This is a genomic window from Phycicoccus sonneratiae (assembly GCF_016887965.1).
Taxonomy (GTDB): domain Bacteria; phylum Actinomycetota; class Actinomycetes; order Actinomycetales; family Dermatophilaceae; genus Phycicoccus; species Phycicoccus sonneratiae.
Window position 1 is genome coordinate 56,825 of sequence record NZ_JAFDVD010000003.1, and the last position, 55,551, is coordinate 112,375.

Consider the following 55,551-nt stretch of genomic DNA (forward strand, 5'->3'; position numbering starts at 1 on the left):
TCCGGCGGCACCATCCCCGACCGCGGGCTCTACGCCGTCTTCCTCGCCACCGGCGAGGGGCCGGGGCGCCGGGTCGGCGAGCTCGACGAGGAGATGGTCTACGAGTCGCGCGTCGGCGACCTCTTCACCCTCGGGACGAGCACGTGGCGCATCGAGGACATCACCCACGACCGCGTCCTCGTCACGCCCGCCCCCGGCCTGCCCGGGCGCCTGCCGTTCTGGAAGGGCGACTCCCTCGGGCGCCCGGCCGAGCTCGGCCGGGCGGTCGGCGAGTTCGTCCGCGAGGTCGAGGCCCTCTCCCCCGCCGCCGCCCGCGAGCGGGTCATGGCCGCCGGCCTCGACGAGTGGGCCGCCGACAACCTCCTCACCTACCTGCGCGAGCAGCGCGAGGCCACCGGGCACGTCCCCGACGACCGCACGATCGTCGTCGAACGCTTCCGCGACGAGCTCGGCGACTGGCGGATCGCGGTGCACTCGCCATTCGGCGCCCAGGTGCACGCCCCGTGGGCGCTGGCCCTCTCGGCCCGGATGCGCGACCGCTTCGGCGTCGACGTCCAGGCGATGCACGGCGACGACGGCATCGTCCTGCGCCTGCCCGACCTCGAGTGGGACGACGTCGACGGCCTCGACCGGCGGGGCGTCGGCCGCGAGCTCCTCGAGCTCGTCACCCTCGACCCCGACGACGTCCGCGGCCTCGTCACCGACGAGATCGGCGGGTCGGCGCTGTTCGCGAGCCGGTTCCGCGAGTGCGCGGCGCGGGCGCTGCTGCTCCCCCGTCGCCGCCCCGACCGGCGCCAGCCGCTCTGGCAGCAGCGCCAGCGGGCCTCCCAGCTGCTCGAGGTCGCGAGCCGCTTCCCGACCTTCCCCATCGTGCTCGAGGCCGTCCGCGAGTGCGTCCAGGACGTCTTCGACGTGCCCGGTCTCGTCGACCTCATGCGCGACGTCGCGGGGCGCCGGGTCACCGTCGTCGAGGTCGAGTCCTCGACCCCGTCGCCGTTCGCCAAGTCGCTGCTCTTCGGGTACGTCGCGCAGTTCCTCTACGAGGGCGACAGCCCCCTCGCCGAGCGCCGCGCGGCCGCCCTCGCGCTCGACCCGAGCCTGCTCGCCGAGCTGCTCGGAGGCTCCGAGGGCCTCGCGCTGCGCGACCTCCTCGACGCCGAGCAGGTCGCCCGCACCGAGGCCGAGCTCCAGCGGCTCACCCCCGAGCGGGCCGCCCGCGACGCCGACGACGTCCTCGACCTGCTGCGCGTCCTCGGGCCGCTGCCGGTCGACGGCGTCCTCCAGCGATGCCGCGAGGGCACGACCGGCGACGACGTCGAGGGGTGGCTGGCCTCCCTGGCCTCGGCCCGGCAGGCCATCCCCGTGCGCGTGGCCGGTGAGGACCGCTGGGCGGCCATCGACGACGCCTCCCGCCTGCGCGACGCCCTCGGCGCCTCCCTGCCGCCGGGCGTGCCGCAGACCTTCCTCGACCCGGTGCCCGACCCGCTCGGCGACCTCGTCGCCCGGTATGCCCGCACGCACGCGCCGTTCCACGCCGCCGAGGTGGCGCGGGCCTACGGCATCGGGGTGGCCGTCGCGGCGACGGCGCTGGCCCGGCTCGTCTCCTCCGGGCGCGTCGTCGAGGGCGAGCTGCTGCCCACCGGCGGTGGGTCCACCGAGTTCTGCGACGCCGAGGTGCTCCGGATGCTCCGCCGGCGCTCGCTCGCGGCGCTGCGCGCCGAGGTCGAGCCGGTCACCCCGGACGCCTTCGGGCGGTTCGTCGGCGAGTGGCAGGGCGTCGGCGGACGGCTGCGCGGCCGCGACGGGGTCGTCCGGGTCGTCGAGCAGCTGAGCGGCGCGGTGCTGCCGGCCAGCTCGCTCGAGTCGCTCGTCCTCCCGGCCCGGGTCGCCGACTACTCCCCCGCCCTCCTCGACGAGCTGATGGCCAGCGGCGACGTGCTCTGGTGCGGCCACGGGTCGCTGCCCGGCGACGACGGCTGGGTCTCGCTCCACCTCGCCGACTCGGCCCACCTCACCCTCCCCGGCCCCGACCCCGACCGCGTCCCGGACGAGCGGGGCATCGCCCTCCTCGACGCCCTGGCCGGCGGCGGGGCGCACTTCTTCCGCTCGCTGTCCGACCAGGTCGGCAGCACCGACGACGAGGAGCTCGCCACCACCCTCTGGGACCTCGTGTGGGCCGGGCGGGTCACCGGCGACACCTTCGCCCCGGTCCGGGCCCTCCTCGCCGGCGGCCGCACGGCGCACAAGCGGCCGGCGGCCGGGCCGCGCCGTACCCGGTACGGCTCCCGGCGCGGCCCGCTCGGGGCGCTGGGCTCGGCGCCCTCGCGGCCCGCCCTCCCGGCCCGGTCCGGGCCGGCCCGCGCGACCGGCCGCTGGTCGCTGCTCCCGCCGGCCGAGGACGACCCCACCCTGCGGGCCCTGGCCACCGCCGAGCTGCTCCTCGACCGCTACGGCATCGTCACCCGCGGCGCCGTCGCCGCCGAGGAGGTCCCGGGCGGCTTCGCCGGGGTCTACCGGGTGCTCGGCAAGGCCGAGGAGAGCGGGCGCGTCCGGCGCGGCTACTTCGTCGAGGGGCTCGGGGCCTCGCAGTTCGGCACCTCGGGCGCGGTCGACCGCCTGCGCGCCGGCACCGGCGGCGAGCGCCGCGCCGAGCCCGTGGCCACGGTGCTGGCGGCCAGCGACCCCGCGAACCCGTACGGCGCGGCGCTGCCCTGGCCGGACCGCGCAGCCGACCCGTCGGCCGAGGACGCCGCCGACGACAAGCGGCGCCGCCACCAGCCGGGCCGCAAGGCCGGCGCGGTCGTCGCCGTCGTCGACGGCGACCTCGCCCTCTACGTCGAGCGCGGCGGCAAGACCCTGCTCACCTTCACCGACGACCCCGCCCTGCTCGCCCTCGCCGCGACCGCCCTCGCCGACGCCGTCCGCCGGGGCCACCTCGGCCGGATCACCGTCGAGAAGGCCGACGGCGGGCAGCTGCTCGGCTCCGACCACCCGGTCGGCGCGGCCCTCGAGGCGGCCGGCTTCCACCTCACCCCGCGCGGGCTGCGGATGCGGAGGTGAGCGGGCGTGCCCGAGGGTGACACCGTGCACCGCACGGCGTCACGCCTGCACGCAGCGCTGGCCGGGCGGGTCGTCACGCACGCCGAGCTGCGCTGGCCCTCCGCGCCGGACGTCGACCTCCGCGGAGCGACCACCCTCGAGGTGGTCGCCCGCGGCAAGCACCTGCTCCACCGCTTCGACACCGGCTCGACCCTCCACACGCACCTGCGGATGGAGGGTCAGTGGCGCGTCGAGCACCCGGGCCCGCGCACCGACCGTCGCCTGCGCAACCCGGACCTGCGCGCGGCGGTGCTCACCGACGAGTGGTCCGGGCTCGGCCTGCGGCTCGGGATGCTCTACCTCGTGCCGACGGCCCGCGAGGGTGACCTCGTCGGGCACCTCGGCCCGGACGTCCTCGGCCCCGACTGGGACCCCGCGCGCGCCCGCGACCGCGTTCTCGCGCACCCGGCGACCCTCGTCGAGGCCCTCCTCGACCAGCGCACGCTCGCCGGCGTCGGCACGTTCTGGGGCAGCGAGCTGCTCTTCATCGAGCGGCTGCACCCCTGGACGCCGGCCGCGGAGGTCGACCCGGAGCGCCTCGACCGGCTGCTGGCCCGGCTGCACCGGCTGATGGCGGCCGCCGAGCGCACCGGGTGGCAGGGCAGTACCGGCATCCAGCGGGCCGGCGAGGAGGCCTACGTCCACGCGCGCTCCGGGCGCCCGTGCCGCCGCTGCGGCACGACGGTGCGGGTCGCGATGGCGGGGGTGGCGCCGCGGGAACGGACCGTCTTCTCGTGCCCGACCTGCCAGGGCGGCCTCGCCCCCACCGACGACGGCCGGCCGCAGCGGCCGCTCGGCAGCGGCCCGGCGAGCAGCGCACCGCGCGGGAAGTACCGCCGCGGGCGCGGCTGAGGGCCAGGAGGGCGGCCGGTCAGGCGGCGGAGGCGGAGACCTCGTCGGCGGCGCGGGCCGGGCCGACGGGCAGGGTGACCGGGGCGGTGAGGGTCTCGACGCGCTCGACCCGCTCCTGGACGAGGCCGAGGAGCTCGGAGAGGGTCATGCCGAGGCCGTCGCAGACCGAGCCGAGCAGCTCGGAGGAGGCCTCCTTGGCGCCGCGCTCGATCTCGCTGAGGTAGCCGAGGGACACCGCGGAGGACGCCGCGACGTCGCGCAGCGTGCGGCCCTGGCCCGTGCGCACCTCGCGCAGGACCTCGCCCATCTCCTGGCGGAGCAGGATCACGGGGCCTCCTCCCGTCTCGTCGACACCTCGGTCGTGGGTCCACCGTACCCCCCCGGCCCGGGGTCGGCGCGGAGGTTTCGCGCGGTCCGGTCGAGCAGGTCGAGCGCGGCGGCCACGGTGGCCCGCCGCACGGCGTCCCGGTCACCCGTGAACGCGTGCCGCTCCACGGCTGTTCCACCGGGACCGCAGACCCCGACGAAGACCGTGCCGACGGGCTGCCCGTCGGCGGGCTCGGGGCCCGCGACCCCGGTCGTCGACACCCCGAGGTCGGCCGCGAGCAGGGCCCGGACGCCGGAGGCCATCGCCGCGGCGACGTCGGGGTCGACCGCGCCGCGCTCGGCGAGCAGCGAGGGGTCGACGCCGAGCACCGAGGCCTTGACGTCGGCGGCGTACGAGACCACGCCGCCGCGCACGACCGCCGAGGAGCCGGGGACGTCGGTGAGGGCGGCGCAGACGAGGCCGCCGGTGAGCGACTCGGCGGTCGCGACCCGCAGCCCGCGCTCGACGAGCAGGCCGACGAGGGCCGTGGCGGCCGCCGGGCTCACGGCGTCGGCCGGCCGGTCTGCCGGGCGGCGCGCTCGGCCCGCTTGCGCTCGGCGCGCGGGCTGGTCTGCCGCAGGCGCAGGGCCTGGACGAGGTAGTCCACGCCGGTGACGACGGTGACGACGACCGCGGCTCCGAGCAGGGTCCACGCGAGGGCGTCCCAGAAGCCCGGCACGGGCAGGGTCCAGCGCGGCCAGAGGAAGAACCCGATGCCGAAGGCCTGGAGGAGGGTCTTGAGCTTGCCACCGCGGTTCGCGGCCATCACCCCGTGCCGGATGACCCAGAACCGCACCGCGGTGACACCCCACTCGCGGACGAGCACGAGCGCCGTGACCCACCACATGACCTCGCCGACGCTCGAGAGGCCGACGAGGGCCATCGTCACGAGCGCCTTGTCGGCGATCGGGTCGATGACCTTGCCGACGTTCGTCACGAGGCCGCGGCTGCGGGCCAGGTCGCCGTCGATGCGGTCGGTGACCATCGCGACGGCGAAGACGCCGAACGCCGCCCAGCGGAACGACGGCTCGTCGCCGCCGTGGGCCAGGAGCAGCCAGCCGAAGACCGGCACGAGGGCCAGCCGGAACACCGTGAGGTAGTTCGCGATGTTCCACGCGCTCGGCCCGGTCTCGGGCACCGCCGGGCTCGCGGGGTCGATGCCGACCCGGTAGGGGTCGCTCATCCGCCCGTCGGCGAGCGGCCCCGGGCGGACCGGTCGAGGCGGGCGTGGGGTCGTGGGCTCGCTCATCGCGGCTCCACGAGGAGGTCGACCCCCTCGGCCCCGACGACGACGCCGTCGACGAAGGTCCCGACCGCGGGCAGCGGGACGCCGGCCGGGACGCGCACGTGGCAGACGCCGTCGACGTCCGGGCCCTGGTGGTCGGCGCGCCCGACGACGACGAGCGCGTCGTCGTCGTCGGTCTCCTCGACGAGGACGGTGACCGGCTCGCCGACGCGCTCGAGGGCCCGCTGGGCGGTCAGCTCCTCGACGAGCGCCGAGATGCGCTCGACGCGCTCGGCGACGACCTCCTCGGGCAGGTGGCCGTCGAGCCCCTCGCCCTCGGTGCCGTCCTCGTCGGAGTAGCCGAACACGCCGACCACGTCGAGCCGGGCGGCGACGAGGAAGCGTTCGAGCTCGTCGACGTCGGCCTCGGTCTCGCCGGGGAAGCCGACGATGACGTTGCTGCGCGCCCCGGCGAGCGGCTGGCGCTCGCGCACCCCCTCGAGCAGGCCGAGGAAGGGCTCGGTGCCGCCGAAGCGGCGCATCCGGCGCAGCAGCGGGGTCGAGGCGTGCTGGAAGGACAGGTCGTACCACGGCGAGACGCCGGGCGTGGCGGCCATCGTCTCGAGGAGGCCGGGGCGGACCTCGGCCGGCTGGAGGTAGGACACCCGCACCCGCTCGACCCCCTCGATGCCGGTCAGCTCGGGGAGGAGCGACTCGAGCAGCGTGAGGTCGCCGAGGTCCTTGCCGTACGAGGTCGAGTTCTCGCTGACGAGGAAGAGCTCGCGGACGCCCTGGCCGGCGAGCCAGCGGGCCTCGGCGAGGACGTCGGTGGGCCGGCGCGAGACGAACGAGCCGCGGAACATCGGGATGGCGCAGAAGGCGCAGCGGCGGTCGCAGCCGCTGGCGATCTTCAGCGGCGCCCACGGCGCCGAGCCGAGGCGGGAGCGCACGACCTCGGCGTCGTGGCCGGGCAGCGCGACGGCGTCGGCGGCGGCCGGCCGGGCGACCGGCGAGAGCGGCAGCAGCCGGCGCCGGTCGGTGGGCACGTGCGACTCCGGGCGCCCGCCGTCGAGGATCGAGCGCAGGTGCGAGGACATGTCGGCGTAGGAGTCGAAGCCGAGCACCGCGTCGGCGTCGGGCAGCTCGTCGGCGAGGGTCCTCCCGTACCGCTCGGCGAGGCAGCCGACGGCGACGACGGCGCGGGTGCGCCCGGTCTCCTTGAGGTCGGCGGCCTCGAGGAGGGTGTCGATGGAGTCCTTCTTGGCCTGCTCGACGAACCCGCAGGTGTTGACGAGGGCGACGTCGGCGTCGGCCGCGTCGTCGACGAGGGTCCACCCGTCGGCGGCCAGCCGCCCGGCGAGCTCCTCGGAGTCGACCTCGTTGCGGGTGCAGCCGAGGGTCACGAGCGCGACGCTGCCGCGGGTCGCACTGGTGGTCATGCCGCCACTCTAGTTGCGGGCCGCGACGCCTCCGGCCACCCCCGGTAGGGTCGCGCGCATGCTCGACGACACCGGGGCCCGGATCCGCACGCTCCTCGAGCGCCACCCGGTCCTCGACGGCCACAACGACCTCCCGTGGGAGGCCCGCGAGCGCGCCGCCTACGACTGGGAGCGCCTCGACCTCGCCGCCGGGGGGCTGCCGACCCACACCGACCTCCCGCGCCTGCGCGCCGGCGGTGTGGGCGCCCAGTTCTGGTCGGTGTTCGTGCCCGCCGAGCTCCAGGGCGACGCCGCGGTCACCGCCACGCTCGAGCAGGTCGACGCCGTGCACGCGATGGTGGCGCACTGGCCCGGGGACCTCGCCCTGGCCCGCACCCGGACCGAGGTCGAGCAGGCGCTGGCGTCCGGTCGGGTCGCCTCGCTCATGGGGGCCGAGGGCGGGCACAGCATCGACTCCTCGCTCGGCACGCTGCGGATGCTCTTCGCCCTCGGGGTGCGCTACCTGACCCTGACCCACAACGACAACGTGCCGTGGGCCGACTCGGCCACCGACGAGCCGGTCCTCGGGGGCCTGTCCCCCTTCGGCCGCGAGGTCGTCCGCGAGATGAACCGGCTCGGCATGCTCGTCGACCTCTCGCACGTCTCGGCCGACACGATGCGCGACGCCCTCGACACCGCCGAGGCGCCCGTCGTCTTCTCGCACTCCTCCGCGCGGGCGGTGTGCGACCACCCGCGCAACGTGCCCGACGACGTCCTCGAGCGGCTGCCCGGCAACGGCGGCGTCTGCATGGTCACGTTCGTGCCGAAGTTCGTCTCCCCCGCCGTCCGCGAGTGGGACCTCGAGACCACGGACGCCGCTGCCGCCGAGGGCATCTCGTCCGCCGACTTCGCGGCCTACGGGGCCTTCACCGCCGCACGCCGGCGGACCCACCCGGCACCGGCGGCGACGCTCGAGGACGTCGTGGCCCACGTCGAGCACGTCCGGGAGGTCGCGGGGGTCGAGCACGTCGGGCTCGGGGGCGACTACGACGGCGTCGACGTCCAGCCCGTCGGGCTCGAGGACGTCAGCGGCTACCCGCGCCTCCTCGAGGCCCTCGCCGGACGCGGGTGGTCCGACGCCGACCTCGCCGCCCTGACGAGCGGGAACGCCCTGCGGGTGCTCGGCGAGGCCGAGCGGCGGGCCGGCGAGATCGCGGCCACCCGGGGACCGGGGCTGGCCCGCATCGAGGACCTCGACGGCGTCAGCGCCTGAGGCGCGGCGGCGTCACTGGCGCGAACGCATCACCGTCAGCGCGACGAGCCGCGAGATGACCATCGCGACGTACATGACGCCCCCGAGCTGCTCGACGGTGCTCACCGCGCGTGCCTGGGAGCCGACCGCGACGACGTCGGAGAGGCCGACGCTCGTCAGCTGGGCGGTCGAGAGGTAGATCAGCTCGAGGAAGGTGCGCCGGTCGCCGCCCGCGTGGCCGATGAACGAGCCCGGCCAGACCTCCTGGATCGCGAGGAAGACGTAGGCGAAGGCGAAGACGAGCACGGTGAAGCAGGCCCCGACGGCGAAGAGCTCGTCCTTGGTGACCCAGTAGTCCTCGAACATGTACGAGATGAGCGCGTACGCCGTGTAGACGTAGAACAGGGCCAGCGCGCAGTGCGCGAACACCAGCACCGTCGAGCTGTCGCTGAGCAGGCTCCACACCTCGAAGGCCGCCGCGGGCAGCGCGAGGGTGACCGACAGCCAGGTGAGCGCCGGCGTGCTGCGCACCGTGAAGACGGCGGTGACCAGCGCCGAGAGGCTGAGCAGCGAGATGACCGCCCGCCCGGCCTCGGTGTCCTCGAGGAAGGGCAGCAGCAGGATCACGAGGATCTGGACCGCGAGGAGGAAGGCCGAGGGCTGCTTGCGGAGGGTGGCCGCCCAGCGCGCCGCGCGGGACGGGGGCTGGCGCAGGTCCTCCCACGTGGACGTCATGCCGACACCGTAGCCCCGGCTCGTGGACAATGCCGCCATGCCGGGTCCGTTCGTCCTCCCGCTCGTGACCTGCGCCGTGGTGCTCGTCGTCAGCGGCGTGGCGAAGCTGCGCAGCCCCGGGTCGCTCGAGCGCGCGATGGACTCGCTCCGGGTGCCGCCGGCGCTCGCCGCCCGGCCGGTCCGGGTCCTGCTCCCCTGGCTGGAGGTCGTGCTCGGGGCGGGGCTGCTCGTCACGTCCGGCCGGCTGCTCCTCGCGACGTCCGTCCTCGTCCTGGCGCTCCTCGGCGCCTACCTCGTCCTCGTGGGGCTCGCCCTGCGCCGCCCCGAGCCGGCCGACTGCGGGTGCTTCGGCGCCCTCGGCTCCTCGCGCGTCACCGCGGCGACGGTCGTGCGCAACGCCCTCCTCGTGCTCGCCGCCGCAGCGGTCGTCGCCGGGGCGACACGAGGTGGCGGACTGCCCGAGGTCGTCGACGCCACCGCGGGGTGGTGGCTGGCCGGTGCCGCGCTGACGGCCGCCGTGGCCGTCGCCGTCACCTGGCGGCCGGCCGACGACGGCGGGCGGCACGTGGCCGGCACCGAGCCCGAGGACTACGTGCGCGAGCCGGTCCCCGACACCGCCCAGGTGCTCACCGCCGACCGCCGGCTGCTCGCCGTCGTCGACGAGGCGCGGTCGGCCGCACTGCTCCTCGTCTTCCTCCGCCCCGGCTGCGCCCCCTGCGCCCGGCTCGGACCCGAGGTGGCCGGGTGGCGCCGCGACCTGGCCCCGGTGGACGTGCGGGCGGTCGTCGTCGGCGACCCGGACCTGCTCGGCACCCTGCCCTACCTCGACGACCACACGTGGTTCGACCCGCACGCCGTCGCGCTCGACCTGCTCGCGCACGGGTCCCCGTCGGCGGTGCTGCTCGGCACCGACGGCCTGCTCGCGGGCGGTCCGGTGCGCGGCGAGGAGGCCGTCACGGCCTTCGTCGAGGAGCTGCGCGAGCACCTGCTGGCGGCCGCCGCTGACACCGCCGACGAGCCGGTCAGCGACGGCCGGTGAGCTCCCAGGCGTCCTCGCCGTCGTCGTCGCCGTCGTGGTACTCCACGGCGGCCGGGTACCGGTCGAGGTCGTCGGCGACGGCGTCGCGCCCGTAGCCGGTCACCGGCACCTCGGCGGTGTCCTCGCGGCCGAGGTCCTGCGCGTCCTGCCCGAGGGCGTGCGCGTCGCCGTCCATCGGCTGTCCGTCGAACGGCGCGTCCGGCTCGGGCACGTCCTCGCCGCGCAGCAGCGCGAGGGTCGTCGGCAGGTCGTCGGGCTTGACGAGGACGTCGCGCGCCTTGGACCCCTCGGACGGACCGACGACGCCGCGGGACTCGAGCAGGTCCATGAGCCGGCCGGCCTTGGCGAACCCGACGCGCAGCTTGCGCTGGAGCATCGAGGTCGAGCCGAACTGCGTCGTGACGACGAGCTCGGTGGCCTGGAGCAGCAGGTCGAGGTCGTCACCGATGTCGTCGTCGACCTGCTTCTTCGGCGCGGCGACGACGACGTCCTCGCGGTAGCGCGGCTTGAGCTGCTCGGTGACGTGCGAGACGACGGCGTGGATCTCGGACTCGGTGACCCAGGCGCCCTGGACGCGCATCGGCTTGCTCGCGCCCATCGGGAGGAACAGCGCGTCACCCTGGCCGATGAGCTTCTCGGCGCCGGGCTGGTCGAGCACGACCCGGCTGTCGGCGAGCGAGGAGGTGGCGAAGGCCATGCGCGAGGGCACGTTGGCCTTGATGAGGCCGGTGACGACGTCGACCGAGGGGCGCTGCGTCGCGAGGACGAGGTGGATGCCGGCCGCGCGCGCGAGCTGGGTGATGCGGACGATCGACTCCTCGACGTCGCGCGGGGCGACCATCATGAGGTCGGCGAGCTCGTCGACGATGACGAGGAGGTACGGGTAGGGCGTGATGACCCGCTCCGAGCCCGGCAGCGGCTTGACCTTGCCGGCCTTGACCGCCTTGTTGAAGTCGTCGACGTGCTTGAAGCCGAACGCCGCGAGGTCGTCGTAGCGGGTGTCCATCTCGCGCACGACCCACTGGAGGGCCTCGGCGGCCTTCTTGGGGTTGGTGATGATCGGCGTGATGAGGTGCGGGATGCCCTCGTAGGCGGTCAGCTCGACGCGCTTGGGGTCGACGAGGACCATCCGGACCTCGTCGGGCGTCGAGCGCATGAGGATCGAGGTGATCATCGAGTTGACGAAGCTCGACTTGCCCGCGCCGGTGGCGCCCGCGACGAGCAGGTGCGGCATCTTCGCGAGGTTGGCGATGACGTACCCGCCCTCGACGTCCTTGCCGACGCCCATGACCATCGGGTGCTCGGTGCCGCGGGCGACCTGGCTGCGCAGGACGTCGCCGAGGCTGACCTTCTCGCGGTCGGTGTTGGGGATCTCGATGCCGATCGCCGACTTGCCGGGGATCGGGGACAGGATGCGGACGTCGGCCGAGGCCACGGCGTAGGCGATGTTCTTCGACAGGGCGGTGACCCGCTCGACCTTGATGCCGGGGCCCAGCTCGACCTCGTAGCGGGTGACCGTCGGGCCGCGGGTGAAGCCGGTGACCTGGGCGTCGATCTCGAACTGGTCGAGGACCTGGGTGAGCGCCTCGACGACCCGGTCGTTGGCGGCGCTGCGGGCCTTGTGCGGGCTGCCCGGCTCGAGGACGCCGGAGTCGGGGAGGGTGTACGTGACGTCGCCCGCGAGCGAGAGCTGCTCGACCCGCTGGGGCAGCTGGGAGGTGGGCGGCGCCTCGAGCGGGGCCTTGGCCGCGGCCGCCTTCGCCTGCGAGAGCGCGGCCGCCGGGGCGTCGGCGCCGGGTGCGCCGGCCGCCGGGGCCTCGGGGGGCCGCTTCTGACCGGGCCGGAGGCGACGCCCGGTGCGCGGGTCGACGACGGCGGCCTGCTCGAAGGCCTCGTCGCCGACCATCGGGCCGTCGGCCGGCTCACCCGTGCGACGGCGGGGCTTGCGGCCGGTGGGGCGCTCGGGCTCCGGCTCGACCTCCGGTGCGTGCCCGGTGAGCCGGTCGAGGAGCGCGCGCAGCCGCTCGGGCACCTGGTGCAGCGGCGTGGCGGTGAGGACGAGGACGGCGAACAGCCCGAGGAGGAGCAGCAGCGGGACGGTGCCGTAGACCGACACCGCGGCCTCGAGCGGGCTGGAGGCGAGGAAGCCGATGATCCCGCCCGCGGCGCGCATCCCGTCGGCCCCCTCGGGCGGGGTGGGGATGTCGTTCGCGACGTGGACCAGACCGCAGGCGGCGAACGCGAGGGCCGTGGTGCCGACGGCCATGCGCGAGGTGGCGGCGTCGTCGGTCGGCGCGCGCAGGACCCGGATGCCGAAAGCGAGCAGGACGAGCGGCACGGCGTAGCCGACCTTGCCGAAGGTGCCCGCGACGACGGCGTGGACGACGACGCCGACGGCGCCGGGCATCCCCCACCACTCGCGGGCGGCGACGACGACGGCGAGGGCGACGAGGAGCAGGCCGAGCCCGTCGCGGCGGTGCTCGGGCTCGAGGTCACGGCCGGTGTCGCCGACCTTGCGGGCGACGGCGCCGGTGGCGTGCGCCAGGCCCATCCACGTGCTCTGGGCGGCGCGCAGCGGCAGCGGGAGCCCGCCGGAGCTCGGGGAGCGCTTGGTGGTGCGCGGCCGGGCGGTGCCCTTGCGGGTCGCGGGCCGGGTGCTCTTGCCCCGTGCCCGGGACGTCGAGGACGTGCGTGTCGCCATGGTCCCACGCTACGCGAGAGTCACATCAGGCTCAGGCGTCACACGCCGGGAGGCGGGCGGCCGATTTCCGCCCCACGACGGGCCCGGAGGGCGGTGGAGGGGCGCGAACCGGGCCCGGACAGCGGCGTGCGGCGCCCCGCTCGACCCCTGTCATCGAGCGGCGCGCCGCACGGTCGCCCCCGTGGGAGGACGGGAGCGACGCCGGTGGTGACCGGCCCGCCCGATCGCCCCGACCAGGTCGGGACGACCGCGAGAGCGCGGAGCGGGGTGGGTCACCTGGCGTCCGTGGGGGCCTTCACCCCCGAGGAGGTGTTGACCCTTTGCTGACGGTCACTTTACGAAGTCTTTACCCGTCGCGCTAGGGATTGGCCGATGTTCTTTTGTCGTGGACGGCCCCGCTGACCTGCGGCGGAGCACTGGTGTGACGGATGTCAGCAGTTGGTGCGGATGACGTTGAAGGTCATCGGCCCGATCGAGACGATCTGGTTGCGGTCGGCGCCGTTCTGGGTGCTGAAGAACGTGGCGTTGTTCCAGTAGGTGAGGGTGAAGGAGGTGATCGCCCCCGGGTAGGTGATGCGGACGTTGCCGAGGTTCGAGGTGTTGGCGACGTCGCCGTTGGCCGTGTTGCGCAGCGGGCTCGCCGTCGTGCCGGCACCGGTCGTGCGGTTCGTGACGTGGGTGACGGTGAACGCGCCGGAGAGCTCGACCATGTCGATGAAGTCGCCGTCGAGGGCGTCGATGTCGGTGAGGGTGAAGGTCAGCCCGACGACCGGCTCGCTGAAGACGAAGGTCACCGTCTGGAGCGCGTCGCGCCCGGGCTCGGAGCGGCGGGTGCCGGTGACCGTCTGCTCGAGCTGCAGGCCGGGGACGCCGAGGCCGCCGACCTCGGCCGAGGAGACGCGGAAGTTCTGGTTCGTGGTGCCGGACTCGTTGCCCGTGGCCATCCGGCCGGAGAGGGTCGAGGTCATCGACAGGGTGACGGGCGCGATCGGGCCGGCGCCGTCGGGGTCGGTGGTGGCGGTTCCCGACTGGTTGCCGGTGCGGCTGTAGCTCGTGCCCCCGGCCCCGTTCCACCCGATCGTGTACGACTGCGGGTTGCACGGGGAGGCGGCGGCACGCGGCGCGGCGGCCCCCACCGCGATGACGGGGACGGCCCAGGCCAGGCCACCGGCGACGGCGCGCCGGCTGGGTCGCGCCGGGGCGGGCGCGTCCGTGGTCTGCAGGCTCATCAGGATCCCCTCGGGTCGGTGTCGGGATGATCCGTGACCAACCCTTGGTGTTCTACCTACCAGTACTTTACGGTTCCTTTACTTTCCGGACCTGCAGGATCGAGAAGGCGGCCGCGAATTCGGCCGAACGGACGATGGGGTGTGGTGTTCTCCGAACTACGGAATCCGTCGTTCAAGGCCCCACCCGGCAGGGGCATCCGTGATTTCCGTGCGTGGTGAACCCCTGCGGAAACCGTTGAAGCGTCAACCGACGCCGAGGGCCCCCGGACGTCGGTCCGGGGGCCCTCGGCGTGTCGTGGAGGCGGTCGGTGACCCGGTCAGGCCTCGACGACGGTGGGGATGATCATCGGGCGGCGCTTGATCTTGCGCCCCACCCAGGTGCCCATCGTCCGGCGCACCACCTGCTGCAGCTGGTAGGCGTCGGTGACCCCCTGGGCGGCGGCGTCGGCGAGGGCCTCCTCGATGCGCGGGCGGATCTCGTCGAAGACGACCTCGTCGGGCGCGAAGCCCCGGGCGGTGATCTCGGGGCCGGCGACGACCTTGCCGGTCATCGAGTCGATGACGACGACGACCGAGATGAAGCCCTCGTCACGCAGGATGCGCCGGTCCTTGAGGAGGGTCTCCTCGACCTCGCCGACCGTGGACCCGTCGACGTAGACGTACCCGGCCTGCACGGCGCCGGCCACCCGGACCCGGCCGTCGACGAGGTCGACGGCGACACCGTCCTCGACGACCGCGACGTTGCGCCGCGGCACCCCGGTCTGGATGGCGAGCTCGGCGTTGGCCACGAGGTGGCGCCACTCGCCGTGCACCGGCATGACGTTGCGCGGCTTGACGATGTTGTAGCAGTAGAGGAGCTCACCGGCGCTGGCGTGGCCGGAGACGTGCACCCGGGCGTTGCCCTTGTGGACGACGTTGGCCCCGAGCCGCATCAGTCCGTTGATGACCCGGTACACGGCGTTCTCGTTGCCGGGGATGAGGGAGGACGCGAGCAGGACGGTGTCGCCCTCCCCCACCTCGATGCGGTGGTCGCGGTTGGCCATCCGGGACAGCGCGGCCATCGGCTCGCCCTGGCTCCCGGTGCACACGAGGACGACCTTGTCGTCGGGCAGGTCGTTCAGCTGCTTGAGGTCGACGAGCACGCCGTCCGGCACCTTGAGGTAGCCGAGCTCGGCGGCGATGCCCATGTTGCGCACCATCGAGCGGCCGATCATCGCGACCTTGCGCCCGCCCTTCTCGGCGGCGTCGAGGACCTGCTGGACGCGGTGCACGTGCGAGGAGAAGCAGGCGACGATGATCCGGCGCTGGGCGTGCCGGAACACCTTGTCGATGGCCGGGGCGATCTCGCGCTCCGGGGTCGTGAAGCCCGGGACCTCGGCGTTCGTGCTGTCGGTGAGGAACAGGTCGACGCCCTCCTCCCCCAGCCGGGCGAAGGCGCGCAGGTCGGTGAGCCGGCCGTCGAGCGGCAGCTGGTCCATCTTGAAGTCGCCCGTGTGCAGCAGCGTGCCGCCGGGGGTGCGCACGCACACGGCCAGCGCGTCGGGGATCGAGTGGTTGACCGCGACGAACTCGCAGTCGAAGACCCCGAGCCGCTCGCGGTCGCCCTCGCGGACCCCGAGCGTGAACGGGGTGATGCGGTGCTCCTTGAGCTTGGCCTCGACGAGCGCGAGGGTCAGCTGGGAGCCGACGACGGGCAGGTCGGGCCGGAGCCGCAGGAGGTAGGGCACGGCCCCGATGTGGTCCTCGTGGCCGTGGGTGAGCACGATGGCCTGGACCCGGTCGAGCCGGTCCTCGATCGAGGAGAAGTCCGGGAGGATGAGGTCGATGCCGGGGTGGTGGTCGTCCGGGAAGAGGACGCCGCAGTCGATGACGAGCAGCTGGCCGGCGTGCTCGATCACCGTCATGTTGCGGCCCACCTCGCCGAGGCCGCCGAGGGGGGTGACCCGGACACCTCCCTCCGCGAGCGGGCCGGGGGCGTCGAGGTCGGGGTGCGGGTGGCTCATGCGTCCTTCAGGGTCGGGAGGGTGGCGAGCGCGGCCCGGAGCGCCTCGAGGTGCTCCGGGGGCGACTCGACGAGGGGGAGTCTGACGGTGGCGTGCTCGATGACGCCGAGCTCGACGAGGGCCGCCTTGGCCATGATCGCGCCCTGCGAGGGCGACATGATCGCGTCGACGACGGGCACGAGGGCCCGGTGGATGCGGACCGCCTCGGCGAGGTCGCCGCGGTCGACGGCCTCGAGCATCGCCCGGTAGTGGCTGCCGGTGACGTGACCGACGACCGAGACCGTGCCGACCGCGCCGATGGCCAGCAGCGGCAGCGTGAGGGCGTCCTCGCCGCTGAACCACAGGAGGTCGGTGGCCGCCATGACGCGCGTGGAGGCCGCGAGGTCGCCCTTGGCGTCCTTGACGGCCACGACGTTCGGGTGCTCCGCGAGCGCGACGAGGGTGTCGTGCGCGAACGGGACGGCGGTGCGTCCGGGGATGTCGTAGAGCATCACCGGGCGGTCGGTGGCGTCGGCGACGGCGCGGCAGTGCGCGACGAGCCCGGCCTGGGTCGGCTTGTTGTAGTACGGCGAGACGAGGAGGAGCCCGTCGGCCCCGGCGTCGGCCATCCGGCGGGCCATCGCGACGGCGTGGGCGGTGTCGTTCGAGCCGCAGCCCGCGACGACCTTCAGCCGTCCGGCGCCCACCTCGACGACGCGGCGCACGGTCTCGACGCTCTCGTCGTCGGTGAGCGTGGAGGCCTCGCCGGTCGTGCCGTTGACGACGACGCCGTCGTGGCCGGTGGCGAGGAGGTGCTCGACGAGGGCGTCGACCCCGGCGCCGTCGACCGCTCCGTCGGGGGACATCGGCGTCACCATCGCCGTGAGCACTCGACCGAAGGGGGAGGACGTCATGCCGACAGGGTAGCGAGCCGCGCCCCTCGCCCGAGCCCCGCGGGGCCTACGCTGGGGCCGTGCGCCAGTACCTCGACCTGCTCGACCACGTGATGACCACGGGCGCCCCCAAGTCCGACCGCACCGGCACCGGCACGCGCAGCGTCTTCGGGTACCAGATGCGTTTCGACCTCACCGAGGGCTTCCCGGTGCTCACGACGAAGAAGCTGCACCTGCGCTCGATCATCGGCGAGCTGCTGTGGTTCCTCCGCGGCGACACCAACGTGCGGTGGCTCCAGGAGCGGAACATCTCGATCTGGGACGAGTGGGCCGACGAGCACGGCGACCTCGGGCCGGTCTACGGCCACCAGTGGCGGTCCTGGCCGACGCCCGACGGGCGCACCGTCGACCAGGTCGCGAAGGTCGTCGAGGCCATCCGCACCAACCCCGACTCCCGGCGGCACATCGTCTCGGCGTGGAACGTCGCCGACGTCGACGACATGGCGCTGCCGCCGTGCCACACGATGTTCCAGTTCTACGTGCGCCCCGCGGCCGACGGCGGGCCGGCCTTCCTCGACTGCCAGCTCTACCAGCGCAGCGCCGACGTCTTCCTCGGCGTCCCGTTCAACATCGCCTCGTACGCGCTCCTGACGATGATGGTCGCCCAGCAGACCGACCTGCGGGCCGGCGAGTTCGTCCACACCCTCGGCGACGCCCACCTGTACTCCAACCACCTCGAGCAGGCCCGCCTCCAGCTGACCCGCGAGCCGCTGCCCCTGCCGACGATGCACATCGCGCCGCGCGGGTCGATCGACGAGTACGAGCTCGAGGACTTCGAGCTCGTCGGCTACGAGGCCCACCCCTCCATCAAGGCCCCGATCGCGGTATGACCCGGGTCTCGCTCATCGCCGCCGTGGCCCGCAACGGCGTCATCGGCGCGGGCGACACGATGCCCTGGCACCTGCCGGCCGACTTCGCGTTCTTCAAGGCGACGACGATGGGCCACCCGCTCGTCATGGGCCGGCGCACCTTCGACTCGATCGGCCGCGTGCTGCCGGGGCGGCGCACCATCGTCATCACCCGGCAGGCCGACTGGTCGCACGCGGAGGTCGAGACGGCCCACTCGCTCGTCGGGGCCCTCTCCCTCGCCGGGCCCGCCGACGAGGTCTTCGTCGCCGGTGGTGGCGAGGTGTACGCGGAGGCGATGCCGTTCGCGCACCGCCTGCTCGTCACCGAGGTCGACCAGGAGCCGGAGGGTGACGTGCACTTCCCCCCGATCGACCCCGCCACGTGGCGCGAGACGGCGCGCGAGCCGGGCGACGGCTGCGCCTGGGTCACCTACGCGCGGCGCTGACCGCCCGGCACGTCGCCCACCGCGATCGCCGGCTCCATGAGGCTGCCGAGCCAGACCCGTCCCCCGTGCTCGCGCACCCCGGTGGCGACCCGCCAACCCGAGGCGTCGAAGTCGAGGTCGTGGACCACCGCTCCCCCGTCGTCGAGGCCGAGCACCCGGGCGGTGCGCCGCGGCTCGGGCTTGACCCGCTCGGGGAGGCGGCGCACGACCGCCCGCACCTGACGGGGGCTGCGGCGCAGGACGGCGAGCACGGGGTCGGTCGGTGAGGCGACGGTGACCCACACGAGGCCGTCGGACCCGAGCGCGATGTTGTCGGGGTGGCCGGGCAGGGCCTCGACCCACGTCGTGGCCGGCCCGGGACGGTTGCCCGAGAGGGCGACCCGTCTGATGCGGCAGGTGCCGGTCTCGGCGACGAGCACGCCGCGCTCGTCCGGCAGGAGGGCCACGCCGTTGGCGAAGGCCAGCCGGTCGAGCACCGTGGTGACCGTGCCGTCGACGTCGCGGCGCAGCAGCCGGCCCGTGCACGTGTGCTCGACGAGGTCGTTCTTCCAGTCCTCGACCTGCCAGCGGCGGCTGGAGTCGGTGAACCAGATCGTGCCGTCGGCCTGCACGGCGGCGTTGTTGACGAAGAGCAGGTGCTCGCCGTCGACCTCGGTGACGAGGGTCTCGAGGTCGCCGGTCGCGGGGTCGAGGGCGAGCAGTCCGCGGTGGGCGTCGCAGACGAGGAGCCGGCCGTCCGGGAGCCACTCGAGCCCGAGGGGGCGTCCACCGGTGGCGGCGACCGTGGTCGTCGTGCCGTCGCGGGGGTCGTGGACGTGGACCGCGCCGTCGGCAGTCCCGGTCCACACCCGCCCGTCGTCGCCGACGAGCACGTCCTCGGCGCCGGGCCCCGGCACGGGGGCCACCGTCAGCGGCAGGGTCATGGCGAGAGCGTAGGTGGCCGCGCCGGAGTTGTCGCGGGGGCGCTCGGTAGGGTCGGGGCGTGCCCGTCACCGCCTCGCTCGCCGACCAGGTCGCCGTCGTCACCATCGACCGCGCCGAGCGCCGCAACGCCCTCAACCTCGAGGCCCTCGAGGAGCTGCACGCCGCTGTGGTCGAGGCCGTCGACGCCGGGGCGCGCGCCCTCGTCGTCACCGGGGCCGGTGGGCACTTCTGCGCCGGGGCCGACCTCACCGAGCTCGAGGACGTGTCGTTCACCCAGCGCCTCGCGGAGGTCCTCGAGCACCTCGCCGCGGTGCCGGTCACCACCGTCGCCGCCGTCGACGGGGCCTGCATGGGCCTCGGGATGCAGCTCGCGCTGGCCTGCGACGTGCGGGTCGTCGACGACGGGGCGCGGTTCGCGGTCCCCGTCGCGAAGCTGGGGCTCATGGTCGACCACTGGACCGTCGACCGGCTGGCCCGGTGCTGGGGCGAGGGCGCCGCCCGCCACCTCGTGCTCACCGCGGCCGTCCTCGACGCCGACGACGCGTGGCGGCTCGGGTTCGCCCAGGCCCGGGGCGGCCTCGACGTCGCCCACGAGCTGGCCGCCGGCGCCGCGCGGCTGGCCCCGCTCACCCAGGCGGGTTCGAAGGTCGGCTTCGACACCCACCACGACAACGCGCCGGAGGTCGCCCGGTACGAGGCGGCCTTCGCCCGGGCCTGGGCCAGCGAGGACCTCACCGAGGGCCGCGCCGCCTTCACCGAGCGCCGCGCGCCGCGGTTCCGGGGGGTCTGATGGACACCGGCCACGACCACCCGCATGGTCACGACCAGGGGCACGACCACGCCCACGAGCCCGGCCCGCTCGCCGACGCCAGCGTGCGCCGGGCCCGTCCCAACGACGCCCCCGCCGTCGGCACGGTGCAGGCCACCGTGTTCCGCGAGGCCTACGCCGGTCGCCTCCCCGACGACGTGCTGGCGCTGTTCGTCCCCGAGGCCTTCGCGCGGGGCTGGCGCGCCGGCCTCACGAGCCCGCCGGAGGGGGTCCACCGGCTGCTCGTGGCGTGCGCCGGCGAGCAGGTCGTCGGGGCCGTGGCCGTCGGTCCTTCGCAGGACCCCGATGCCGAGCCCGCCTGGGCCGAGGTGACGCTGCTCGCCGTGCACCCCGACGCGCGCCGGCAGGGCCACGGGTCCCGGCTGCTCAACGCCTCCGTCGACGTGCTGCGCGAGGCGGGCGCCGAGGCGGTCACGGCCTGGCTGCTCGCCGACGACGAGGGCACCCGCGGCTTCCTCGCCGCGTCCGGCTTCGGACCGGACGGCGCCTACCGCGACCGCGTCGTCTCCCCCGACGGCGCGACCCTGCGCGAGGTCCGGGTGCTCGCCCGGATCACCGACCCGGACGAGGGATGAGCACCGAGCCGCCGGCGCTCAGCGCCGACCGGCGTCGCGAGGTGCGCCGGCAGGCCCTCTCGGTCGGTGCGGCCACCGGGGCCTACGGCATCTCCTTCGGGGCGCTCTCGGTCGCCTCCGGCCTCAGCGTCTGGCAGACCCAGGCCCTCTCGCTGCTGCTCTTCAGCGGCGGGTCGCAGTTCGCGGTCGTCGGGGTCCTCGGCGCCGGGGGCAGCGGCGTCGCGGCGGTCCTCACCTCGACGCTGCTCGGCGTGCGGAACGGTCTGTACGCCCTCCAGACGTCGCGCTTCCTCGGCGTCACCGGCGTGCGCCGGCTGGCCGCCGCGCAGATCACCATCGACGAGTCGACGGCGGTCGGGGTCGCCCAGCCCGAACGGCCGGCGCAGCGGATCGGGTTCTGGCTCACCGGCATCGCCGTGTTCATCGGCTGGAACGTCATGACCCTCGTCGGGGCGCTCGTCGGCAACGCCATCGGCGACCCGCGCACCTACGGGCTCGACGCGGCCGCGGCCGCGGCCTTCGCCGCCCTGCTCTGGCCGCGGCTGCGCAGCGGTGACGCGGCCGCCACCGCGGTGCTCGCGGTCTTCGTGGCGCTCGTGACGAGCCCGCTGCTGCCGCCCGGGGTGCCGGTCATCCTCGCCGCGCTCGCGGCGGTGGTGGTCGGGCTCCGGCGCGGCGGGCGGCACGAGGCCCCACCCACGTCGCGCGCGGGCGAGCTGCCCGGAGCGGACCCCGTGCCGTGACCACCTGGACCACGGTGCTGCTCGCGTGCGCGGCCGCCTACGCCCTCAAGCTCGCCGGCTACCTCGTGCCGGCGACCTGGGTCGAGGGCGAGCGCCGGTCGCGGGTCATCGCCCTGCTGCCGGTCGCCCTCCTCGCTGGGCTCGTCACGGTGCAGACCGTTGTCGGCGACGGCGGCTCCCTCGTGCTCGACGCGCGGGCGGCGGCCCTGGCCGTCGCGGTCGGCCTCCTGCTCCTGCGGGCCAACTTCCTCGTCGTCGTGGCCGGCGCGGCCCTGACGGCCGGCCTGCTGCGGGCCGTCGGCTGGGGCTGACCGCCCCCTACTCCCCCGCTGCCGCCCGGTAGCGGTCGAGGACGACCTCGACGACGCGCGGGTCGGGCAGGAGGGGGCCGGTGACGTGGTCGGCGCCGGCGGCACCGAGCCGGTCCTGGAAGAAGCCCGGCGCGAGGAGGTACGAGGCGACGACGACGCGCGCCGCCCCGTCGGCCCGCGCCGCCGCGACGGCCTCGGCGACCGACGGCGTCGGTCCGGCCGCGTAGCCCAGCCGCACCGGGGCGTCGAGCCGCTCGGCGAGCCGGCGCGCCACCTCCTGCGAGTCCGCCTGCGCCCGGTCGTCGCTCGAGCCCGCGGGTGCGAGGACGACGGCGTCACCGGGACGGGGCGCACCCACCCGGTCGACGAGGACGTCGACGAGCCGGTCGTCCGGGCCCAGGGCCGGAGCGACGACGACGTCGGGCCGCCGCCGCACGGCCTCGGCGAGGTCGACGCGCACGTGGTAGCCCGCCGCGAGCAGGAGCGGGACGACGACCCCGCTGTGGACGCCCGGTCCGCGGCGCGGGACGGCCGCGACGACCTCGCCGACGACCGGCCCGTGGACGTCGACGTAGGCCTCGCGCACCTCGACGTCCGGTAGGGCAGCGGCGAGCTCGCCCACGAGGGCGGCGAGCGCCGCGCGGCCGGCCGGGTCGCGTGTCCCGTGGCCGCAGGCGACGAGGACGGGGGGCTCGGCGCTCACCCGAGACCGAGGTAGTGCTCGAGCCCCACGGTGAGCCCCGGCCGGTCCCCCACCTGCCGCACCGCGGCGAGGACCCCCGACATGAAGGACACGCGGTCGAAGCTGTCGTGTCGGAGGGTGAGCATCTCGCCCGGGCCGCCGAGCAGGACCTCCTGGTGGGCGACGAGCCCGCGCAGCCGGACCGAGTGCACGGGCACGCCGTGGACGCGGGCCCCGCGGGCGCCGTCCGGGTCGTGGGTCGTCGCGTCGGGGACGGGGCCGAGGCCGGCCGCCTCCCGGGCCGCCCCGACGAGGTCGGCGGTGCGGGCGGCGGTGCCCGAGGGGGCGTCGACCTTGTCGGGGTGGTGCAGCTCGACGACCTCGACGGACTCGTAGAAGCGGGCGGCCTGCTGGGCGAAGGCCATCATGAGCACCGCCCCGATGGCGAAGTTCGGCGCGACGAGCACGCCGACCTCGGGAACGTCCCCGAGCCGGTCGCGCAGCGTCGCGAGGCGCTCCTCGGACCACCCGGTGGTGCCGACGACGACGTGCACCCCGCGCTCGACGCAGTGCGCGACGTTGGCCGGCGAGGCGTCCGGCACGGAGAACTCGACGACGACGTCGGCGCCCCCGAGGTCGCCGAGGTCGTCGCCGGCGTCGTAGCGGCCGACGAGCTCGAGGTCGTCGGCGTCATCGACCGCCGCGCACACCGTGGCGCCCATCCGGCCCGCGGCCCCGATGACGGCCACCCTCGTCGCGCTCATGCCGGTCACTGTAGTCAGGACGGGCGCGCCCCCCGACGGGTGACCGGGCCGGCGCTCAGGACGTCCGGGCGGCGTCGCGGGCCAGCACCGGCAGGACGATGCCCGCGACCGCGGCCGGGGCGGCCGCGAAGACGACGAGCGGCACCGCCAGCCACGAGAGCCACCCGACCGACGCCGGGACGAGGGCCACCGCCGCCGCGACGACCGGCAGCACGCGGCAGGTCCAGGCGGCCGCCCCGGCCCGGCCGGCGGCCGCCCGGGCCGTGCGCCACAGGGCGAGCACCGCGACGGCGGCGAGCGCCGCGACGATCCCGGCGGCGACGAGCGTGCGCCCGGTCTCGGCGACCGTGAGGCTCGCCATGAGCAGGAGGAAGACGGCGATGACGACCTCGAGCACGACGGTCCCCCCGGCGACCACGCCGAGCCGTCGCGCAACGTGCGGGGAGCCCGCGACGCCGGTCATCAGAAGGTGGGCCAGGCGCCGCCGGGGAACGCCGACAGGTCGGTCAGCGCGCCGTTGACGTTGCCCTTCTGGACCGCGCAGGTCGCGGTGAGGATGCCGGTGCCGACGAGGAGCGCCCCGACGAAGATCGAGATCGCCACCTTGACGCCGAGCGGGATGCCGACGACCGCACCGGGCCCGGTGGCCGTCGACCCGGCGGCGATGACGATGCCGCCGATGAGCCCGACGACGGCCGTGACGATCGAGCCCCACCAGACGATGACCGCCAGGGCGACCGCGTCGAGGGCGCCGGCGATCTTCTCGGAGATGGGCCCGACGGCCTTGAGGGCGGTGGCCTGCTCGGTGGCCCGCTTGACGTAGCGGTCCGAGGAGGTGCCCTTCCAGTAGATGTCGACGTCGGAGGTCTCCCGCGTCACCGTCCCCGACCACTTCGTGACGAAGCCACCGACGTCCTGGCGCCACGTCGTGGCGTCGGAGTACAGCAGCCACGGCGCCCCGAAGACGTTCCAGTGCTCGGAGAACCAGTCGGTGACCTTCTGCCAGAGCGGGACGACGAAGTGGTTCCACAGGTCGACCGCCTTCTCGGCCGCCCAGCCGAAGAAGCGGGCGATCTTGGCGACGAGGTCGTTGAACTTCTCGAGGAGCTCGTCCATCTTGCGCTGGAACTCCTCGTACTTCTCGCGGATCTTCTCGATCAGCTCTTCGGGGGTCATCGTCGCGTCCTTACGGGTTGGTCGGGGACCACGCGTCCCCGATGCGGGCCAGGGCGGAGTCGTCGTCGAGGCGGTACTGCTTCTCGATGTCCTCCAGCGTGTCGTCGACGAGGCGCATCGCCTCGGCCGCCTGCCCGAGGAGGTCGACGACGCGGTCGCGCACCTCGGCGTAGGTGGAGGTGAACCCCACCATCTCGGCGATGATCGAGGCGTCGATCGTCGTGACGCTGATGCCCCGGGCGGTGGACTGCGCGGTGCGCATGTCGGCCTCGGCCGACTCCCAGGTGCCGGCAGCGGTGAGCAGCGCCTCCCGCTCGACCTCGTAGCTCATGTCGTCCTCCTCGTCGTGGTGCCGTGGGCGCTCACGGGGTCAGCCCGAAGCGTCGGCTCAGCGTGTAGGGGTCCCCGACACGCTGCATCGTCTCCTGGACGGCGCGGACGGTCTCGGCGACGTCACCGAAGCCGCGGAGCACCGAGGACTGCGCCTCGTGCAGCGTCGAGGTGACGAGCCGGCCGATGTTCGCCGGGTGGGCCCGGGCGAGCCACCGCGGCTCGAGCTCGAGGCGGCTGACCTCCCCGCCGGCGCCGATCTCGACGACCACCTCGCCCCCGGCGCTGCGCGCCGACCCGGTGCGGGCGTTGAAGCCGTCGAGCGAGGCCTCCATGCTCGCCATCGCCTGCTCGACCTCGGCCCACAGCTCGCCGATGAGGCGCTCGGCCTCCCCCGGGGTCACCGGCTCGGTGCGGCCGAAGACCTCGCCGCTGTCCTGCGGCATCGGCATCGGGCGGGCGCGCGGCAGCTCCTGGTCCTCGAGCTCCTCGACCCCGGTGAGGAACTCGGCAGCCACCTCGGACTGGGCCCGGGTCAGGGCCTCGACGACGGCCCCGGCGAGCTCGTCGTCGGTGAGGCCGGAGCGCCAGTCGTGGGCGACGCGGACGTCGCGCACCTCGCCCTCGGGGCCGATGCGCACGGTGACCGCACCGCGGGCGTCGCTCCCCTCGCGCTCGATGGCCGGCGGACGCACCGACTCCAACCCCTGGATCTCCCGGTCGTTGCGCTCGCGCAGCTCGTGCAGCTCGTCGCGGATGTCCTCCGACACGTCCCGCCCCTCTCGTCGTGGTCGTGCCCCGAGTCTCTCCGGCCGCGGCGGGAGCGGCAATGGGGAGAGGTCCCCGCCACGCCGGGGCGGCCGGTGTTCACCTTCTGTTCACCTTCGGAGCGCGCAGCGGGTACCCTTGAGGTGAACACCAGGTGAACGAGCCCGAGAGGAGGCCCGCGATGAAGAAGGTCGACACGACCACCGGCCGCACCGGCCTCGCCGTGCGCTGGGTCCCCGTGGTCGACGCCCGCGGGCGCACGCGCATGGAGATGCGCTGGACCACACCCCACACCCTCCGCACGACGTCCGCGGCCTGACCGCACCCGACGGGGCCCGCACCACCACGGTGGTGCGGGCCCCGTCGTCGTGTCGCGCAGGCCCGGGCCGCGTCGTCGGTCAGGCCCAGGCGGCACCGCCGGCCGGGCGCTCGTCGTGCTCGGGCCACACCGGGTCGGGGGCCGCGAGCGCGTCCCCCAGCGTCTCCGCACCGTCCCCGTCGGACGCCGGCGCGTCCGGCGCGCCCGAGCCGTCGTCGGTTCCCTGATCCACCACGTGCACCACCCCGTTCTCGGTCGACCAGTTCCCCCCGGTCGGTCGTCGAGGACACGCTAGTCCCCGCGCGGCCCCGGAGGTGGCACGAACCGGCCATCGTCACCGAGGTGTCGGCGATCCGACGCCCGGACGCACCGGAGCCCCGGTGCACCGTGGGGTGCGTCCGGGGCTCCGGTGGGTGGGGCGGCGCGGTGGCCGCCCCGGTGGTGCTCAGGCCTCGCTCGGGGCGTCCTGGGTGGAGGAGCCCTCGTCGGAGCGCTCGCCACGGCCGCGGCCGCCGCGACGACGACGGTTGCGGCGCGGGCGGTCGCCGCGCTCGTCACCGCCCTCGTGCGCCTCGCCCGACTCGTCGTCGCCGGCCTCGTCGGCGTCGTCGCCGTCGACGGAGGCGGCCGGAGCGGCGGCCGGCGCGTCGTCGGACCCGCCCTCGCCCTCGGCGATGACGGCGGCGAGGCTCAGCTTGCCGCGCGGGTCGATCTCCTTGAGCTCGACCTGGATCTTCTGGCCGACGCCGAGGACGTCCTCGACCGCGTCGATCCGCTTGCCGCCGACGAGCTTGCGCACCTCGGAGATGTGCAGCAGGCCGTCCTTGCCGGGCAGCAGCGAGATGAACGCCCCGAAGGTCGTCGTCTTGACGACGGTCCCGAGGAAGCGCTCGCCGATCTCCGGCATCTGCGGGTTGGCGATGGCGTTGATGGCCGCGCGGGCCGCCTCCGCCGACGGGCCGTCGGTCGCACCGATGTAGATGGTGCCGTCGTCCTCGATCGAGATCTGGGCGCCGGTGTCGTCCTGGATCTGGTTGATCATCTTGCCCTTGGGGCCGATGACCTCGCCGATCTTGTCGACCGGGACCGTGACGCTGATGACGCGGGGAGCGTAGGGGCTCATCTCGTCGGGCGCGTCGATGGCCTCGTTCATGACGTCGAGGATGTGGAAGCGGGCGTCACGGGCCTGGGTCAGCGCGCCGGCCAGCACGTCGGCGGGGATGCCGTCGAGCTTGGTGTCGAGCTGGATGGCCGTGACGAACTCGCGGGTGCCGGCGACCTTGAAGTCCATGTCGCCGAAGGCGTCCTCGGCACCGAGGATGTCGGTGAGGGCGGCGTACTGCGTCTGCCCGTCGACCTCCGCGGAGACCAGGCCCATCGCGATGCCGGCGACCGGGGCGCGCAGCGGCACACCGGCGTTGAGCAGCGACAGGGTGGACGCGCAGACCGAGCCCATCGAGGTCGAGCCGTTGGAGCCCAGCGCCTCGGACACCTGGCGGATCGCGTAGGGGAACTCCTCGCGGGTCGGCAGGACCGGCATGAGCGCCCGCTCCGCGAGCGCGCCGTGGCCGATCTCGCGACGCTTCGGCGACCCGACGCGACCGGTCTCACCGGTCGAGTAGGGCGGGAAGTTGTAGTTGTGCATGTAGCGCTTGCGCGTCACCGGCGACAGCGTGTCGAGCTGCTGCTCCATCCGGAGCATGTTCAGCGTGGTGACACCCATGATCTGGGTCTCGCCGCGCTCGAAGATCGCCGAGCCGTGCACGCGCGGCAGGACCTCGACCTCGGCGCTCAGGGCGCGGATGTCGGCGAGGCCACGGCCGTCGATGCGGACCTTGTCGCGCAGGATGCGCTCGCGGATGAGCTTCTTCTGCACCGAGCGGTACGCGGCGGAGAGCTCCTTGTCGCGACCCTCGAACTGCTCGGCGAGGGAGGCCTTCATCGACTCCTTGATCTCGTCGATGCGCTCCTCGCGCTCCTGCTTGCCCGCGATCTGGAGGGCGGCGGTGAGGTCGGCGGTGGTGGCCGACTCGACCGCGGCGTAGGCGTCGTCCTCGTAGTCGAGGAAGACCGGGAACTCCTGCACCGGCTTGGCGGCGGTGCGGGCGAGCTCGGCCTGCGCGTCGCACAGGGTGCGGATGAAGCCCTTGGCGGCCTCGAGGCCCTCGGCGACGACCTCCTCGGTCGGCGCCTGCTTGCCCAGGGTCTTGACGAGGTCCCAGGTGTGCTCGGTGGACTCGGCCTCGACCATCATGATCGCGACGTCGTCACCCGCGACGCGGCCGGCGACGACCATGTCGAAGGTCGAGCGCTCGATGTCGCTGAAGTTCGGGAAGGCGACCCACTGGCCGTCGATGAGGCTGACGCGGACGGCGCCGATCGGGCCGCTGAAGGGCAGGCCGGAGATCTGCGTCGAGGCGCTGGCCGCGTTGATGGCGAGCACGTCGTACTGGTGGTCCGGGTTGAGCGCGAGGACCGTGATGACGACCTGGACCTCGTTGCGCAGGCCCTTGGTGAAGGTCGGGCGCAGCGGGCGGTCGATGAGGCGGCAGGTGAGGATCGCGTCGGTGGAGGGGCGGCCCTCACGACGGAAGAACGAGCCGGGGATCTTGCCCGCGGCGTACATCCGCTCCTCGACGTCGACGGTCAGGGGGAAGAAGTCGAACCCCTCGCGCGGGTGCTTCCCGGCGGTGGTGGTGGAGAGGAGCATCGTGTCCTCGTCCAGGTAGGCGCTCACGGCGCCGCCGGCCTGCTTGGCCAGGCGTCCGGTCTCGAACCGGATGGTGCGGGTACCGAAGCTGCCGTTGTCGATGACGGCTTCGGTGGCGGTGATCTCGGGACCCTCCACGGGGCCTCCTTCTCTCGTGTCATTCACGCACGCGCATCGTCGTTGTGCGCGGGTGTGTCCTTCAGGCGGCGCCGCAGAGGACGCCGGTCGTGCCGATGTTCAGTTGTGGGTTCTTCCGAGCGGGACGGGCCCGCTCATGCGAGAAGGGCGGCCCCTGCACACGTGTGCGGGGACCGCCCTCTCGGAAGTCTCAACGACGCAGACCGAGGCGCTTGATGAGCGAGCGGTAGCGCTCGACGTCGATGCTCTCCAGGTAGCGGAGCAGCCGGCGACGGCGGCCGACGAGCAGGAGCAGGCCACGACGGGAGTGGTGGTCGTGCTTGTGCTGGCGGCTGTGCTCGGTGAGGTCCTTGATGCGCTGGGTGAGCAGCGCGACCTGCACCTCGGGGGAACCGGTGTCGCCCTCGGTCGTGGCGTACTCGGTCATGATCTGCTTCTTGACGTCGGTGCTCAGCGGCATGGGGCGACGACTCCTGTTCCTGGTTTCTGCTGCGCGGCGCTCCCGGGCTGGTTCACCGGGGCTCTGTGGATCCGCGGCCGATCTGACGGCAGTCAGCAAGGTTACCAGCGGGGGTACCGCACCCCTAATCGGCGAGGAGCGTGGACGTCCACGTCTCGAGGACGAGGGCCGCGTAGTGCTCCGGCGAGCGCCCACCGGCGGTGCACAGACGGTAGTAGGCGGCACTGTTTCCGATCCAGAGGCGGTGGGCGACCTCCGCGTCGTCGAGGTCGGGCCGCAGGCCGCCGCCCGCGCGCAGGTCGCGGGCCAGCAGCTGCATGTTGTCGGCCCGGCGGGTCTCCAGGGCCTCCCAGGTGGCGCGGCAGGCCGGGTCGGTGGTGGCGGCCTCGCGCAGCGCCTCCACGAGCGGCACGACGTGCGGCAGCCGCTCCCTCATCGCGGCCGCGTACATCTCGAGCTTGGCGCGGGTGGTCGGCGCGGCCCGGACGGTTGCGACGTAGTCCCGCTCGGTCGAGGGCAGCGCCTCGTCCCCGCCCGCGAGGGTCATGTCGTGGACGGCGAGCAGCAGCGCCGGCTTCCGCCCGACGCTGGAGTACACGGTGTCGACCGAGACGCCGGCGCGCCGCGCCACCTCGGCGACGGCGGTGCCGGCGTAGCCCTCGGCGATGAAGAGGTCGCGCGCCGCGAGGAGCACGGCGCGCCGGGTCGCGGCGGCCTGCTCGGCACGGCGGGGCGAGCGGTAGCGGCGGGTCTTGACCGGGTCGGGCACGGGACCTACCGTACCAATATTCGTCCGAAGGTGGTTCGGGCCAAATAGAGGAGGCGTCATGGACGACGTCGTCGTGCACCGCGTGGGCGAGGGGCCCGGCACCTGGGCCATGGGCTCGCTCTTCGAGCACCTGGTCACCGCCGACCAGAGCGCCGGCGCGGTCGGGGTCTCCCTCGTCACCCAGCCGCCGGGCATCGCGACGCCGCTGCACCGGCACACCCGCGAGGCCGAGGCGCTGCTCGTGCTCGAGGGCGTCGTCGACTACGTGGCAGGCGAGCAGCACGTCGAGCTGACGACCGGGTCGTTCCTCTTCCTGCCGCTCGGGGTGCCGCACGCGTTCCGCATCCGGGGCGACTCCCCCGCACGCTTCGTCTCGATGACCACGCCCGGCGGCCTGATGGACCTCTACGACGAGGTCGGCGTCCCGGCGGCGGGGATGCACGTCCCCGGCGAGGGCGAGGGGCTGACGATGGCCGAGGAGATCGCCCGCTGGAACGAGGTCGGCCCCCGGTACGGCCTCGAGGTGCTCGGGCCACCGATCCCGGCCTGAGGATCACGCGCCCTCGGGGGAAGGGGCCGGCCCCGTGCGATGTGCGCGGCTCCGCGTGCGGTCGGACGCGGACGCCCGCACCTTGCACGGACTCCCACCCTCGCGGGTTGCGCGGGCGGAAAGGCGTCCACGCGCCCGGACGGCGGACTCGCTCCGCCGACCTCTGCTGCTACCGGCGGGTCCGTCGTACGCTGCTGGGACGTGACCGGCACCACAGAGAGGTGGACCCCCGTGCGCCAGCGAGGACCGAGCCCCGCTCCCGCCCCCGCCCCGGCCGACCCCGAGCGCGCGGCGTCCGTGCGGTCGATCGCCGAGGAGCTCTCCGGCGTGCGCGGCCCGCTGCTGCCGATCCTCCACGAGGTGGTCGAGACGCACGGCTTCGTGCACGACGACGACGTGCCGGTCATCGCCGAGGTCCTCAACCTCAGCCGCGCCGACGTCCTCGGCGTCGTCAGCTTCTACCACGACTTCCGCCGCACGCCCCCGGCCGCGCACCGCGTCGCCCTCTGCCGCGCCGAGGCCTGCCAGGCCCGCGGCGCCGAGGCCACCTACGCCTCCGCCGCCGACCGCTGGGCGGGCTCCACCGAGGTCGAGGTCGGCGAGGTCTTCTGCCTCGGCAACTGCGCCCTCGGCCCGTCGGGCACCCTCGACGGCACCCTTCACGCCCGGCTCACCCCGGACCGGCTCGACGCCCTCACCGAGGAGTGGGCCCGATGAGCCCCGTCGTCTGGGTGCCGTGCGACGCCGCAGCCCGGTCGGTGGGGGCCGACGCCGTGGCCGACGCGTTCGCGGCCGCCGGCGTGACCGTCCGGCGCAACGGGTCGCGCGGGATGCTCTGGCTGGAGCCGATGGTCGAGGTCGAGACCGAGCGCGGGCGCGTGGGGTACGCGAACGTCGAGCCCTCCGAGGTCGATGCGCTGCTGGCCGGCGCCCTCGACGGCACCGACCGCTGCCTGGGCGTCGTCGACGAGCACCCGTGGTTGACCCGCCAGCACCGCGTGTCGTTCGCGCGCGTCGGCGTCACCGAGCCCACCGACATCGCGGCCTACCGGGCGCACGGCGGGCTCGCCGGGCTCGAGCGGGCGCTCACGCTCACCGGCGAGCAGGTCGTCGCCGAGGTCACCGAGTCGGGCCTGCGCGGCCGGGGCGGCGCCGGCTTCCCCGCGGGCATCAAGTGGGACACCGTCCGCAAGGCCGCTGCCGACCTGAAGTTCGTCTGCTGCAACGCCGACGAGGGCGACTCCGGCACCTTCGCCGACCGCATGCTCATCGAGGGCGACCCCTTCACCCTCATCGAGGGGATGACCATCGCCGCCGTCGCCGTCGGGGCCACGGAGGGGTTCGTCTACCTGCGCTCGGAGTACCCGCACGCCATCCGCACCCTGCGACGCGCCATCGACATCGCGTACGCGCACGGCGTGCTCGGCGGCTCGGTGCTCGGCAGCGGCCACCGCTTCGACCTCGACGTGCGGGTGGGCGCCGGCGCCTACATCTGCGGCGAGGAGACCTCGATGCTCGACTCGCTCGAGGGCAAGCGGGGCGAGGTGCGGGCCAAGCCGCCCATCCCCGCGCTCCAGGGCCTGTTCGGGCAGCCGACCGTCGTCAACAACGTCCTCACGCTCTCGGCGGTCCCGATGGTGCTGGCCGACGGCGGCGCGGCGTACGCGGCGCTCGGCACCGGGAAGAGCCGTGGCACGCAGGTGTTCCAGCTCGGCGGCAACGTCGCCCGGGGCGGCGTCGTCGAGGCCGACTTCGGCATCAGCCTGCGCGAGCTCGTCGAGGAGTACGGCGGCGGGACGGCGTCCGGGCGCCCGGTCAAGGCGGTGCAGGTGGGCGGGCCGCTCGGCGCGTACCTGCCGCCGGCGAAGTTCGACCTGCCGATGGACTACGAGGCGTTCGCGGCCGCCGACGCGATGGTCGGGCACGGCGGCATCGTCGTCTTCGACGACTCGATGGACGCCGGCGCGATGGCCCGCTTCGCGATGGAGTTCTGCGCCAAGGAGTCCTGCGGCAAGTGCACGCCCTGCCGGGTCGGGTCGACCCGCGGGGTCGAGGTCATCGACCGCATCCGGGCTGGCACTCAGCGTGAGGCGAACCTCGTCCTCCTCGACGACCTCTGCACGACGATGACCAAGGGCTCGCTGTGCGCGATGGGCGGCCTGACGCCGATGCCCGTCCGCAGCGCCCTCGAGCACTTCCCCGAAGACTTCGGCGTCGCTCCGGCAACCGCCGACGCCGTCACCGACGACATGCCCGAGTCAGCCACGAGCACCGACGGAGGAGCACGGCCATGACGATCATCGACGATACCGACTACGGCACACCGCGAGTGTCGTCCGACGAGACGGCCACGGTCACCATCGACGGCCGCGAGGTCACCGTGCCCGCCGGCACGTCGGTGATGCGCGCCGCCGCCGAGGCGGGCATCCAGGTGCCGAAGCTGTGCGCCACCGACTCGCTCAAGGCGTTCGGGTCGTGCCGCCTGTGCCTCGTCGAGGTCGAGGGCGGCAAGGGCACGCCGGCATCGTGCACCACCCCGTGCGCGGACGGGATGGTCGTCAGCACGCAGACCGAGCAGGTGAAGGACCTGCGCCGCAACGTGATGGAGCTCTACCTCTCCGACCACCCCACCGACTGCGACGGCTGCGCGCGTGGCAACTGCGAGATGCAGCGGCTCGCGCAGGAGACCGGGGTGGCCGAGGTGAGGTACGGCCTCGACGGCGCGAACCACCTCGCCGACACCACCGACCACACGAACCCCTACTTCGACTACGACCCGGCCGCGTGCATCGTCTGCTCGCGCTGCGTGCGCGCCTGCTCCGAGACGCAGGGCACCTTCGCGCTGACCGTCGAGGGGCGCGGCTTCGACTCGCGGATCAGCCCCGGCGGCACCGACTTCCTCTCCTCCGAGTGCGTCTCGTGCGGCGCCTGCGTGCAGGCCTGCCCCACCGACGCCCTCACCGAGCGCTCGGTGGTGCAGCTGGGGATGCCGACCCGGTCGGTGGTCACGACGTGCGCGTACTGCGGCGTCGGCTGCTCGTTCAAGGCCGAGGTGCAGGGGTCCGGCGACGACACCCGGGTCGTGCGGATGACCCCGTGGAAGGACGGCGGCGCCAACGAGGGCCACTCGTGCGTCAAGGGCCGGTTCGCGTACGGGTACGCCAGCCACGACGACCGGCAGATGGAACCGATGGTCCGCGACACCATCGACGACGAGTGGCGCGTCGTGTCGTGGGACGAGGCCATCGCCCGTGTGGCGGAGGGGTTCCGGGCCATCCAGGAGAAGCACGGCGTCGGGTCCATCGGCGGCATCTCGTCCTCGCGCTGCACGAACGAGGAGGTCTACGTCGTCCAGAAGATGGTGCGGGCGGCGTTCGGCAACAACAACGTCGACACCTGCGCGCGGGTCTGCCACTCCCCCACCGGGTACGGGCTCAACCACGCCTTCGGCACGTCGGCCGGCACCCAGGACTTCCGGTCCGTCGAGCAGTGCGACGTCATGCTGCTCATCGGGGCCAACCCCACCGACGCGCACCCGGTGTTCGCCTCGCGGATGAAGAAGCGCCTGCGCCAGGGCGCCCAGATCATCGTCGCCGACCCGCGCCGCATCGACCTCGTCCGCTCGCCGCACGTCGAGGCCGCGTTCCACCTGCCGGTGCGCCCGGGCACGAACGTCGCCTTCGTCAACGCGATGGCGCACGTCATCGTCACCGAGGGCCTGCACGACGAGGCGTTCCTGCGCGAGCGGTGCGAGGACGTCGACGGCTACCTCGGGTTCATCGCGCAGCCCGAGCACTCGCCGGAGGCGATGGAGGAGGAGACCGGCATCCCTGCCGCCGACCTGCGTTCTGCCGCACGGCTGTACGCCACGGCACCGAACGCCGGCATCTACTACGGGCTCGGGGTCACCGAGCACAGCCAGGGCTCGACGATGGTCATGGGGATGGCCAACCTCGCGATGCTCACCGGCAACCTCGGGCGCGAGGGCGTCGGGGTCAACCCCCTGCGCGGCCAGAACAACGTGCAGGGCTCGTGCGACATGGGCTCCTTCCCCCACGAGCTGCCGGGGTACCGGCACGTGTCGCGCGCCGACGTCCGCGAGATCTACGAGTCGCTGTGGGGCGTGACCATCCAGCCCGAGCCGGGACTGCGCATCCCGAACATGTTCGACTCCGCGATCGGCGGCTCGTTCCTCGGGCTGTACGTGCAGGGCGAGGACATCGCCCAGTCCGACCCGAACACCCAGCACGTCGAGGCCGCGCTGCGCTCGATGGAGCTCGTCGTCGTCCAGGACCTGTTCCTCAACGAGACGGCCCGCTTCGCCCACGTCTTCCTGCCGGGCACGTCGTTCCTCGAGAAGGACGGCACCTTCACGAACGCCGAGCGGCGCATCAACCGCGTGCGGCCGGTCATGCCGTCGCGCGTCGGGCGCGACGAGTGGGAGGTCGTCTGCGACATCGCGACGGCGATGGGCTACCCGATGTCGTACGGGTCGCCGGCCGAGATCATGGACGAGATCGCGTCCACGACACCGACGTTCGCCGGGGTCTCTTTCTCCCGGCTGGACGCCGAGGGCTCGATGCAGTGGCCGGTCACCGACGCCGCGCCGCACGGGACCCCGACGATGCACGTGGGGTCGTTCGTCCGCGGGCTCGGGCAGCTGACGACCACCGTGTACGTGCCGACCACCGAGCGCTCGAACCGGAAGTACCCGCTCGTGCTGACGACCGGGCGCATCCTGTCGCAGTACAACGTCGGCGCGCAGACCCGCCGCACGCCGAACTCCACGTGGCACCCCGAGGACGTCTTGGAGATCCACCCGGCCGACGCCGAGCTGCGCGGCATCACGGACGGCGACGTCGTCGAGCTGTCATCGCGGGTCGGGGCCACCCGGCTCACCGCCCTGGTCTCCGAACGGATGCCCGCCGGCGTCGTCTACACGACGTTCCACCACCCCGTCACCGGCGCCAACGTCGTGACGACCGAGAACTCGGACTGGGCGACGAACTGCCCCGAGTACAAGGTCACCGCCGTCCAGGTCACCGTGGCCACCGAGGCGACGCGGGCCGCGGCCGGCGAGGCACCCGAGGCGTCGTCGGCGCCGATGCCCGCCGGCGCGATGGCGAGGCACCGGTGAGCGGCGACACCCCGGCGGTCGTGCGGCTCGGCCACGACCTCGTCCGCAACTTCGAGGCCCTGCCGCCGGAGAAGGCGGCCGAGGAGCTCGCGACCCACATCAAGAAGTTCTGGGAGCCGCGGATGCGCCACGAGCTGCTCGCGCGGATCCGCCGTGGCGACACCGACCTCCACCCGCTGCTGGTCCGTGCGGCCGAGGACCTCGTCGACGGCGACATCGACCGCGCCGAGGTGAAGGAACCCTCCGGCGGCTGAGCGTCGGCCCTATGGGCACGCCGCACGATCCGGTGTGAGCATCATCAGCGGCAGATGAGGACGGTGTGGACTGTCACGGTGACGGCGCGGAAGCTGGCGCGGGACGCGGATACAACCGCGTCACCGAACGGTTTCCGCGTCATCACGCTGACGATGCGGACACTGGCGCTCATCGGCATGTGCGTAAAGGCTCGTCTGCAACGGCCTAGCCCTGCGAAGGCGCGATGACGCGACCTTCGTGTGGGTCAGAAGGGTGGGGCAGTCGGGTCGGGAGCGCGGGTGCGATGTCGACCGGTGCCGTCCTCACGGATGGCCAGGGCGTAGCGGTGGCGCATCGCGATGTCGTGCTGCTGGAGCGTTCTCTCGCAGGCCTCTTCGAGCACGCTCGGCAGGTCGGCGCCTAGGCCGGAAGCCTCGGGGGCACCGGCGGGGAGAGGATCTTCGGTTTCCGCCGACAGCACGACCTGCTCGAGGGCATCGAGCGGATGCGTGGTCCTGTCCCGGCCGCCGTGATCGGTCCACTCCGCCGTGCCGTCGTGGCGGAGCCTGACCCGCCACCCGGGCGACTGCTTGATGCGGTGGTGTCGGCGACAGAGGCACATGAGGTTCGTCGACGCGGTCGGACCGAGCGGCCAGGGGCGGACGTGGTCGACGTCGCAGAAGCGAGCCGCCACCGAGCACCCGGGGAAGCGGCACCGGCCGTCACGAGCCTTCACCAGGGACACGAGCGCTTCGGTCGGCCGGTAGGCCTCGCGCGCGAGCGACCCGGAGGGGTCGAGGAGGGCTCCCGTCGCCGGGTGGCACGGCCGGGTGACGACGTCGGTCGTCGGGTCCGCGAGAACCCGCTGCAGCCAGCCCCGCTCGACGAGCACCGGCTCGCTCGGACGGATGCCGTGCACCTGCACGAGGTCGTCGGGACGTCCGGCGACCGCATCGGACGGAACCGTGGGAGCGGCGACGGACGACGAGTCGACGGGCGTGGTGAGGACGACCTGGAACGTGAGGTCGACGTGCTGGACGACGAGGTCGGTGAGGGCGCGGCCGCGGGCCTGCTCGATGCTGCTGCACGTCCCGTCGGTGACGTACTGGCGGGCAAGGCGGTCGACGGCGGACCAGGCGGCCGCGGACTCCTCGGACGGGAAGGTGCCGTACCAGGCGTCCACCCCGGGTTCGGCGACCCAGCGCCGCAGCCCGGTCTCGCGCCGGGCCCGCTGCGCGCGCCGCCGGAGCAGGTCGGGCGAGAGGCGCCCGAGGATGCGCCGCGTCCGGCGGCGCAGGGCGGCCGCGGGCTCGGCGTCGAGGTGGGGCTCGAGCGCGGCGAGGACGGCCTCGGCCACCTCGGCCGGAACCTCGGCGAGCTCGTCGGCGACGACGCCGGCCCGGACGGCGTCGAGGCGGCCGGCCCGCATCGCCTCGTGCAGCGCGCCGAGACCCGTGGGCCGGGGCCGCTCGGACACCTCGACCGGGACGGGCTCGAGACCCGTGCGCCGGACCGCGGCCTCGACCCGGGCCTGCGCCTGGTGGTGCGAGGCTCCGAGACCGAGCGCGAGGAGGTCGGCGGCGTCGAGGGCCACGCGGCCGGGACCGTGCTCGACGGTGCCGAGCGTGCCGTCCTCGTCCCACACGCTCTCGAACCGCGACGCGGCCGCGACCGCCAGGTCCTGCACGGCGACGATCCGGTTGACGAGCGACTGGCACCGCCCGACGAGGGCCAGCCAGTCCTCGCGCGAGAGCGTGGCCCGCGGGTCGTGCACCGCCGCGTCGAGCGACCGCACGGCGCACTCGAGAGCCTCCGACGTGCTCTGCACGACCCCTGCCCTGGTGCTCATCGAGGCCCCCTCCCTGTGCCCCCATCCTACCCCGCGCCACCCACACGGACAAGACCCGAGGCTGGCCGAATCGACTGTGCCGCAACATTTTTGCATCACCGTGACCCGGTCCACACCTCCTCCGCACCACCTCCCCAGTACCGTGTGGTGGACATCCCGTCCCCGAGGAAGGACACCACGATGCGCGTCGCCCTGGCCAAGGCCGTGCTCCGCGCCGCCCGGTGGACCGCCGTCGGCGAGGTCCCCCGCACCGGCATCCTCGTCGGCGCCCCGCACACGTCCAACTGGGACTTCGTGATGATGCTCCTCGTCATGTGGCGCGGCGACGTCACGCCGCGGGTGCTCGTCAAGAAGGAGCTCTTCCGCGGCCCGCTCGGCCGCCTGCTGCACCGCCTCGGCGGCATCCCACTCGACCGCGCACACCCCGGCGAGGTGGTGCGCGAGCTGGTCCGCGAGGCCCGCAGCGGTGAGCCGTTCCTCCTCGTCATCGCCGCGGAGGGCACCCGCGAGAAGGGCGAGTACTGGAAGTCGGGCTTCTGGCGGATCGCCCGCGCCGCGAACCTGCCCGTCGCCCTGGCCTTCGTCGACGGCCCGAGCCGCACCACCGGGTTCGGTCCGACGCTCATCCCCACCGCGGACGTCCGCGCCGACATGGACCTCGTCCGCGCGTTCTACGCCGACAAGCGGGGCATCCACCCCGAGCGACGCACCGAGCCGCGGCTCCGCGAGGAGGACCGCCCGGCGTGACGCCCGCGGCACGCCTGCGGCACGCCATCGGCATACACCACCGGCACGCGGAAGTCACCTGCTGACGTTTCCAGCCTGACCTGCGAGGATGCGCTCGTGGAGCCACGACCCGGCGATGCCCGCCGCCCCCGGATGCCGCGGCACGTCGGCGAGACGCTCACCGAGCTCGCCCACGTGACGAACGAGCTCGTCGGCGCCACGACCGTCGAGGCGGTCAGCAAGATCGTCACCGAGCACATGGCCGACGCCGTCGGGGCCACCATCGCCGCGCTCGGGCTGCGGCACGGCGACGAGGTCCGCCTCATCGGCGTGCGGGGGCTCGCGGTCGACGAGGCCGCCGCGTGGCAGACCTTCCCCCTCGACACCCCCAACACGGTGTCCGACGTCGTGCGCACTGGCGAGCGCATCCTGCTCTCCGGCGCCGACGAGATCGCGCGGCACTACCCGGCGCTGGCCAACGCCCAGCGCGGGGAGCGGACGACGGTCACGGTGCCGCTGCGCTCCGCCGGCCGCACCATCGGCGCGATCCACCTGTCGGTGCCCGACGTCGTCGAGCTGCACCCGGCCGAGCTCGAGTTCCTCGACGTCCTCGCCGACACCTGCGCCCAGTCCCTCGAGCGCATCGACCGCGCCGCCGACGCCGCCAAGCAGACCGCCCGGCTGGCCTTCCTCGCCGAGGCCTCCATCCAGCTGGCCAGCAGCCTCGACCTCGAGGCGACCACGGCCGCGGTCACGCGGCTCACCGTGCCGCGCTGGGCCGACTGGTGCGCCATCGACATCGTCCGTGACGGCAGCCTGCACCGGCTCGCGTCGGCCCACGCCGACCCCGTCCAGGCCGAGCTCGTCACCCGGGTGCGCGACCGCTGGCCGACCCAGCCCGAGCGCCCGCGCGGCCTCGCCGCCGTCGTCCGCACCGGCGAGCCCCTGCTCGTCCCCGACATCACGGAGGACCTCCTCGCCGAGTCGGCGCGCGACGCCGAGCACCTCGATGCCCTCCGCGCGCTCGGGATGCGCAGCATCCTCGCCGTCCCGCTCCTCGTCCGTGGCACGGTCTCCGGTGTCCTCACCTGGGCCTCGAGCGACCCGGGTCGACGCTACGACGAGGACGACGTGCGCTTCGCCGAGCACCTCGCCCGCCGCGCCGCGAGCGCCATCGACAACGCCGACCTCTACGGCCAGACCCGCGCCGTCGCCGAGCAGCTGCAGCGAGCGGTGCTCCCCGAGGACCTCGCCGGGACTCCCGACTGGGAGGTGGCCTGGCGCTACGAGCCGTCCGGGCGCACCGAGGTCGGCGGCGACTTCTACGACGCCTTCCCGCTGGCCGACGGCCGGTACGTCGCGTTCGTCGGTGACGTCATGGGCCGGGGCGTCGCGGCATCCGCGGCGATGGCCCAGATGCGTTCCGCCGTGCGCGCGTTCGCCTCCTCCGACCCCGCCCCCGAGGCCGTCCTCGACGCCCTCGACCGGATGGTCGTGCAGTTCGACACCGAGCAGCTCGTCACCCTCGTCTACGTGCTGGCCGACGCGGTGGAGGGCACCGTCCGCATCGCGAGCGCCGGCCACCTGCCGCCCTTCGTCCTGCGCGCGCACGGGCGGGTCGACCGGCTCCCCGACGCCGACGGTCCACCGCTCGGGCTCGCCTCGACCCGCAGCAGCACGACCGTGCCGTTCGCCGCCGGGGACGCGCTGCTGCTCGTCACCGACGGGCTGGTCGAGCGCCGCGGCGAGGACATCGAGGCCGGCCTGGCCCGGCTGCGCAGCGCGGCCCGCGAGCTGTCCTCCGCCTCCCTCGACGACGGGCTGAGCGAGGTCGTGTCCCGGGTCGGCGACGACTCCTCCGACGACGACGTCGCGGCGCTCGTGCTCCGGCGGGTCGCCGACAGCGGGTCGGGGCGCGGTGGTGTCGCCGCGGCGATCAGGATGAGCGCCTGACCGCTCCGGTCACGCGCCGTCTCCGGTCGCGTTCTCCAGCAGGAAGATCCGCACCCGGCGGTGTCGTGCCCGCGTGAAGTACCGCGGGTAGCCGACGTACACCTGCTCGGCGAGGGCCAGCACCTCGCCACGTTCGGTCGGCGACGCGGCCCGCGCGCGCACGGCGACCGTCCTCGGGCCGTGGCCCACCGTGGCCCGCGGGTCGGACTCGAGGTTGAGCACCCACCCCGGGGTGGCGGCCTGCCCGAAGTTCGTGCCGAGCAGGGCGACGGTGTCGCCGACCGGCACCCCGATGAGCTGGGTGCTGCGCAGGGCGCCGGTGCGCCGGCCGGTCGTCGTGAGGACGAGCACGGGGAGCCCGCTGAGCAGCGCGCACGCCGTGGTGCGTCCGCGGGTGAGGCGCGCGACGGTCCGGTCGAGGGTCGGCAGGGTCCGGGCCAGCGCGGCGGCACCGGGTCTCGTCGCCGCAACCGAGCGCACCGCGCGGTGCACCGCGGTGGCACGGGGCAGCGCGTATGACAGGTCGGCGGCGACTCCCACGGCCCCGACGCTAGCGGGCCTCCTCGCGCCGAGGAGCCGACGTGCGTCGGTCAGCGCAGGACGGCGAGGGTGCGCGTCCGGTGCTGCGGGACCTCGCGCGACCACGTCGCCGGTGCCCGCCCGCGGGGGCCGTCGACGAGCCAGCGGCGCGCCGGCTGCTCGATGCGGGTGGCGACGAGGCGGGCCGTCACCCCCAGCACGAGGACGATCCCGGCGAGCACGAGCGCCGAGGCCAACCCGTTGCCCGCCGCCCGCGCCGTGGCCCACTCGATGGGGCGCTCGAACAGCCAGTGGACCATGTAGAGCGCGTACGAGGCCTCCCCCGCGGCGACCAGCGTGGGCCCGGAGAGGAGGCGGACCAGCGGGCCCGAGGACGCCGCGAGGCCGGCGGTGCCGAGCCCGAGGGCCGGCGCGGCCCAGTAGTGCCCGGCCGACGCGGCGGGGATGAGGGCCACCACGGCCACGGTGAGCGGCAGCAGCCAGGCGAACCCGCCGAGGCGCGCCCCACCTCGCGTCCACGCGATGCACAGGAGCATCCCGCCGAGGAACTCCCCCATGATCCGCACCCAGAACATGTTCTCGAGGTTGCCGTTCGGCAGCGCCATCGTCGCGAAGATGCCGAGCATCACGGCGTACGCGAGTCCCGCGAGGGCCAGGGCCGACCCCGGGCGGCGCAGGCGGGCCACGAGGACGAAGAGGACGGGGGCGAGGAGGTAGGCGAACCACTCCGCGCTGATCGACCAGGCGGGCGAGTTGAAGCTCGGGCGGTCGTTGACCCAGTAGTGGACCATTCCGAGGTTCTCGACGTACGCGCCGAGGCCGCGGCGGGTGTCCTCGCTCGTGGTCCCGAGCGTGCCGACGACGGCGGCGATCGCGACGTCGACGTGGAGCGCGACCACGTGCACCGGCCAGACGCGGGCGAACCGGTTGCGGACGAAGCGCGCGCTGCGGTCCCCCCGGAAGGTGCGCATCCGGTCGGCGTAGGTGTACGCGAGGACGAAGCCGCTCAGCGCGAAGAAGAGGTCGACGCCGAGGTAGCCGGCGCGCATGAGGGTGTCGAGCGGGGCGAGCACCGGCTGGAGGCGCAGGATCTCCTCGCGGTAGTGGAAGAGGACGACCCAGGCCGCCGCGAGGGCGCGCAGGCCGGTGAGGGCGGGCAGCGCCGGGCGGCGGGTCGGGGAGTCCATCCGCTCCACGCTGTCGGCCATCCCGAGCCCGATCAAGTCGCCGACGGCCGTCCGAGCGTTTCCTGAGGACCGGCGGGAACACGCGTCCTCGCAGGTCAGGACGCCTTCGGCCGACACGGCCCCGGCCCGCCCCGGCGCTCCCGGGGTGCGAGATGGATCACGCCGGGACGGCGGAGGCGAGGGTCATCCGTCGTGCGGCGCCACGACCCAGCGGGCGACGTCGGGGCAGCCCGCGGGGATCCCGGCCGATGCGCCGGGCGCTCCCTCGCCCCCACCGAGCTCGATGCGGTCACCGTCGGCGTAGGTGCGGCCGCCGAACTCGAGCCCGTCCGCTCCTGTCGACACCTCGCCGCGCGGGAAGACCGGGACCGTCGGCGAGCCGTCCTCGCCCTCGACCGTCACGCAGGCCTCGGTGACGCGCAGGGTCCCGACGAGCAGCGCGTCCATGCCGGAGCCGTCCGCGTCGTACGTCGCCACGTTCGGCGGGGCCGGGTCACCACAGGCCACGACGCCACCCAACAGGGCGGCCGCGACCACGAGCGGAGCGGCGCCGCGCCCCCGCCGTCCTGCACCCACCGCACGACCGCGCACCCCGTCCTCCGTCCACCGTCCTCGCCGGAGGCTACCGCCCCGCCGTGGCCCCGGAAGGCGACGCGCCCCTCCCCCGGATCGCGGCGGGGTTGACAATATACAACCATTTGGTTGTATGTTTGCCTCGTGGACGAGACGAGCGAGGACCGGGCCGACGCCCTGTTCCACGCGCTCTCCGACCGGACCCGGCGCGACATCCTGCGCCGCGTCCTGTCCGGTGAGCACTCGGTCACGGCCCTGGCGGCGAGCTACGACATGAGCTTCGCCGCCGTCCAGAAGCACGTCGCCGTCCTCGAGAGGGCGGGCCTGCTGACGAAGCGGCGCAACGGCCGCGAGCAGCTGGCCAGCGGCGACGTGGAGGCGGTCCGGTCCGTCGCCTCGATGCTCGACGAGCTCGAGGACGTCTGGCGGGGGCGGGTCGCCCGCATCGACGCACTACTCACCGAGGAGAACTGACATGCCCGTCACCGACATCACGCAGGACGTCGAGAACCGCACCCTGACCATCCGCGCCGAGTTCGCGGCCCCCGTCGAGCGCGTCTGGGCGCTGTACGCGGACCCCCGCCAGCTCGAGAAGGTCTGGGGCCCGCCGGAGTACCCGGCGACCTTCGTCGACCACGAGCTGCGCCCCGGCACCCGCTCCACGTACTACATGACCTCGCCGGAGGGCGAGAGGTTCGGCGGCTACTGGGACATCACCGGGGTCGAGGAACCGTCCGGCTTCACCTACGACGACGGCTTCGCGAACGCGGACCTCACGCCGAACCCCAGCCTCCCGGTGTCGCACAACGTCTACGCGTTCGCGGCCGGCGGCCCGGGCACGCAGGCCACGTACACGAGCACGTACGACACCGCCGAGGACCTCCAGAAGGTGCTCGACATGGGGATGGAGGAGGGCGCGCGCTCGGCGATCGACCAGATCGACGGCTTCCTCGCCCGGGGCTGACCTCCCGGGCCGACGCCCGCCCGGCGCCCCGTCACGTCACGGGGTGTCGGGCAGCCCGGCCAGGGAGTCCTTGACCGCCGCGACGAGGGCCTGCACCTCGCCCCGCGTGCCGTCGTACCAGCGCCGGGCGACCATCGCCGTCGGGTGGACGAGCACGTCGTGGGGCTGGCGGTGCAGGGCGATCTCGGCGCCGTCGTCGTCGGTGGCGACGACCCAGTGCAGCCGGCAGGCCCGGCGCAGGTGCTCACCGACGGCCAGGCCGAAGGCGTTGACGAGGGCGTTGGGGTCCCCGCGCTCCCCCGCGGGCGTGGCGAACCACCGGGCCGCCTCGGCGTCGAAGGCGCGGCCGAGCGCCTCGGCGTCGTCGAGGTCGACCCCGGAGTCGGCGACGAGGGCGACGTTGCCCTCGACCCACTCCCGCTCGTCCTCGCTCACGACCATGAGCTGCACCACCGCGGCCCCCTTCGTCCGTGGGCTCATCGTGGCGCAGGCCGGGCCGCCGCGCCAGCCCGGGCGCGCCCCGTGCTCAGACGCAGAACTCGTTGCCCTCCGGGTCGCGCATCGTGACCCAGTGGACCCCGAGGTCGCTGTGCTCGTCGACGCGGCTGGCCCCGAGCTCCTCGAGCCGCGCCACCTCCGCCGCCACCCGCTCGCGCTGGAGGTCGAGCGGCACCGACGGCCCGCCGCCGGCGAGGAGGTCGAGGTGCACGCGGTTCTTGACCGTCTTGGGCTCGGGCACCCGCTGGAAGAAGAGGCGCGGCTGCCCCGGGGCCTCCAGGGCGGACGCGTCGTTCCACCGCTCCTCGGGGACCCCCTGCGCGGCGAGGAAGGCCGGCCAGTCGGCGAAGTCGCCCGGCGGGTCGGGGATGGCGTACCCACGGGGCGCGAGGGCCGCCGCCCAGAAGGTGACGAGCGCGGCGGGGTCGGCGGTGTCGATGACGACCTGGACAGGGGCGATCGAGCGGTCCATCCCGCCACTCTGCCGCAGTCCGCCGACACCCCGCCCAGTGTGCTCCACGGAACAGCGCCCGGACGCGGTCGGTGCCAGCATCGGAGGAGACGAAAGGCACCGCCATGAGCACGACCGCCACCCCCACCCGCGTGGCCGCCCGCGCGTTCCTCGACCACCGCCGCATCGCCGTCACGGGGGTGTCGCACGCCCCGAAGGGACACGGCAGCAACGCCGTCTACACCTGGCTGCGCGGCCACGGCTACGAGGTCTTCGCCGTCAACCCGTCGGTCGACACCGTCGAGGGCGACCCGGCGTACCCGAGCATCGGCGCGATCCCGGGCGGCGTCGACGCCGTCGTCGTCGCCACCGCGCCCGATCACGCGCAGGAGGCGGTGGAGCAGGCGGCCGACGCCGGCGTCACGTCCGTGTGGATGCACCGGGCCCTCGGCGCCGGCTCGGTGTCGGCGAGCGCGGCCGCCTGGGGGCGCGACCACGGGTTGACCGTCATCGACGGCGGCTGCCCGCTGATGTTCCACCCCGACGCCGACGGCTTCCACCACGCGATGTGCCGGGTGCTCACCTGGACCGGGAAGGTCCCGCGCCGGGTCTGACGGCCGGGGCGGCGACGGCGAGCCGGGCGGGTACCGCGGGGCCCCGTCACGGGTGTACCATCATCGGTTCGCCAGTATGCGAACCCACCCAGAACCAGGAGGCGGCTCCGCCGTGCCCACGCCGACCGCCGACCCGTCCACCGCGCCCACCGACCCCGTGCTCGCCCGCGAGCAGGCCCACCTCGACCACGCCCGCGACCAGCTGCGCCGGATGCGCGAGCAGGTCGAGGGCCTCGACGCGAGCACCGCCGCCGACGCGTTCAACGCGGCCTACCTCGACCTCGTCCTCGCCCGTCGCGTGGCCTCCCTGCAGGACGACCCGCGGACCACGCTCTTCTTCGGGCGGATCGACTGCCGCACCGAGCACGGCGCCGAGACCTTCCACATCGGCCGCCGGCACGTCAGCGACACCCACGGCGACCCGGTCGTCGTCGACTGGCGCGCGCCGATCTCGACCGCCTTCTACCGCGCCTCCCCGAGCGAGCCGATGGGCGTCGGCCTGCGGCGCCGGTTCGGGGTCGACCGCGGCCGGCTGACCGCCTACGAGGACGAGCACGTCGACCGGGGCCCGGAGGAGGATGCGGACACCGCCCACAGCGCGATCCTCGCCGCCGAGATCGAGCGGCCGCGCTCGGGGCCGATGCGCGACATCGTCTCGACCATCCAGCCGGAGCAGGACGAGATCGTCCGCTCCGACATCGGGACGAGCATCTGCGTGCAGGGGGCGCCGGGCACCGGCAAGACCGCCGTCGGGCTGCACCGCGCGGCGTGGCTGCTCTACTCCTTCCGCAACCAGCTCGACCGCTCGGGCGTGCTCGTCGTCGGCCCGAACCGGGCTTTCCTCGACCACATCGGCGCGGTCCTCCCCTCACTCGGCGAGGTCCGGGTGCAGCACGCGACGATCGACACGCTGCTCGACCACGCGCGGGTCCGCGCCGAGGACACCACCGAGGTCGCGATCCTCAAGGGCGATGCGCGGATGGCCGAGGTCCTGCGGAACGCGGTGTGGCGCAACGTCGGTCGTGCCGAGGAGCCCCTCGTCGTCCCCCGCGGGTCGCGGCGCTGGCGGGTCCCCGGGTACGACGTCCAGGACGAGGTCGACGCCCTCGTGCGCCGCGGCGTGCGCTACTCCGCCGCCCGCGACCTGCTGCCGCAGCGCCTCGCGCACCTCGTGATGCTGCGCATCGAGGCCACCGGCGACTTCCCCGGCGACACCGCGCAGGACGCCATCGCGCGCTCCGCCCCGGTCCGGGCCCACGCGAAGGCGCTCTGGCCGGCGCTCGACCCCGCGGGCGTCCTCTTCTCGCTCCTCGGCGACGCCGACGTCCTCGCCGAGGCGGCCGACGGGGTGCTGACCGACGACGAGCAGCGGATGCTCCTCTGGGAGAAGCCGCCCCGCACCAAGGGGTCGGCCCGCTGGACCCGCGCCGACCTCGCCCTCCTCGACGAGCTGGCGGACCTGCTCGACCGCACCCCGAGCCTCGGTCACGTCGTCCTCGACGAGGCGCAGGACCTCTCCCCCATGCAGCTGCGGGCGGTCGGCCGGCGGGCCTCGACGGGCAGCCTCACCGTGCTCGGCGACATCGCGCAGGGCACGACGCCGTGGGCCACCGACTCGTGGACGACCGCGATGGGGCACCTCGGCCGGCCGCGCCACGAGCTGGTGACGCTCGACCGCGGCTTCCGCGTGCCGGGTCTCGTCATCGACTTCGCGGCCCGCCTCCTGCCGGCGATGGCGCCGGGCCTCGGGGCGCCGCGCTCGGTGCGCGAGAACCCTGGCCGGCTCGACGTCGTCGCGGCCGAGCCCGAGCACCGGTCGGCGGCGGTCGTCGCGGCGGTCGAGGCCTCGCTCGGGGAGCCCGGGTCGGTCGGCGTCATCGCGCCGGACGCCTTCATGGACGCCCTCTCCGCCGCCCTAACCTGGGCCGGGGTGCCGCACGGCCGGCTCGACGCCGAGCACGGTGACGACGAGGACCGGCAGGTCGAGCTCGTGCCGGCCGGCGTCGCCAAGGGCCTGGAGTTCGACCGGGTGGTCGTCGTCGAGCCCGCCGCGGTCGTCGCCGCCGAACCGGACCGCCGCACCGGCCTGCGGCGGCTCTACGTCGTGCTGACCCGCGCGGTGTCGGCCCTCACGGTCGTGCACACCGAGCCGCTGCCCGAGGCGCTGACCGCCTGACCCCGGCCCGGCCACCCGTCAGGAGCGGCCGTGTCCCAGCTCGTCGCGGAAGCGGGGGGTCAGCGGGCCGCGGGCGGCGAAGACGTCGGCGGCAGCCGCCGAGAGCGTGCTCCACTCGAGCGAGCGGCCGACGGCCGGCGCGTCCGTCGCCTCGACGAGCCGGAGCCGCTCGGCGGTCGGCGGGTGCTGGGGGTCGGCCGCGGCGGCGGGGTCGGCCTCGAGCCGGGCGAGCAGCTCGGCGGGCTCGGGGCGCGCGGCGGTCTCCATCGCGGTGAACGGGTCAGCGCCGGGGGTGCGGGCGGCGTTCCCCGCGGCGGTCAGGCCGCGGGGGATGCCGACCGTGCTGAGCAGCCAGCCGCGGACGGCGGCCGTGCCGGCGAGGGCGGCCGCCGCGCGGTCGGCGTCGAGCGCGGCCCGGTGGAGCGTCGGGCGCCAGGCGCGCGCGAGGAGGGCCTGGACGGCCCGGACCGGGGCGCCGACGACCGACATCCCCGCCCCGCCGACGGCCACGGCCGCTCCGCGGCGCGCCTGGTTGCCGGCCAGCTCGTCCCCGGCGCCGAGGAGGCCGAGGGAGCTCATCGACTGGTCGACGGCCGTGCTGTCGGCGGAGGTGACGGACCGGGCCGGGGTGAGGATGGTCCGCGCGCTCGTCAGGAGGTCGTCGCCCAGCCGGACGAGCGTGCCGGCCGGTCCGCGCCGCACCTGCGCGCAGGACAGCTCGTGGGCGAGGACCGCGACCCGCTCACCGGGGTCGAGGGCGGTCCACTGCGGGAGGCCGAGGACGAGTGTGGCGCGGCCGAGGTAGCCGGTGGCCTGCACGTGCACGGGGTAGGCGGTCTCGACGACGACCCGGTCCGGGGGCCGCGCCCCGACGGCCTCGGCGACCTCCCGGCACAGCGCGTCGAGACCGGGGGCCTGCGACGCGGCGAGCGGCACCGCGTGGGTGTCCACCCGTGCCGGGCGGGGCAGGAGCTGCCACAGGACGAGAAGACCCAGACCACCCCAGAGGTAGCGGGTGACCCCGTCGTCGACGACGAGCAGCCACACCCAGAGAGCGACGAGCACGAGGTCGACGAGGACGACGAGGGCGGCGACGACGACGGCCGTCACGAGGCCCGCCCGGCCGCGCGTGCCTGCTGCTCGAGTGCTCACCGCTGCTCCCCTCCGGCGCCCGGGGACGCCCTGTCGGGGGTGAGCCTACGACCCCGTGGGGGTCAGGCGCCGACCGTCCACTTCTCGCCGTCCCAGTAGCGGGTGCGGCGTCGGCTGTTGGGGGCCGGGTACCAGCCGGGCTCGAGGCCGCGCGAGGAGTTGTGGGTCTTGACGACCCGGTGCGTGTGGAACGCGGGGACCAGTGCGGCGAGCACCCCGACGCAGGTGCCGACGGTGAGCAGCCAGAGGCCGAGGCCGGCCTCGAGGGTGGCACCGCGCAGGCCGGAGACGAGGAGGGGGGCGTCGGCGGTGAACCACGTGGGGCGGCCGACGACGGACAGGGGGTCGAGGACGAGCACCCACATGACGAACGCGACGAAGGCCGCGGCGCTCAGCCCGATGAGGGCCGCGACCCGCCACACCGGTCCGACGTACTTGACGCGGGTGAGGACGAGCGCGATGCCCATGACGCCGGCCCAGACGGCGGTGAGGACGACGTAGCTGCGGAACGAGCCGGCGAGCGAGACCGCGCCGTCGTCGAGGCCGAGCCCGAGGGCGCTCCACAGCTCGGGCGGGACGCTGCCGCCGGAGACCCGGAAGACGGGGAACAGCGTGCCGGCCATCGCGAGCGCGGCACCGGCGCCCATCGCCACACCGGCGATCGCGTGGCTGCGTGTGTGTCTGACCTCGGCCATCTCGCTCCTTCCTCCTCCGTCGAGGTGAGTGTGACACCGAGGTCCCGGAATCGAGCACAACTCGCGAAAAGTCCGGTCCGGACGGCCGAGAGGCCCCGATCCGCGCGTGCTCAGGCGCCCGCCGACGCCGCGGCGCCGCGCACCAGGGACCACAGCGCCTCGACGTCGGCGCGCTCGGTGGCCTCGGCGCCGATGCTGACCCGGACCATCCAGCGCCCGTCGAGCCGGCTGGCCCCGAGGAAGGCCCGCCCGGAGTCGTTGACCGCGTCGACCCAGGCGAGGGTGTGGGCGTCGAGGGCGTCGCCGTCGAGGGGCTCGCCGTCCGGGCCGACCGGCTCGTGCCGGATGCAGACGGTCTGCAGCTCGACGGGCGCGAGCACCCGCCAGCCTGGTTCGGCCTCGACCTGCCCGGCGAGCCACCGGGCGTTCTCGAGGTCGCGGCGCAGCCGGGCCCGGATGGCCTCGACGCCGTCGAGCCGCAGGTGGAACCACAGCTTGAGGGCCCGGAACCGCCGCCCGAGCGGGATGCCCCAGTCCTTGTACTGCACCACCTCGGCGTCGGTGCTCGCGCGCAGGTAGCTCGGAGTCGTCGACATGACGGACACGAGGTGGTCGACGTCGCGGACGTAGAGGAGGGAGGTGTCGAGGATCGTCCCCATCCACTTGTGCGGGTTCCACGCGAGCGAGTCGGCGTCGTCGACGCCCGCGAAGAGGTGCGCCATCTCGGGCAGCAGCATCGCCGAGCCGGCCATCGCCGCGTCGACGTGCACCCAGGCGCCGTGCTCGCGGGCGACCTCGACGATCGCCGGCACGGGGTCCATCGCCGTCGTGCCGGTCGTGCCGACGGCGGCGACGACGACCGCCGGCGTGCGTCCGGCGGCGGCGTCCTCGGCCATCGCCCGGCGCAGGGCGGCGGGGTCCATCGCGTAGGTGACCGGGTCGACGTCGACGAGGCGGAGGTTGTCGGCACCGAACCCCGCGAGGAGCGCCGCCTTCGGCACCGAGCTGTGCGCCTGCGGCGAGGTGTACGCGACGAGCGGTGCGTCGAGGGACTGGAGGCCGCCCCGGTGCTCGGAGCCGTCGCTGGCCCGCTCGCGGGCGGCGAGCATCGCGACGAGACAGGCCGTGGACGCGGTGTCCTGGATGGCGCCGCGCCACTGCGGCGACAGGCCGCACAGCTCGCGCAGCCAGTCGGTGACGACCTGCTCGACCTCGGTGAGCGCCGGCGCCGACTGCCACGTGATGCCGAGGGCGCCCACTCCCCCGGACGCGATGTCGCCGAGGACCGAGGCGAGGCTCGCGTTGCTCGGGAACCAGCCGTAGAACCCCGGGTGCTGGGTCTGGGTGACGCCGGGGACGACGACGCGGTCGAGGTCGGCGAGCACGTCGGCGAACGGTTCGGGGGCCTCCGGGGCGCGGATCGGGAGGGCGGCGCGCACCTCGCCCGGGCGAACCTGGGCGGCGACCGGGAGGTCGGGGACCCGCGCCCGGTGGTCGGCGATCCAGTCGATCAGCTCGTGTCCGGCGGCGCGGAACTCCTCGGGCGTCATGGGCGCCATTCTGCCCACGCGCGGTGCGCCCGGCGTCCCGCGCCCCGACCACTCGCCCGGCCCGACCCCGCACGTGCGGGGTCATCGCTGTCCGAACCGGGGTGCGACAGCGATAACCCCGCACGTGCCGGGTTGTCGCTGTCCGGTCCGGCGGTCAGAGGTTGATCATGTGACCGGCGATGCCCTCGACGGCCTCCTTGACCGCCTCGGACAGCGTCGGGTGCGCGAAGACGTTGCGCGACACCTCGTCCGCGGTGAGGTCCCACTTCTGCGCGAGGGTGAGCACGGGCAGCAGCTCGGTGACGTCGGGGCCGATCATGTGGGCGCCGATGATCTCGTTGTGCTCGGCGTCGGCGACGACCTTGACGAACCCGACGGCGTCGCCGAGACCCATCGCCTTGCCGTTGGCGGAGAACGGGAACTTCGCCGTCTTGACGTCGTACCCCTTCTCCTTCGCCTGCGCCTCCGAGTAGCCGAACGAGCCGATCTGGGGGTGGCAGTAGGTGGCGCGCGGGATGAAGTCGTACTCGACGGGCATCGTCTCGGCGCCGGCGAGGTGCTCGGCGGCGACGACGCCCTGGGCCTCGGCGACGTGCGCGAGCATGAGCTTCGCGGTGCAGTCGCCGATGGCGTAGACGTTCTCGACGTTGGTGCGGCCGTACTCGTCGACGGCGACGGCGCCGCGCTCGGTGAGCTGGACGCCGGTGCTCTCGAGCCCGTAGCCCTCGGTGCGCGGCGCGAAGCCGATGGCCGACAGCAGCTTGTCGGCCTCGAGCACCTGCTGGTCACCACCGGCGGCCGGCGAGACCGTCACGCGCACACCGGAACCGGTGTCCTCGACGGACTCGACCTTGGTGCCGAGCATGACCTTCACGCCGAGCTTCTTGTAGTGCTTGAGGAGCTCCTTGGAGACCTCCTCGTCCTCGGTCGGGACCATCCGGTCGAGGAACTCGACGATGGTGACGTCGACGCCGAAGTTCTTCATGACGTAGGCGAACTCGACGCCGATGGCGCCCGAGCCGGCGATGACGATCGAGCCGGGGAGGTTCTCGTCGAGGATCTGCTCCTCGTAGGTGACGACGTTCTGGCTCACCTCGACGCCGGGCAGCATCCGCGTGACCGCACCGGTGGCGATGATGAGGTGGTCGAAGGTCAGCTGCCGGGTCTCGCCGTCGTTGAGGGCGACGTCCATCGAGGTGGCGCTGGTGAGCGTGCCCCAGCCGTCGATCTCCTCGATCTTGTTCTTCTTCATGAGGAAGTGGACGCCCTTGACGATGCCGGCCGACACCTTGCGCGAGCGGGCGTGCGTGGCGCCGTACCTCATCGTCGCCTCGCCCTCGATGCCGTAGAGCTCCTTGTCGTGCTGGAGCGTGTGGGCGAGCTCGGCGTTCTTGATGAGCGCCTTGGAGGGGATGCAGCCGACGTTGAGGCAGACCCCGCCCCAGTACTTCTTCTCGACGACGGCGACCTTCTTCCCGAGCTGGGAGGCGCGGATCGCCGCGACGTACCCTCCGGGACCAGCACCGAGCACCACGACGTCGAAGTCAGCCATGACCGTCAGCCTATCGGGGCGGTGGCGGGCTCCGGCGCTCAGCCCAGGCCGCGCAGCGTGAGGTGCACCGCACGGGCCACCGGGCCGGCGGTCGAGCCGCCGTTGCCGCCCTGGGCGACGACCGCGGCGACGACCCATCGGGGGCGCTCGGCCGGCGCGTAGGAGACGAACCACGAGGTGTCGCGCCGGCCGACGACCTCACCGGTACCGGTCTTGCCCGCGATCGTCCAGTCGTCGGGCACCGAGCGGAAGACCCCGGCGGCGGTGCCGGTGGTCGTCACGCCGACGAGGGCCCCGCGCAGGTAGCGCAGGGTGGGGGCGGCGATCGGGACCGCCCGGGTGGGTCCGGGCGCCACGACGGACCGTGCGCCGGACGCGGGGTCGACGAGGGCGGCCGCCACCCGCGGCGTGCGCGCGGTGCCGCCGTCGGCGATCGCCCCGTAGGCGACGGCCATCTGCAGCGGGGTCGCGAGGAGGTCGCCCTGCCCGATGGCGAAGTTCGCGGCGTCCCCGGCGCGCAGCTGCCACCCGTGCTCGCAGTTCTCGCGGGCGACCTCGGTGAGGAAGGTGCGCCGCTCCCGGTCGGTGACCTCTGGGTACCCGGTGCGGGCCCGGCGGCACAGCTCGCCGCGCTGCTCCTCCCACGTGGCCTTGCGCCAGGCGCGGTCCGGGACCCGGCCGGCCGACTCGTGGGGAAGGTCGATGCCGGTGCGGGCGCCGAGGCCGAGTCCCCGGGCGGTGTCGACGAACGGGTCCGGGGTCGAGGCCGCCGCCGACACGCCCCCCTCCTGCTGCCAGGCCCGCTCGGCGAGCGCGTAGAACACCGTGTCGCACGAGATCTCGACCGCCCGGCGCAGCGTGATCAGCCCGTGCGCGGTCGTCTCGTGGTTGCGGAAGTCGCGGTCGCCGATGCGGTACACCGCGGGGCAGTCGTAGGTGCCGGACAGGGAGGCGCCGGCACTCACCGCCGCCGCCACCGAGGCGGGTTTCATCGTGCTCGCGGGGGCGAGCGCGACGTCGGTGGCGCGTGAGAGCAGCGGGGTGCCGGACGCGGGGTCGGTGAGGGCCCGGTAGTCGTCCGCCGAGATGCCTCCGGTCCAAACGTTGGGGTCGTAGGTCGGCGCGCTGGCCAGCGCCGCGACCGCCCCGTCGCGCGGGTCGAGGACGACGACACCGCCGGAGTCGGCCGGCCAGCCGCGCGTCCGCGCCCGGGCCATCTCGTGGGCGAGCGCCGCCTCCGCGGACGCCTGGACGACCGCGTCGAGGGAGGTGACGAGGTCGCGCCCGGGCACCGGCTCGGTGCGCGAGACGACCCGGGTGACGAGGCCGCGCGCGTCGACGGCGACGACGGTGCGTCCCGGGGTGCCGCGCAGCTCGCGGTCGTACTGCTGCTCGAGCCCGGCGCGTCCGACGAGGTCGTCGGCGGCGAGGGTCGGGTCGGCGGAGAGGTCCTGCGGGCCGACCCGCCCGAGGTAGCCGAGCACCTGGGCGGCGCTCGCCCCCTCCGGCCGCGGGTAGGAGCGCACCGGCTCCGAGGTCACGGCCACCCCGGGGAAGCGCTCGGGCCGCTCGACGAGGGTCAGCGCGCGGGCGGGGTCGACGTCGGTGGCCAGCGGGACGGGCACCTGGGGAGAGCCCGCCCAGCAGGACGGGGCCGCGGGGGCGCCGTCCTCCCCGCAGAGCCAGGTGCGTCCGAGCAGGTCGTCGGCCTCGAGGCCGAGCACGTCGGCGACGGCCCGCACCTCGGCCTCGGCCGCCGGGCGGTCGTCGGCGACGACCCGGCGCTCGAGGGTGACGACGGTGCTCACCCGGTTCTCGGCGAGCACCCGGCCGGCGCGGTCGAGGATGCGCCCGCGGAGCGCGGGGACGACGAGCGTGCGGGTGTCGAGGGGCGAGGCGCCGGCCGCGGCGGCCCCGGCCAGCTGCACCTGCCCGAGCCGTCCGACGAGGCCGGTGAAGACGAGGACGACGACCGCGACGAGGGCGACGAGGCGCCCGTGGTGGGCGGTGGGGCGCCTCACCCGAACCGCCGCCGGAGGACGGCCCGCTCGGCGCCGACGACGAGCGGCACGACGAGCGCGGCGAGGGTGGCCGTGAGGAGGCAGCGCACCCCGACCTCGAGCAGGTCGACCGGGGCCCGGACGGCGAGGGCCCGCAGCACGTCGAGGCCCTCGACGAGGACCGCCGCCGCGAGGGTGGCACCGGCGACCCGGGGCGCGGCGACCGGACCGGTGACCCGCAGGCGGCCGGCGAGCAGCCCCGCGGCGCCGTAGGCCAGGGCGTGCAGGCCGAGCACCGCCGCCCCCGGCGGGACGAGGTCGAGGACCCATCCGCCGAGCAGGCCGGCCAGCCCACCGGCGACCGGCCCGCGCCACAGGGCCCACGCGACGACGAGGACGAGGACGAGGTCGGGCACGGGCGCCACGTGCCGCGCACCGAGGGTGACGGCGAGCACGCCGGCCACGACGAGGGCGGCGACCCGCAGGAGCAGGCCGAGGGGTCCCATCAGCCGCTCCCCGTGGCGGTCGGGCGCGGCGTGCTGCGTTGGGGGTCGACGACGACGCCGACGACGTCGAGGGTCGCGGGGTCGACCGCCGGCTCCAGCGTGCCGGTGGCCGCGAGGCGGCCGGCGGCGGGCGCGACCGAGCCGACGGTCCCCACGCGGATCCCGGCGACGAAGGGTCGCCCCCCGGCGCTGCCGAGCGTGGTGACGGGGTCACCGGCCGCCATCGCACCGGCCCCGACGAGGCTGAGCGACATCGAGCCGGGCGGTGGCGGCGCGGCCCCCTCCGCCGCCGAGCCGGATGCCTCCCCGAGCACCCCGGCGGACCCGACCCGGACCCCGACGGTGACGTCCGGGCCGCCGAGGAGCAGGACGTCGCAGGTCCACGGCGCGACGGCGACGACCCGTCCGACGAGCCCACCGGCGGCCACGACCGTCCGGTCGACCTCGACGCCGTCGCGCGACCCGACGTCGAGGGTGACGCGCTCCGGGCCGGCCGGGCCCGGGGCACCGACCCCGACGACCCGCGCGAGGACGAGCGGCCGCCCCTCGAGCGCGGGGTCGGAGAGCAGCGCGCGGGCGTCGGCGGACTCGGCGAGCCGCCGGTCGGCGTCGGCGAGCCGGGTCCGCAGCTCGGTGTTCTCGGCCCGCAGCCGCGAGGCCTCGTCCCCGCCCGGACCCGCGACCCGCTCGAGCGGCCCGAGGCCCGCGGCCGCGAGCGTGCGGACGGGCGAGAGGTCGAGGGCGCCGGAGAGGTCGGCGAGAACGACGAGCACGGTGAGGAGCGCGGCGGCCACGGCCAGCCGGCGGGGGGTCGGGCGGTGCCTCACGGCCGCCGGGTGTCGACGAGGACGCGCTCGAGGGTCCCGAACTCCTCGACGCACCGGCCGGCGCCGCGGGCCACCGCCCGCAGCGGGTCCTCGGCGGCGCGCACGGGGACGCCGAGCTCGTGCGAGAGCCGCTCGTCGAGGCCGCGCAGGAGGGCGCCGCCGCCCGTCAGCGC

General features: G+C 74.6%; 57 protein-coding genes (2 of these 57 only partly in view). 22 read left to right on the top strand and 35 right to left on the bottom strand.

Annotated elements, in window-relative coordinates:
* Positions 1-3,060: the 3' portion of an ATP-dependent helicase gene (locus tag JQN70_RS01035; protein ID WP_204129459.1), read on the top strand. The gene continues 1,638 nt to the left of window position 1, outside the view; 3,060 of the gene's 4,698 nt are visible here — the last part of the coding sequence; its start codon lies beyond the left edge, outside the window; it ends in the stop codon at positions 3,058-3,060.
* Positions 3,061-3,066: 6 nt separating this feature from the next.
* Entirely contained in the window at positions 3,067-3,951 is an 885-nt protein-coding gene (locus JQN70_RS01040; RefSeq protein ID WP_204129460.1) for an Fpg/Nei family DNA glycosylase, read from the top strand.
* Positions 3,952-3,970: 19 nt separating this feature from the next.
* Here the strand turns inward: JQN70_RS01040 and JQN70_RS01045 are convergent, their stop codons facing one another.
* Genes JQN70_RS01045 through rimO form a run of 4 tightly spaced genes read right to left on the bottom strand, consistent with a single transcriptional unit; the run spans position 3,971 to position 6,982 of the window.
* Positions 3,971-4,279 carry a helix-turn-helix domain-containing protein gene (locus JQN70_RS01045; protein WP_307835742.1) on the bottom strand — a complete coding sequence of 103 codons (309 nt, stop codon included), beginning with the start codon at positions 4,277-4,279 and terminating at the stop codon, positions 3,971-3,973.
* Positions 4,276-4,824 (bottom strand): CinA family protein, encoded by a 549-nt coding sequence (locus tag JQN70_RS01050; protein WP_204129461.1) that lies wholly within the window; start codon positions 4,822-4,824, stop codon positions 4,276-4,278. Before JQN70_RS01050 ends, JQN70_RS01045 begins: the two co-directional genes overlap by 4 nt.
* Entirely contained in the window at positions 4,821-5,567 is a 747-nt protein-coding gene (gene pgsA, locus JQN70_RS01055; RefSeq protein WP_239110389.1) for a CDP-diacylglycerol--glycerol-3-phosphate 3-phosphatidyltransferase, read from the bottom strand. The genes JQN70_RS01050 and pgsA overlap by 4 nt, the downstream gene beginning before the upstream one ends.
* Positions 5,564-6,982: a 30S ribosomal protein S12 methylthiotransferase RimO gene (rimO, locus tag JQN70_RS01060; RefSeq protein ID WP_204129462.1), complete on the bottom strand. Its 1,419-nt coding sequence runs from the start codon at positions 6,980-6,982 to the stop codon at positions 5,564-5,566. Before rimO ends, pgsA begins: the two co-directional genes overlap by 4 nt.
* Positions 6,983-7,040: 58 nt before the next feature.
* Between rimO and JQN70_RS01065 the strand changes: the two genes are divergently transcribed.
* A complete protein-coding gene (locus JQN70_RS01065) occupies positions 7,041-8,234 on the top strand; it encodes a dipeptidase (protein WP_204129463.1) in 1,194 nt (397 codons plus the stop codon).
* 12 nt (positions 8,235-8,246) lie between these two features.
* On the opposite strand, the gene JQN70_RS01070 is transcribed toward JQN70_RS01065, so the two are convergent.
* Entirely contained in the window at positions 8,247-8,948 is a 702-nt protein-coding gene (locus JQN70_RS01070; RefSeq protein WP_204129464.1) for a two pore domain potassium channel family protein, read from the bottom strand.
* Between the two features lie 37 nt (positions 8,949-8,985).
* Here JQN70_RS01070 and JQN70_RS01075 point away from each other — a divergent pair, with 37 nt between their 5' ends.
* Positions 8,986-9,987, top strand: coding sequence for a MauE/DoxX family redox-associated membrane protein (locus tag JQN70_RS01075; RefSeq protein ID WP_204129465.1), 1,002 nt, complete (start codon positions 8,986-8,988; stop codon positions 9,985-9,987).
* On the opposite strand, the gene JQN70_RS01080 is transcribed toward JQN70_RS01075, so the two are convergent.
* The 4 genes from JQN70_RS01080 to dapA all read right to left on the bottom strand — a co-directional run bounded on the left by JQN70_RS01080 (position 9,971) and on the right by dapA (position 16,813).
* Positions 9,971-12,688 carry an FtsK/SpoIIIE family DNA translocase gene (locus tag JQN70_RS01080; protein ID WP_204129466.1) on the bottom strand — a complete coding sequence of 906 codons (2,718 nt, stop codon included), beginning with the start codon at positions 12,686-12,688 and terminating at the stop codon, positions 9,971-9,973. The two genes, JQN70_RS01075 and JQN70_RS01080, sit on opposite strands and share 17 nt — an antisense overlap.
* Positions 12,689-13,119: 431 nt before the next feature.
* On the bottom strand, positions 13,120-13,917 hold the full coding sequence (locus tag JQN70_RS01085) for a hypothetical protein (protein ID WP_204129467.1): 798 nt from the start codon (positions 13,915-13,917) through the stop codon (positions 13,120-13,122).
* Positions 13,918-14,234: 317 nt separating this feature from the next.
* Positions 14,235-15,920 carry a ribonuclease J gene (locus JQN70_RS01090; RefSeq protein WP_204129468.1) on the bottom strand — a complete coding sequence of 562 codons (1,686 nt, stop codon included), beginning with the start codon at positions 15,918-15,920 and terminating at the stop codon, positions 14,235-14,237.
* Complete coding sequence (gene dapA / locus JQN70_RS01095; protein ID WP_204129469.1) at positions 15,917-16,813, bottom strand: 4-hydroxy-tetrahydrodipicolinate synthase; 897 nt, start codon at positions 16,811-16,813, stop codon at positions 15,917-15,919. Before dapA ends, JQN70_RS01090 begins: the two co-directional genes overlap by 4 nt.
* A 59-nt stretch (positions 16,814-16,872) precedes the next feature.
* Here dapA and JQN70_RS01100 point away from each other — a divergent pair, with 59 nt between their 5' ends.
* Together JQN70_RS01100 and JQN70_RS01105 are read left to right on the top strand one after the other, a co-directional pair.
* Positions 16,873-17,682: a thymidylate synthase gene (locus tag JQN70_RS01100; RefSeq protein WP_204129470.1), complete on the top strand. Its 810-nt coding sequence runs from the start codon at positions 16,873-16,875 to the stop codon at positions 17,680-17,682.
* Positions 17,679-18,146, top strand: a complete 468-nt coding sequence (locus JQN70_RS01105) for a dihydrofolate reductase (protein ID WP_204129471.1) — start codon at positions 17,679-17,681, stop codon at positions 18,144-18,146. Before JQN70_RS01100 ends, JQN70_RS01105 begins: the two co-directional genes overlap by 4 nt.
* Here the strand turns inward: JQN70_RS01105 and JQN70_RS01110 are convergent.
* Entirely contained in the window at positions 18,131-19,069 is a 939-nt protein-coding gene (locus JQN70_RS01110) for an SMP-30/gluconolactonase/LRE family protein (protein WP_204129472.1), read from the bottom strand. The genes JQN70_RS01105 and JQN70_RS01110 overlap by 16 nt on opposite strands.
* A 59-nt stretch (positions 19,070-19,128) precedes the next feature.
* On the opposite strand from JQN70_RS01110, the gene JQN70_RS01115 reads away from it, so the two are divergent.
* From JQN70_RS01115 to JQN70_RS01130, 4 genes are read left to right on the top strand one after another with little or no spacing between them, the layout of a single operon-like run.
* On the top strand, positions 19,129-19,860 hold the full coding sequence (locus tag JQN70_RS01115) for an enoyl-CoA hydratase-related protein (RefSeq protein ID WP_204129473.1): 732 nt from the start codon (positions 19,129-19,131) through the stop codon (positions 19,858-19,860).
* Positions 19,860-20,474, top strand: coding sequence for a GNAT family N-acetyltransferase (locus JQN70_RS01120; protein ID WP_204129474.1), 615 nt, complete (start codon positions 19,860-19,862; stop codon positions 20,472-20,474). The genes JQN70_RS01115 and JQN70_RS01120 overlap by 1 nt, the downstream gene beginning before the upstream one ends.
* Positions 20,471-21,217, top strand: a complete 747-nt coding sequence (locus JQN70_RS01125; protein WP_204129475.1) for an AzlC family ABC transporter permease — start codon at positions 20,471-20,473, stop codon at positions 21,215-21,217. Before JQN70_RS01120 ends, JQN70_RS01125 begins: the two co-directional genes overlap by 4 nt.
* Positions 21,214-21,528: an AzlD domain-containing protein gene (locus tag JQN70_RS01130; RefSeq protein WP_204129476.1), complete on the top strand. Its 315-nt coding sequence runs from the start codon at positions 21,214-21,216 to the stop codon at positions 21,526-21,528. Before JQN70_RS01125 ends, JQN70_RS01130 begins: the two co-directional genes overlap by 4 nt.
* A gap of 7 nt (positions 21,529-21,535) precedes the next feature.
* On the opposite strand, the gene JQN70_RS01135 is transcribed toward JQN70_RS01130, so the two are convergent.
* Genes JQN70_RS01135 through JQN70_RS01160 form a run of 6 tightly spaced genes read right to left on the bottom strand, consistent with a single transcriptional unit; the run spans position 21,536 to position 25,250 of the window.
* Entirely contained in the window at positions 21,536-22,231 is a 696-nt protein-coding gene (locus JQN70_RS01135; protein ID WP_204129477.1) for a sirohydrochlorin chelatase, read from the bottom strand.
* On the bottom strand, positions 22,228-22,974 hold the full coding sequence (gene dapB, locus JQN70_RS01140) for a 4-hydroxy-tetrahydrodipicolinate reductase (protein WP_204129478.1): 747 nt from the start codon (positions 22,972-22,974) through the stop codon (positions 22,228-22,230). Before dapB ends, JQN70_RS01135 begins: the two co-directional genes overlap by 4 nt.
* A gap of 55 nt (positions 22,975-23,029) precedes the next feature.
* A complete protein-coding gene (locus JQN70_RS01145) occupies positions 23,030-23,437 on the bottom strand; it encodes a hypothetical protein (protein ID WP_204129479.1) in 408 nt (135 codons plus the stop codon).
* The gene (locus JQN70_RS01150; protein WP_204129480.1) at positions 23,437-24,150 is read right to left on the bottom strand and encodes a hypothetical protein; all 714 of its coding nucleotides are present in this window, start codon (positions 24,148-24,150) and stop codon (positions 23,437-23,439) included. Before JQN70_RS01150 ends, JQN70_RS01145 begins: the two co-directional genes overlap by 1 nt.
* Before the next feature lie 10 nt (positions 24,151-24,160).
* A complete protein-coding gene (locus tag JQN70_RS01155; RefSeq protein ID WP_204129481.1) occupies positions 24,161-24,481 on the bottom strand; it encodes a hypothetical protein in 321 nt (106 codons plus the stop codon).
* A 31-nt stretch (positions 24,482-24,512) separates the two neighbouring features.
* Positions 24,513-25,250 (bottom strand): YbaB/EbfC family nucleoid-associated protein, encoded by a 738-nt coding sequence (locus tag JQN70_RS01160; protein ID WP_204129482.1) that lies wholly within the window; start codon positions 25,248-25,250, stop codon positions 24,513-24,515.
* 179 nt (positions 25,251-25,429) lie between these two features.
* Here JQN70_RS01160 and JQN70_RS01165 point away from each other — a divergent pair, with 179 nt between their 5' ends.
* Positions 25,430-25,567 carry a hypothetical protein gene (locus JQN70_RS01165; protein WP_204129483.1) on the top strand — a complete coding sequence of 46 codons (138 nt, stop codon included), beginning with the start codon at positions 25,430-25,432 and terminating at the stop codon, positions 25,565-25,567.
* Between the two features lie 79 nt (positions 25,568-25,646).
* Here JQN70_RS01165 and JQN70_RS01170 read toward each other — a convergent pair whose 3' ends face one another.
* From JQN70_RS01170 to JQN70_RS01185, 4 genes are all read right to left on the bottom strand, one after another.
* On the bottom strand, positions 25,647-25,799 hold the full coding sequence (locus tag JQN70_RS01170; protein WP_204129484.1) for a hypothetical protein: 153 nt from the start codon (positions 25,797-25,799) through the stop codon (positions 25,647-25,649).
* Between the two features lie 213 nt (positions 25,800-26,012).
* Complete coding sequence (locus JQN70_RS01175) at positions 26,013-28,415, bottom strand: polyribonucleotide nucleotidyltransferase (RefSeq protein ID WP_204129485.1); 2,403 nt, start codon at positions 28,413-28,415, stop codon at positions 26,013-26,015.
* A gap of 190 nt (positions 28,416-28,605) precedes the next feature.
* Positions 28,606-28,875, bottom strand: a complete 270-nt coding sequence (gene rpsO / locus JQN70_RS01180; protein ID WP_166121129.1) for a 30S ribosomal protein S15 — start codon at positions 28,873-28,875, stop codon at positions 28,606-28,608.
* 124 nt (positions 28,876-28,999) lie between these two features.
* Complete coding sequence (locus tag JQN70_RS01185; protein ID WP_204129486.1) at positions 29,000-29,644, bottom strand: TetR/AcrR family transcriptional regulator; 645 nt, start codon at positions 29,642-29,644, stop codon at positions 29,000-29,002.
* Between the two features lie 58 nt (positions 29,645-29,702).
* On the opposite strand from JQN70_RS01185, the gene JQN70_RS01190 reads away from it, so the two are divergent.
* The 5 genes from JQN70_RS01190 to JQN70_RS01210 all read left to right on the top strand — a co-directional run bounded on the left by JQN70_RS01190 (position 29,703) and on the right by JQN70_RS01210 (position 35,585).
* Positions 29,703-30,194 (top strand): cupin domain-containing protein, encoded by a 492-nt coding sequence (locus tag JQN70_RS01190; RefSeq protein WP_204129487.1) that lies wholly within the window; start codon positions 29,703-29,705, stop codon positions 30,192-30,194.
* Positions 30,195-30,395: 201 nt separating this feature from the next.
* A complete protein-coding gene (locus tag JQN70_RS01195) occupies positions 30,396-30,911 on the top strand; it encodes an NAD(P)H-dependent oxidoreductase subunit E (protein WP_307835744.1) in 516 nt (171 codons plus the stop codon).
* Entirely contained in the window at positions 30,908-32,488 is a 1,581-nt protein-coding gene (locus JQN70_RS01200) for an NADH-ubiquinone oxidoreductase-F iron-sulfur binding region domain-containing protein (protein WP_204129489.1), read from the top strand. Before JQN70_RS01195 ends, JQN70_RS01200 begins: the two co-directional genes overlap by 4 nt.
* Entirely contained in the window at positions 32,485-35,331 is a 2,847-nt protein-coding gene (gene fdhF, locus JQN70_RS01205) for a formate dehydrogenase subunit alpha (protein ID WP_204129490.1), read from the top strand. The genes JQN70_RS01200 and fdhF overlap by 4 nt, the downstream gene beginning before the upstream one ends.
* A complete protein-coding gene (locus tag JQN70_RS01210) occupies positions 35,328-35,585 on the top strand; it encodes a formate dehydrogenase subunit delta (protein WP_204129491.1) in 258 nt (85 codons plus the stop codon). Before fdhF ends, JQN70_RS01210 begins: the two co-directional genes overlap by 4 nt.
* A gap of 44 nt (positions 35,586-35,629) precedes the next feature.
* Here JQN70_RS01210 and JQN70_RS20445 read toward each other — a convergent pair whose 3' ends face one another.
* Together JQN70_RS20445 and JQN70_RS01215 are read right to left on the bottom strand one after the other, a co-directional pair.
* The gene (locus JQN70_RS20445) at positions 35,630-35,758 is read right to left on the bottom strand and encodes a hypothetical protein (protein ID WP_255546745.1); all 129 of its coding nucleotides are present in this window, start codon (positions 35,756-35,758) and stop codon (positions 35,630-35,632) included.
* 72 nt (positions 35,759-35,830) lie between these two features.
* Entirely contained in the window at positions 35,831-37,414 is a 1,584-nt protein-coding gene (locus JQN70_RS01215; protein ID WP_204129492.1) for an HNH endonuclease signature motif containing protein, read from the bottom strand.
* A 180-nt stretch (positions 37,415-37,594) separates the two neighbouring features.
* Between JQN70_RS01215 and JQN70_RS01220 the strand changes: the two genes are divergently transcribed.
* A complete protein-coding gene (locus JQN70_RS01220; protein WP_204129493.1) occupies positions 37,595-38,161 on the top strand; it encodes a 1-acyl-sn-glycerol-3-phosphate acyltransferase in 567 nt (188 codons plus the stop codon).
* Between the two features lie 96 nt (positions 38,162-38,257).
* Positions 38,258-40,093, top strand: coding sequence for a GAF domain-containing SpoIIE family protein phosphatase (locus JQN70_RS01225; RefSeq protein WP_204129494.1), 1,836 nt, complete (start codon positions 38,258-38,260; stop codon positions 40,091-40,093).
* A 9-nt stretch (positions 40,094-40,102) separates the two neighbouring features.
* Here JQN70_RS01225 and JQN70_RS01230 read toward each other — a convergent pair whose 3' ends face one another.
* The 3 genes from JQN70_RS01230 to JQN70_RS01240 form a co-directional block, all read right to left on the bottom strand.
* Complete coding sequence (locus JQN70_RS01230; protein ID WP_204129495.1) at positions 40,103-40,633, bottom strand: nitroreductase family deazaflavin-dependent oxidoreductase; 531 nt, start codon at positions 40,631-40,633, stop codon at positions 40,103-40,105.
* 50 nt (positions 40,634-40,683) lie between these two features.
* Positions 40,684-41,841 carry an acyltransferase family protein gene (locus tag JQN70_RS01235; protein WP_204129496.1) on the bottom strand — a complete coding sequence of 386 codons (1,158 nt, stop codon included), beginning with the start codon at positions 41,839-41,841 and terminating at the stop codon, positions 40,684-40,686.
* 162 nt (positions 41,842-42,003) lie between these two features.
* The gene (locus JQN70_RS01240; protein ID WP_204129497.1) at positions 42,004-42,327 is read right to left on the bottom strand and encodes a dihydrolipoamide dehydrogenase; all 324 of its coding nucleotides are present in this window, start codon (positions 42,325-42,327) and stop codon (positions 42,004-42,006) included.
* Between the two features lie 210 nt (positions 42,328-42,537).
* On the opposite strand from JQN70_RS01240, the gene JQN70_RS01245 reads away from it, so the two are divergent.
* Together JQN70_RS01245 and JQN70_RS01250 are read left to right on the top strand one after the other, a co-directional pair.
* Entirely contained in the window at positions 42,538-42,867 is a 330-nt protein-coding gene (locus JQN70_RS01245) for an ArsR/SmtB family transcription factor (protein ID WP_204129498.1), read from the top strand.
* A 1-nt stretch (position 42,868) separates the two neighbouring features.
* A complete protein-coding gene (locus tag JQN70_RS01250) occupies positions 42,869-43,357 on the top strand; it encodes an SRPBCC family protein (protein WP_204129499.1) in 489 nt (162 codons plus the stop codon).
* Between the two features lie 36 nt (positions 43,358-43,393).
* On the opposite strand, the gene JQN70_RS01255 is transcribed toward JQN70_RS01250, so the two are convergent.
* A complete protein-coding gene (locus JQN70_RS01255; protein WP_204129500.1) occupies positions 43,394-43,810 on the bottom strand; it encodes a DUF3806 domain-containing protein in 417 nt (138 codons plus the stop codon).
* A gap of 73 nt (positions 43,811-43,883) precedes the next feature.
* Entirely contained in the window at positions 43,884-44,327 is a 444-nt protein-coding gene (locus tag JQN70_RS01260; protein ID WP_204129501.1) for a VOC family protein, read from the bottom strand.
* A gap of 104 nt (positions 44,328-44,431) precedes the next feature.
* Between JQN70_RS01260 and JQN70_RS01265 the strand changes: the two genes are divergently transcribed.
* Together JQN70_RS01265 and JQN70_RS01270 are read left to right on the top strand one after the other, a co-directional pair.
* Positions 44,432-44,920 carry a CoA-binding protein gene (locus JQN70_RS01265; protein WP_204129502.1) on the top strand — a complete coding sequence of 163 codons (489 nt, stop codon included), beginning with the start codon at positions 44,432-44,434 and terminating at the stop codon, positions 44,918-44,920.
* 112 nt (positions 44,921-45,032) lie between these two features.
* Positions 45,033-47,096 (top strand): HelD family protein, encoded by a 2,064-nt coding sequence (locus JQN70_RS01270; RefSeq protein WP_307835745.1) that lies wholly within the window; start codon positions 45,033-45,035, stop codon positions 47,094-47,096.
* Positions 47,097-47,114: 18 nt separating this feature from the next.
* Here JQN70_RS01270 and JQN70_RS01275 read toward each other — a convergent pair whose 3' ends face one another.
* The 8 genes from JQN70_RS01275 to JQN70_RS01305 all read right to left on the bottom strand — a co-directional run.
* The gene (locus tag JQN70_RS01275) at positions 47,115-48,248 is read right to left on the bottom strand and encodes a M48 family metallopeptidase (protein WP_204129504.1); all 1,134 of its coding nucleotides are present in this window, start codon (positions 48,246-48,248) and stop codon (positions 47,115-47,117) included.
* Positions 48,249-48,310: 62 nt separating this feature from the next.
* Positions 48,311-48,943: a DUF2510 domain-containing protein gene (locus JQN70_RS01280; RefSeq protein ID WP_204129505.1), complete on the bottom strand. Its 633-nt coding sequence runs from the start codon at positions 48,941-48,943 to the stop codon at positions 48,311-48,313.
* Positions 48,944-49,053: 110 nt separating this feature from the next.
* Positions 49,054-50,493: a pyridoxal phosphate-dependent decarboxylase family protein gene (locus JQN70_RS01285; protein ID WP_204129506.1), complete on the bottom strand. Its 1,440-nt coding sequence runs from the start codon at positions 50,491-50,493 to the stop codon at positions 49,054-49,056.
* 154 nt (positions 50,494-50,647) lie between these two features.
* Positions 50,648-52,045: a dihydrolipoyl dehydrogenase gene (lpdA, locus tag JQN70_RS01290; protein ID WP_204129507.1), complete on the bottom strand. Its 1,398-nt coding sequence runs from the start codon at positions 52,043-52,045 to the stop codon at positions 50,648-50,650.
* 38 nt (positions 52,046-52,083) lie between these two features.
* Positions 52,084-54,066, bottom strand: a complete 1,983-nt coding sequence (mrdA, locus tag JQN70_RS01295; protein ID WP_307835746.1) for a penicillin-binding protein 2 — start codon at positions 54,064-54,066, stop codon at positions 52,084-52,086.
* Positions 54,063-54,551 (bottom strand): rod shape-determining protein MreD, encoded by a 489-nt coding sequence (locus JQN70_RS19765; protein ID WP_239110392.1) that lies wholly within the window; start codon positions 54,549-54,551, stop codon positions 54,063-54,065. Before JQN70_RS19765 ends, mrdA begins: the two co-directional genes overlap by 4 nt.
* The gene (gene mreC, locus JQN70_RS01300) at positions 54,551-55,378 is read right to left on the bottom strand and encodes a rod shape-determining protein MreC (RefSeq protein WP_204129509.1); all 828 of its coding nucleotides are present in this window, start codon (positions 55,376-55,378) and stop codon (positions 54,551-54,553) included. Before mreC ends, JQN70_RS19765 begins: the two co-directional genes overlap by 1 nt.
* On the bottom strand, positions 55,375-55,551 hold the 3' portion of the coding sequence (locus JQN70_RS01305; RefSeq protein ID WP_204129510.1) for a rod shape-determining protein. It continues 858 nt past the right edge of the window; 177 of the gene's 1,035 nt are visible here — the last part of the coding sequence; its start codon lies beyond the right edge, outside the window — the gene reads right to left on this strand; the stop codon is at positions 55,375-55,377. The genes mreC and JQN70_RS01305 overlap by 4 nt, the downstream gene beginning before the upstream one ends.

Excerpts from the sequence above, each read along its gene's own strand:
- pgsA (WP_239110389.1), bottom strand. The coding sequence starts at position 5,567 with ATGAGCGAGCCCACGACCCCACGCCCGCCTCGACCGGTCCGCCCGGGG.
- rimO (WP_204129462.1), bottom strand. The coding sequence starts at position 6,982 with ATGACCACCAGTGCGACCCGCGGCAGCGTCGCGCTCGTGACCCTCGGC.
- JQN70_RS01065 (WP_204129463.1), top strand. The coding sequence starts at position 7,041 with ATGCTCGACGACACCGGGGCCCGGATCCGCACGCTCCTCGAGCGCCAC.
- JQN70_RS01070 (WP_204129464.1), bottom strand. The coding sequence starts at position 8,948 with ATGACGTCCACGTGGGAGGACCTGCGCCAGCCCCCGTCCCGCGCGGCG.
- JQN70_RS01075 (WP_204129465.1), top strand. The coding sequence starts at position 8,986 with ATGCCGGGTCCGTTCGTCCTCCCGCTCGTGACCTGCGCCGTGGTGCTC.
- JQN70_RS01080 (WP_204129466.1), bottom strand. The coding sequence starts at position 12,688 with ATGGCGACACGCACGTCCTCGACGTCCCGGGCACGGGGCAAGAGCACC.
- JQN70_RS01085 (WP_204129467.1), bottom strand. The coding sequence starts at position 13,917 with ATGAGCCTGCAGACCACGGACGCGCCCGCCCCGGCGCGACCCAGCCGG.
- JQN70_RS01090 (WP_204129468.1), bottom strand. The coding sequence starts at position 15,920 with ATGAGCCACCCGCACCCCGACCTCGACGCCCCCGGCCCGCTCGCGGAG.
- dapA (WP_204129469.1), bottom strand. The coding sequence starts at position 16,813 with ATGACGTCCTCCCCCTTCGGTCGAGTGCTCACGGCGATGGTGACGCCG.
- JQN70_RS01105 (WP_204129471.1), top strand. The coding sequence starts at position 17,679 with ATGACCCGGGTCTCGCTCATCGCCGCCGTGGCCCGCAACGGCGTCATC.
- JQN70_RS01110 (WP_204129472.1), bottom strand. The coding sequence starts at position 19,069 with ATGACCCTGCCGCTGACGGTGGCCCCCGTGCCGGGGCCCGGCGCCGAG.
- JQN70_RS01120 (WP_204129474.1), top strand. The coding sequence starts at position 19,860 with ATGGACACCGGCCACGACCACCCGCATGGTCACGACCAGGGGCACGAC.
- JQN70_RS01125 (WP_204129475.1), top strand. The coding sequence starts at position 20,471 with ATGAGCACCGAGCCGCCGGCGCTCAGCGCCGACCGGCGTCGCGAGGTG.
- dapB (WP_204129478.1), bottom strand. The coding sequence starts at position 22,974 with ATGAGCGCGACGAGGGTGGCCGTCATCGGGGCCGCGGGCCGGATGGGC.
- JQN70_RS01145 (WP_204129479.1), bottom strand. The coding sequence starts at position 23,437 with ATGACCGGCGTCGCGGGCTCCCCGCACGTTGCGCGACGGCTCGGCGTG.
- JQN70_RS01150 (WP_204129480.1), bottom strand. The coding sequence starts at position 24,150 with ATGACCCCCGAAGAGCTGATCGAGAAGATCCGCGAGAAGTACGAGGAG.
- JQN70_RS01155 (WP_204129481.1), bottom strand. The coding sequence starts at position 24,481 with ATGAGCTACGAGGTCGAGCGGGAGGCGCTGCTCACCGCTGCCGGCACC.
- JQN70_RS01165 (WP_204129483.1), top strand. The coding sequence starts at position 25,430 with ATGAAGAAGGTCGACACGACCACCGGCCGCACCGGCCTCGCCGTGCGC.
- rpsO (WP_166121129.1), bottom strand. The coding sequence starts at position 28,875 with ATGCCGCTGAGCACCGACGTCAAGAAGCAGATCATGACCGAGTACGCC.
- JQN70_RS01190 (WP_204129487.1), top strand. The coding sequence starts at position 29,703 with ATGGACGACGTCGTCGTGCACCGCGTGGGCGAGGGGCCCGGCACCTGG.
- JQN70_RS01200 (WP_204129489.1), top strand. The coding sequence starts at position 30,908 with ATGAGCCCCGTCGTCTGGGTGCCGTGCGACGCCGCAGCCCGGTCGGTG.
- fdhF (WP_204129490.1), top strand. The coding sequence starts at position 32,485 with ATGACGATCATCGACGATACCGACTACGGCACACCGCGAGTGTCGTCC.
- JQN70_RS20445 (WP_255546745.1), bottom strand. The coding sequence starts at position 35,758 with ATGAGCGCCAGTGTCCGCATCGTCAGCGTGATGACGCGGAAACCGTTC.
- JQN70_RS01215 (WP_204129492.1), bottom strand. The coding sequence starts at position 37,414 with ATGAGCACCAGGGCAGGGGTCGTGCAGAGCACGTCGGAGGCTCTCGAG.
- JQN70_RS01220 (WP_204129493.1), top strand. The coding sequence starts at position 37,595 with ATGCGCGTCGCCCTGGCCAAGGCCGTGCTCCGCGCCGCCCGGTGGACC.
- JQN70_RS01235 (WP_204129496.1), bottom strand. The coding sequence starts at position 41,841 with ATGGCCGACAGCGTGGAGCGGATGGACTCCCCGACCCGCCGCCCGGCG.
- JQN70_RS01250 (WP_204129499.1), top strand. The coding sequence starts at position 42,869 with ATGCCCGTCACCGACATCACGCAGGACGTCGAGAACCGCACCCTGACC.
- JQN70_RS01260 (WP_204129501.1), bottom strand. The coding sequence starts at position 44,327 with ATGGACCGCTCGATCGCCCCTGTCCAGGTCGTCATCGACACCGCCGAC.
- JQN70_RS01265 (WP_204129502.1), top strand. The coding sequence starts at position 44,432 with ATGAGCACGACCGCCACCCCCACCCGCGTGGCCGCCCGCGCGTTCCTC.
- JQN70_RS01280 (WP_204129505.1), bottom strand. The coding sequence starts at position 48,943 with ATGGCCGAGGTCAGACACACACGCAGCCACGCGATCGCCGGTGTGGCG.
- JQN70_RS01285 (WP_204129506.1), bottom strand. The coding sequence starts at position 50,493 with ATGACGCCCGAGGAGTTCCGCGCCGCCGGACACGAGCTGATCGACTGG.
- lpdA (WP_204129507.1), bottom strand. The coding sequence starts at position 52,045 with ATGGCTGACTTCGACGTCGTGGTGCTCGGTGCTGGTCCCGGAGGGTAC.
- JQN70_RS19765 (WP_239110392.1), bottom strand. The coding sequence starts at position 54,551 with ATGGGACCCCTCGGCCTGCTCCTGCGGGTCGCCGCCCTCGTCGTGGCC.